The organism is Rhodococcus sp. 05-2255-1e, from assembly GCF_002259025.1.
Taxonomy (GTDB): Bacteria; Actinomycetota; Actinomycetes; order Mycobacteriales; family Mycobacteriaceae; genus Rhodococcoides; species Rhodococcoides fascians.
The window spans coordinates 1-55,184 of sequence record NZ_NOZE01000036.1 but is presented as its reverse complement, the minus strand read 5'-3'; the positions used below and the strand labels follow the sequence as shown (position 1 = coordinate 55,184).

65 protein-coding genes (1 of these 65 running past the window's edge) are annotated in these 55,184 nt (G+C 63.3%); 39 read left to right on the top strand and 26 right to left on the bottom strand.

What is annotated here, in order from left to right; translation table 11 throughout:
* Positions 1-737, top strand: partial view of a Na+/H+ antiporter gene (locus CH262_RS22700; RefSeq protein WP_045841719.1) — the end only. The gene continues 829 nt to the left of window position 1, outside the view; 737 of the gene's 1,566 nt are visible here — the last part of the coding sequence; its start codon lies beyond the left edge, outside the window; it ends in the stop codon at positions 735-737.
* On the opposite strand, the gene CH262_RS22695 is transcribed toward CH262_RS22700, so the two are convergent.
* Both CH262_RS22695 and CH262_RS22690 read right to left on the bottom strand, forming a co-directional pair.
* Positions 734-1,516 carry a pirin family protein gene (locus CH262_RS22695; RefSeq protein ID WP_032385188.1) on the bottom strand — a complete coding sequence of 261 codons (783 nt, stop codon included), beginning with the start codon at positions 1,514-1,516 and terminating at the stop codon, positions 734-736. The two genes, CH262_RS22700 and CH262_RS22695, sit on opposite strands and share 4 nt — an antisense overlap.
* Positions 1,517-1,550: 34 nt before the next feature.
* A complete protein-coding gene (locus tag CH262_RS22690) occupies positions 1,551-2,075 on the bottom strand; it encodes a VOC family protein (protein ID WP_027495111.1) in 525 nt (174 codons plus the stop codon).
* Between the two features lie 85 nt (positions 2,076-2,160).
* Here CH262_RS22690 and CH262_RS22685 point away from each other — a divergent pair, with 85 nt between their 5' ends.
* Positions 2,161-2,613 (top strand): MarR family winged helix-turn-helix transcriptional regulator, encoded by a 453-nt coding sequence (locus CH262_RS22685; protein WP_027495110.1) that lies wholly within the window; start codon positions 2,161-2,163, stop codon positions 2,611-2,613.
* Here CH262_RS22685 and deoC read toward each other — a convergent pair whose 3' ends face one another.
* The 7 genes from deoC to CH262_RS22650 form a co-directional block, all read right to left on the bottom strand.
* Positions 2,614-3,306: a deoxyribose-phosphate aldolase gene (deoC, locus tag CH262_RS22680; RefSeq protein WP_032385189.1), complete on the bottom strand. Its 693-nt coding sequence runs from the start codon at positions 3,304-3,306 to the stop codon at positions 2,614-2,616.
* 41 nt (positions 3,307-3,347) lie between these two features.
* Positions 3,348-4,337, bottom strand: coding sequence for an ABC transporter permease (locus CH262_RS22675; RefSeq protein ID WP_032385190.1), 990 nt, complete (start codon positions 4,335-4,337; stop codon positions 3,348-3,350).
* Positions 4,330-5,820 carry a sugar ABC transporter ATP-binding protein gene (locus tag CH262_RS22670; RefSeq protein ID WP_032385191.1) on the bottom strand — a complete coding sequence of 497 codons (1,491 nt, stop codon included), beginning with the start codon at positions 5,818-5,820 and terminating at the stop codon, positions 4,330-4,332. Before CH262_RS22670 ends, CH262_RS22675 begins: the two co-directional genes overlap by 8 nt.
* A complete protein-coding gene (locus CH262_RS22665; protein ID WP_032385192.1) occupies positions 5,817-6,770 on the bottom strand; it encodes a sugar-binding transcriptional regulator in 954 nt (317 codons plus the stop codon). Before CH262_RS22665 ends, CH262_RS22670 begins: the two co-directional genes overlap by 4 nt.
* The gene (locus tag CH262_RS22660) at positions 6,767-8,290 is read right to left on the bottom strand and encodes an FGGY-family carbohydrate kinase (RefSeq protein WP_032385193.1); all 1,524 of its coding nucleotides are present in this window, start codon (positions 8,288-8,290) and stop codon (positions 6,767-6,769) included. The genes CH262_RS22665 and CH262_RS22660 overlap by 4 nt, the downstream gene beginning before the upstream one ends.
* 8 nt (positions 8,291-8,298) lie before the next feature.
* Complete coding sequence (locus CH262_RS22655) at positions 8,299-9,330, bottom strand: galactitol-1-phosphate 5-dehydrogenase (RefSeq protein WP_080731814.1); 1,032 nt, start codon at positions 9,328-9,330, stop codon at positions 8,299-8,301.
* 79 nt (positions 9,331-9,409) lie between these two features.
* A complete protein-coding gene (locus CH262_RS22650; protein WP_230591037.1) occupies positions 9,410-10,405 on the bottom strand; it encodes a substrate-binding domain-containing protein in 996 nt (331 codons plus the stop codon).
* Between the two features lie 161 nt (positions 10,406-10,566).
* Between CH262_RS22650 and CH262_RS22645 the strand changes: the two genes are divergently transcribed.
* Both CH262_RS22645 and CH262_RS22640 read left to right on the top strand, forming a co-directional pair.
* Entirely contained in the window at positions 10,567-11,301 is a 735-nt protein-coding gene (locus CH262_RS22645) for a pirin family protein (RefSeq protein WP_052056569.1), read from the top strand.
* A gap of 30 nt (positions 11,302-11,331) precedes the next feature.
* Complete coding sequence (locus CH262_RS22640; RefSeq protein WP_032385194.1) at positions 11,332-12,141, top strand: alpha/beta fold hydrolase; 810 nt, start codon at positions 11,332-11,334, stop codon at positions 12,139-12,141.
* Positions 12,142-12,143: 2 nt separating this feature from the next.
* Here the strand turns inward: CH262_RS22640 and CH262_RS22635 are convergent, their stop codons facing one another.
* A complete protein-coding gene (locus tag CH262_RS22635; RefSeq protein WP_032370010.1) occupies positions 12,144-12,578 on the bottom strand; it encodes a MarR family winged helix-turn-helix transcriptional regulator in 435 nt (144 codons plus the stop codon).
* Between the two features lie 62 nt (positions 12,579-12,640).
* Here CH262_RS22635 and CH262_RS22630 point away from each other — a divergent pair, with 62 nt between their 5' ends.
* The 4 genes from CH262_RS22630 (at position 12,641) to CH262_RS22615 (ending at position 14,576) form a co-directional block, all read left to right on the top strand.
* A complete protein-coding gene (locus CH262_RS22630; RefSeq protein WP_032367695.1) occupies positions 12,641-13,012 on the top strand; it encodes a VOC family protein in 372 nt (123 codons plus the stop codon).
* Positions 13,013-13,201: 189 nt separating this feature from the next.
* Positions 13,202-13,705 (top strand): DUF1109 domain-containing protein, encoded by a 504-nt coding sequence (locus tag CH262_RS22625; protein WP_230591038.1) that lies wholly within the window; start codon positions 13,202-13,204, stop codon positions 13,703-13,705.
* Between the two features lie 62 nt (positions 13,706-13,767).
* Positions 13,768-14,355, top strand: a complete 588-nt coding sequence (locus CH262_RS22620) for a helix-turn-helix domain-containing protein (RefSeq protein WP_032373456.1) — start codon at positions 13,768-13,770, stop codon at positions 14,353-14,355.
* An 8-nt stretch (positions 14,356-14,363) separates the two neighbouring features.
* A complete protein-coding gene (locus tag CH262_RS22615; RefSeq protein ID WP_027495104.1) occupies positions 14,364-14,576 on the top strand; it encodes a hypothetical protein in 213 nt (70 codons plus the stop codon).
* A 10-nt stretch (positions 14,577-14,586) separates the two neighbouring features.
* Here the strand turns inward: CH262_RS22615 and CH262_RS22610 are convergent, their stop codons facing one another.
* Complete coding sequence (locus tag CH262_RS22610; protein WP_032385195.1) at positions 14,587-15,072, bottom strand: GNAT family N-acetyltransferase; 486 nt, start codon at positions 15,070-15,072, stop codon at positions 14,587-14,589.
* Positions 15,072-16,013 (bottom strand): DUF808 domain-containing protein, encoded by a 942-nt coding sequence (locus tag CH262_RS22605; RefSeq protein ID WP_032385196.1) that lies wholly within the window; start codon positions 16,011-16,013, stop codon positions 15,072-15,074. The genes CH262_RS22610 and CH262_RS22605 overlap by 1 nt, the downstream gene beginning before the upstream one ends.
* 181 nt (positions 16,014-16,194) lie before the next feature.
* Between CH262_RS22605 and CH262_RS22600 the strand changes: the two genes are divergently transcribed.
* Positions 16,195-16,602 (top strand): hypothetical protein, encoded by a 408-nt coding sequence (locus CH262_RS22600; protein ID WP_094621841.1) that lies wholly within the window; start codon positions 16,195-16,197, stop codon positions 16,600-16,602.
* Positions 16,599-16,796: a helix-turn-helix transcriptional regulator gene (locus CH262_RS22595; protein WP_032382393.1), complete on the top strand. Its 198-nt coding sequence runs from the start codon at positions 16,599-16,601 to the stop codon at positions 16,794-16,796. The genes CH262_RS22600 and CH262_RS22595 overlap by 4 nt, the downstream gene beginning before the upstream one ends.
* 3 nt (positions 16,797-16,799) lie before the next feature.
* On the opposite strand, the gene CH262_RS22590 is transcribed toward CH262_RS22595, so the two are convergent.
* Positions 16,800-18,020 (bottom strand): pyridoxal phosphate-dependent aminotransferase, encoded by a 1,221-nt coding sequence (locus CH262_RS22590; protein ID WP_032385198.1) that lies wholly within the window; start codon positions 18,018-18,020, stop codon positions 16,800-16,802.
* The gene (locus tag CH262_RS22585; protein ID WP_052056573.1) at positions 18,017-18,958 is read right to left on the bottom strand and encodes a DMT family transporter; all 942 of its coding nucleotides are present in this window, start codon (positions 18,956-18,958) and stop codon (positions 18,017-18,019) included. Before CH262_RS22585 ends, CH262_RS22590 begins: the two co-directional genes overlap by 4 nt.
* On the opposite strand from CH262_RS22585, the gene CH262_RS22580 reads away from it, so the two are divergent.
* Complete coding sequence (locus CH262_RS22580; RefSeq protein WP_032385199.1) at positions 18,957-20,351, top strand: aminotransferase-like domain-containing protein; 1,395 nt, start codon at positions 18,957-18,959, stop codon at positions 20,349-20,351. The genes CH262_RS22585 and CH262_RS22580 overlap by 2 nt on opposite strands.
* On the opposite strand, the gene CH262_RS22575 is transcribed toward CH262_RS22580, so the two are convergent.
* Positions 20,344-20,619, bottom strand: coding sequence for a PLD nuclease N-terminal domain-containing protein (locus CH262_RS22575; protein ID WP_027495096.1), 276 nt, complete (start codon positions 20,617-20,619; stop codon positions 20,344-20,346). The two genes, CH262_RS22580 and CH262_RS22575, sit on opposite strands and share 8 nt — an antisense overlap.
* A gap of 301 nt (positions 20,620-20,920) precedes the next feature.
* Here CH262_RS22575 and CH262_RS22570 point away from each other — a divergent pair, with 301 nt between their 5' ends.
* Together CH262_RS22570 and CH262_RS22565 are read left to right on the top strand one after the other, a co-directional pair.
* Positions 20,921-21,424: a luciferase domain-containing protein gene (locus CH262_RS22570; protein ID WP_143547156.1), complete on the top strand. Its 504-nt coding sequence runs from the start codon at positions 20,921-20,923 to the stop codon at positions 21,422-21,424.
* Positions 21,425-21,428: 4 nt separating this feature from the next.
* Positions 21,429-21,890 carry a DUF6194 family protein gene (locus CH262_RS22565; RefSeq protein ID WP_032385200.1) on the top strand — a complete coding sequence of 154 codons (462 nt, stop codon included), beginning with the start codon at positions 21,429-21,431 and terminating at the stop codon, positions 21,888-21,890.
* Between the two features lie 154 nt (positions 21,891-22,044).
* Here CH262_RS22565 and CH262_RS22560 read toward each other — a convergent pair whose 3' ends face one another.
* A complete protein-coding gene (locus CH262_RS22560; RefSeq protein WP_032385201.1) occupies positions 22,045-22,638 on the bottom strand; it encodes a TIGR03086 family metal-binding protein in 594 nt (197 codons plus the stop codon).
* A 103-nt stretch (positions 22,639-22,741) separates the two neighbouring features.
* On the opposite strand from CH262_RS22560, the gene CH262_RS22555 reads away from it, so the two are divergent.
* From CH262_RS22555 to CH262_RS22515, 10 genes are all read left to right on the top strand, one after another.
* Positions 22,742-23,674 carry a helix-turn-helix transcriptional regulator gene (locus CH262_RS22555; RefSeq protein WP_032373448.1) on the top strand — a complete coding sequence of 311 codons (933 nt, stop codon included), beginning with the start codon at positions 22,742-22,744 and terminating at the stop codon, positions 23,672-23,674.
* A gap of 184 nt (positions 23,675-23,858) precedes the next feature.
* Positions 23,859-23,999 (top strand): hypothetical protein, encoded by a 141-nt coding sequence (locus tag CH262_RS27825; protein WP_176457832.1) that lies wholly within the window; start codon positions 23,859-23,861, stop codon positions 23,997-23,999.
* A 1-nt stretch (position 24,000) separates the two neighbouring features.
* Positions 24,001-24,372: a VOC family protein gene (locus tag CH262_RS22550; RefSeq protein ID WP_032385202.1), complete on the top strand. Its 372-nt coding sequence runs from the start codon at positions 24,001-24,003 to the stop codon at positions 24,370-24,372.
* A 12-nt stretch (positions 24,373-24,384) separates the two neighbouring features.
* Positions 24,385-24,786: a hypothetical protein gene (locus CH262_RS22545; protein ID WP_032385203.1), complete on the top strand. Its 402-nt coding sequence runs from the start codon at positions 24,385-24,387 to the stop codon at positions 24,784-24,786.
* 39 nt (positions 24,787-24,825) lie between these two features.
* Entirely contained in the window at positions 24,826-25,161 is a 336-nt protein-coding gene (locus CH262_RS22540) for a hypothetical protein (protein ID WP_032385204.1), read from the top strand.
* A gap of 14 nt (positions 25,162-25,175) precedes the next feature.
* Positions 25,176-25,658, top strand: a complete 483-nt coding sequence (locus tag CH262_RS22535; protein WP_032373444.1) for a GNAT family N-acetyltransferase — start codon at positions 25,176-25,178, stop codon at positions 25,656-25,658.
* Between the two features lie 9 nt (positions 25,659-25,667).
* A complete protein-coding gene (locus CH262_RS22530) occupies positions 25,668-26,423 on the top strand; it encodes a class I SAM-dependent methyltransferase (RefSeq protein WP_027495088.1) in 756 nt (251 codons plus the stop codon).
* A complete protein-coding gene (locus tag CH262_RS22525) occupies positions 26,420-26,959 on the top strand; it encodes a hypothetical protein (protein ID WP_032385205.1) in 540 nt (179 codons plus the stop codon). The genes CH262_RS22530 and CH262_RS22525 overlap by 4 nt, the downstream gene beginning before the upstream one ends.
* A gap of 43 nt (positions 26,960-27,002) precedes the next feature.
* The gene (locus CH262_RS22520) at positions 27,003-27,287 is read left to right on the top strand and encodes a DUF1490 family protein (protein WP_027495086.1); all 285 of its coding nucleotides are present in this window, start codon (positions 27,003-27,005) and stop codon (positions 27,285-27,287) included.
* A gap of 18 nt (positions 27,288-27,305) precedes the next feature.
* Positions 27,306-29,486: a heavy metal translocating P-type ATPase gene (locus CH262_RS22515; protein WP_052056580.1), complete on the top strand. Its 2,181-nt coding sequence runs from the start codon at positions 27,306-27,308 to the stop codon at positions 29,484-29,486.
* On the opposite strand, the gene CH262_RS22510 is transcribed toward CH262_RS22515, so the two are convergent.
* Positions 29,487-30,731, bottom strand: coding sequence for a KasA/KasB family beta-ketoacyl-ACP synthase (locus tag CH262_RS22510; RefSeq protein ID WP_032385397.1), 1,245 nt, complete (start codon positions 30,729-30,731; stop codon positions 29,487-29,489).
* A 40-nt stretch (positions 30,732-30,771) separates the two neighbouring features.
* Between CH262_RS22510 and CH262_RS22505 the strand changes: the two genes are divergently transcribed.
* From CH262_RS22505 to CH262_RS22490, 4 genes are read left to right on the top strand one after another with little or no spacing between them, the layout of a single operon-like run.
* Complete coding sequence (locus tag CH262_RS22505; RefSeq protein ID WP_032385206.1) at positions 30,772-31,350, top strand: TetR family transcriptional regulator; 579 nt, start codon at positions 30,772-30,774, stop codon at positions 31,348-31,350.
* Between the two features lie 55 nt (positions 31,351-31,405).
* Positions 31,406-31,891 carry a MerR family transcriptional regulator gene (locus tag CH262_RS22500; protein WP_052056589.1) on the top strand — a complete coding sequence of 162 codons (486 nt, stop codon included), beginning with the start codon at positions 31,406-31,408 and terminating at the stop codon, positions 31,889-31,891.
* A complete protein-coding gene (locus tag CH262_RS22495; RefSeq protein ID WP_032385207.1) occupies positions 31,872-32,864 on the top strand; it encodes an aldo/keto reductase in 993 nt (330 codons plus the stop codon). Before CH262_RS22500 ends, CH262_RS22495 begins: the two co-directional genes overlap by 20 nt.
* Before the next feature lies 1 nt (position 32,865).
* A complete protein-coding gene (locus CH262_RS22490; protein WP_032385208.1) occupies positions 32,866-33,348 on the top strand; it encodes a cysteine hydrolase family protein in 483 nt (160 codons plus the stop codon).
* Positions 33,349-33,509: 161 nt separating this feature from the next.
* Here the strand turns inward: CH262_RS22490 and CH262_RS22485 are convergent, their stop codons facing one another.
* From CH262_RS22485 to rpsF, 7 genes are all read right to left on the bottom strand, one after another.
* On the bottom strand, positions 33,510-33,767 hold the full coding sequence (locus tag CH262_RS22485; RefSeq protein WP_032385209.1) for a DUF3297 family protein: 258 nt from the start codon (positions 33,765-33,767) through the stop codon (positions 33,510-33,512).
* 89 nt (positions 33,768-33,856) lie between these two features.
* Entirely contained in the window at positions 33,857-36,403 is a 2,547-nt protein-coding gene (gene dnaB, locus CH262_RS22480) for a replicative DNA helicase (protein ID WP_371828737.1), read from the bottom strand.
* 619 nt (positions 36,404-37,022) lie between these two features.
* Positions 37,023-39,302 (bottom strand): SulP family inorganic anion transporter, encoded by a 2,280-nt coding sequence (locus CH262_RS22475; RefSeq protein ID WP_032385211.1) that lies wholly within the window; start codon positions 39,300-39,302, stop codon positions 37,023-37,025.
* Between the two features lie 228 nt (positions 39,303-39,530).
* Positions 39,531-39,986: a 50S ribosomal protein L9 gene (gene rplI / locus CH262_RS22470; RefSeq protein WP_027495081.1), complete on the bottom strand. Its 456-nt coding sequence runs from the start codon at positions 39,984-39,986 to the stop codon at positions 39,531-39,533.
* A gap of 15 nt (positions 39,987-40,001) precedes the next feature.
* Positions 40,002-40,244 carry a 30S ribosomal protein S18 gene (rpsR, locus tag CH262_RS22465; RefSeq protein WP_027495080.1) on the bottom strand — a complete coding sequence of 81 codons (243 nt, stop codon included), beginning with the start codon at positions 40,242-40,244 and terminating at the stop codon, positions 40,002-40,004.
* A gap of 42 nt (positions 40,245-40,286) precedes the next feature.
* Entirely contained in the window at positions 40,287-40,832 is a 546-nt protein-coding gene (locus CH262_RS22460) for a single-stranded DNA-binding protein (protein ID WP_027495079.1), read from the bottom strand.
* 57 nt (positions 40,833-40,889) lie between these two features.
* Complete coding sequence (gene rpsF, locus CH262_RS22455; protein WP_008711385.1) at positions 40,890-41,177, bottom strand: 30S ribosomal protein S6; 288 nt, start codon at positions 41,175-41,177, stop codon at positions 40,890-40,892.
* 161 nt (positions 41,178-41,338) lie between these two features.
* On the opposite strand from rpsF, the gene CH262_RS22450 reads away from it, so the two are divergent.
* The 3 genes from CH262_RS22450 (at position 41,339) to CH262_RS22440 (ending at position 43,989) form a co-directional block, all read left to right on the top strand.
* Positions 41,339-42,742 carry a glycosyltransferase family 87 protein gene (locus CH262_RS22450; protein WP_032385212.1) on the top strand — a complete coding sequence of 468 codons (1,404 nt, stop codon included), beginning with the start codon at positions 41,339-41,341 and terminating at the stop codon, positions 42,740-42,742.
* A gap of 52 nt (positions 42,743-42,794) precedes the next feature.
* Positions 42,795-43,493, top strand: a complete 699-nt coding sequence (locus CH262_RS22445; protein WP_048318943.1) for a response regulator transcription factor — start codon at positions 42,795-42,797, stop codon at positions 43,491-43,493.
* Between the two features lie 151 nt (positions 43,494-43,644).
* Positions 43,645-43,989: a response regulator transcription factor gene (locus CH262_RS22440; protein ID WP_032385213.1), complete on the top strand. Its 345-nt coding sequence runs from the start codon at positions 43,645-43,647 to the stop codon at positions 43,987-43,989.
* A gap of 31 nt (positions 43,990-44,020) precedes the next feature.
* Here CH262_RS22440 and CH262_RS22435 read toward each other — a convergent pair whose 3' ends face one another.
* The gene (locus CH262_RS22435) at positions 44,021-45,118 is read right to left on the bottom strand and encodes a DUF475 domain-containing protein (protein WP_032385214.1); all 1,098 of its coding nucleotides are present in this window, start codon (positions 45,116-45,118) and stop codon (positions 44,021-44,023) included.
* A gap of 125 nt (positions 45,119-45,243) precedes the next feature.
* Positions 45,244-45,819: a TerD family protein gene (locus tag CH262_RS22430; protein ID WP_027495074.1), complete on the bottom strand. Its 576-nt coding sequence runs from the start codon at positions 45,817-45,819 to the stop codon at positions 45,244-45,246.
* Between the two features lie 220 nt (positions 45,820-46,039).
* Here CH262_RS22430 and CH262_RS22425 point away from each other — a divergent pair, with 220 nt between their 5' ends.
* The 9 genes from CH262_RS22425 to CH262_RS22385 form a co-directional block, all read left to right on the top strand.
* Complete coding sequence (locus tag CH262_RS22425) at positions 46,040-47,119, top strand: hypothetical protein (RefSeq protein ID WP_032385399.1); 1,080 nt, start codon at positions 46,040-46,042, stop codon at positions 47,117-47,119.
* Positions 47,120-47,148: 29 nt separating this feature from the next.
* Positions 47,149-48,297 carry an HpcH/HpaI aldolase/citrate lyase family protein gene (locus tag CH262_RS22420; protein WP_032367983.1) on the top strand — a complete coding sequence of 383 codons (1,149 nt, stop codon included), beginning with the start codon at positions 47,149-47,151 and terminating at the stop codon, positions 48,295-48,297.
* Positions 48,294-50,627 (top strand): phosphoribosyltransferase, encoded by a 2,334-nt coding sequence (locus CH262_RS22415; RefSeq protein ID WP_080731796.1) that lies wholly within the window; start codon positions 48,294-48,296, stop codon positions 50,625-50,627. The genes CH262_RS22420 and CH262_RS22415 overlap by 4 nt, the downstream gene beginning before the upstream one ends.
* Entirely contained in the window at positions 50,624-51,427 is an 804-nt protein-coding gene (locus CH262_RS22410; RefSeq protein ID WP_032385215.1) for a hypothetical protein, read from the top strand. Before CH262_RS22415 ends, CH262_RS22410 begins: the two co-directional genes overlap by 4 nt.
* 40 nt (positions 51,428-51,467) lie before the next feature.
* Complete coding sequence (locus CH262_RS28360; protein WP_052056591.1) at positions 51,468-52,838, top strand: PPE domain-containing protein; 1,371 nt, start codon at positions 51,468-51,470, stop codon at positions 52,836-52,838.
* Between the two features lie 2 nt (positions 52,839-52,840).
* Positions 52,841-53,575, top strand: coding sequence for an ESX secretion-associated protein EspG (locus CH262_RS22400; protein WP_032385216.1), 735 nt, complete (start codon positions 52,841-52,843; stop codon positions 53,573-53,575).
* Positions 53,576-53,680: 105 nt separating this feature from the next.
* A complete protein-coding gene (locus tag CH262_RS22395; protein ID WP_256988925.1) occupies positions 53,681-54,259 on the top strand; it encodes a hypothetical protein in 579 nt (192 codons plus the stop codon).
* Positions 54,259-54,486 carry a helix-turn-helix domain-containing protein gene (locus CH262_RS22390; RefSeq protein WP_027495068.1) on the top strand — a complete coding sequence of 76 codons (228 nt, stop codon included), beginning with the start codon at positions 54,259-54,261 and terminating at the stop codon, positions 54,484-54,486. The genes CH262_RS22395 and CH262_RS22390 overlap by 1 nt, the downstream gene beginning before the upstream one ends.
* 90 nt (positions 54,487-54,576) lie before the next feature.
* Positions 54,577-55,184 (top strand): TerD family protein (locus tag CH262_RS22385; protein WP_256988924.1); only part of this gene is annotated, 608 nt, incomplete at its 3' end.

The following is a 55,184-nucleotide window of genomic DNA, read 5'->3' as shown; positions in this document are numbered from 1 at the left end:
TTTTTCTGCTCATCGGTGAGCAACTGCCCACCGTGGTCGGCGGCCTCTCGGCCTACTCGGGAACGACCATCGCTCTCGCGGTCACGGTCACTCTGGCCGGCGTGCTCCTGCTGCGTCCGCTGTGGTTGCTCACGACCGGGCTGTCCCCACGCGAGGCGGTGGTGATGAGCTGGGCCGGCACCCGCGGCGTCATCACCGTCGCCGCGGTGTTCACGCTCCCTCTGACGATCGACTCGGGCGAGCCGTTCGAGAGCCGAGACCTGTTGCTGTTCTGCGCATTTCTCGTCGTGCTGGTGACGGTCCTTGGACAGGGCCTCACGTTCGCTCCACTGGTCCGCAAGCTGAACGTCGTCGCGGACCCCGCCGCAGAGGCGCGTCTGCGAAACGAAGCACGTGAGGGATCGGCCAAAGCTGCACTGTCACAGCTCGATCGCATCGCCGACGAAGAGAACCTCGACGACGAGGGCCGGGAGATCCTGCGGAGCGAGCTCGAGCATCGCATCGACCGCTACCACCGTCGACTCGATCATCTCGACGAGACGGACGTCGGCGACGCGGTCATCTCACCGGAACAGATTGCTGCGATGAGTACGCGCCGCCGAATCCTCGATGTGGAGCGAGAAGAGTTGCTCTGCTGGCGCGATGCCGGCCGGCTACCGGACAACAGCATGCGCAGCCTCGAACACGAACTCGACCACGAGGAGCATTCGTTCCGCCCACACCGAGAGACCGATTAACCGGCGATCGCGGCGTGCATCTCCCAGACGATCACTTCGGCACCGCTGGCAGTGCTCAGTTTCTGACCGCCGCCTCCGCTGACGCGCACGGCGTCGCCCTGCGCGAGGGGTCCGACTCCCTCGAGCATCGCCTCACCCTCGGCCACGAAGATGTGTACGAACGGTGCATCGGGAATCTCCACCGGAGCCTGCCCGGGCTGTAGGCGCGCCACGTGCATGGCGGCGTACTTGTTCTTGATGCGAATGGCGGCGTGATCGGCATGGTCGGGCATGCCGGATGCGACGGGAACCAGACCGCCGCTGAGCAATTCGTTGTCGATCTCGAGCTGTTCGTAGCCCGGGGTGATGCCCTGCTCGTCGGGCACGACCCACATCTGGACGAAGCGAACAGGATCGCCGTGCTTGCCCGAGTACGAGCCGGCAGTATCGCCGAGTCGCCACGAATCGTTCTTCTCCGAGTGCAGAATTCCGGTGCCAGCGCTCATGCGTTGCGCGAGGCCGGGGTAGATGACTCCGGAGTGGCCCATCGAATCCTGGTGCACCAGCGATCCCTGCAGAACCCAGGTGATGATCTCCATGTCGCGGTGCGGGTGGGTATCGAATCCCATTCCCGGGGTGACGATGTCGTCGTTGTTGACCATGAGGACGCCGTGGTGGGTGTTACCGCGATCGAAGTGGTTGCCGAACGAGAAGGAGTGCTTGGAGTCCAGCCAGCCGATCTTGGTCTTGAATCGGTCGTCGGCGCGGCGGAGGTCGAGTGTGGTTGCTGCAGAGGTCATGTCATTGCCTCGAATCTCGAAAGTAGGTGTGTTCTCAGAGAACGTGCGAGCCGTACATTTCACCGAGCGGATCGGCGATCAGTTCGAGCCGTGCACCGTCGGGGTCGCGGAAGTAGAGCGAGACCTCGCTGTGCTCGATCAATTCGATTCCCGCGTCGATCAGCTTGGTGCGCAGGTGCTCCCAGCGGGTGGGCTCGACACTGATGGCCACGTGATGCAGACCGCCCAGCACCTCCGCGTACGGGCCGACGTCGAGTCCGGGGAAGTCGAAGAAGGCCAACAGGTTGCTGTTGCCGATGTCGAAGAAGAAGTGCGACGAACCCGGGTAGTCACGGTTCTCGATGAGCTCGGTCAGAGGGAACTCGAGCAGGTCTTGATAGAACCGCACGGTCGCCTCGACATCGCTGCTGACCAATGCCGTGTGATGAAGTCCGCGGGCAGACGATGCCGGACGCTCGCCTGCAGGCTTCATGTACTGCTGACGAATGCGATCCCGCTGTTCGGCGTGCTCCTGCGCGCGGCGTGTCTCGTCTGCAGTCAGTTCGTTGGTCTCGGTCATCGCTTCGGCCTCCGGTCAAGTAGTTGCTTCGTCAACTACCGAGAACAGTACACCGGTTAGTTGCGTTGTCAACTAGCATGGGGGCATGGACTCACCACGGTGGCTCGGTGCCGACGAACAGCAGGCCTGGCGCGCATACCTCGATGCGACGCGGCTGCTGCTTCGCGACCTCGACAATCAACTCACACGCGACTCCGGGATCTCCTTCACCGACTTCGAGCTGCTGGTCGTGCTGTCCGAAGCGCCCGACCGTCGCCGACGAATGAGCGAACTGGCCGACGCCGTCACCACGACTCGCAGCGGCGTCACCAGAGCCATCAGCAGACTCGTCGACAACGGCTGGGTCACACGCGTCAAATGCGACGACGACAAGCGCGGAATGTCCGCCGAACTCACCGAAGCGGGCATGAACACGCTCGCCGCCGCCAGCCCGGGACACGTCGAGGCAGTACGAGAGAAAATGTTCGACCTGGTTGACCCGAACGACCTCGCGGCTCTGACGCGAACTTTCACGGCAATGCGGAATCACGCATCGTGATCAGTATCCGGCGGTAGCTTCGGTGTTCGACGCACCGGAGAGCACCGCTTCCGACCCCGACACGCCCAGCCGGGTCGCACCGGCCGCAATCATCGCCACTGCGTCGTCGTAGCTACGGATTCCTCCCGACGCCTTGACCCCCAACTTGCCCTGCACGGTGTCGGACATCAGGGCTACCGCATGCGCCGATGCTCCACCGGTGGGATGAAAGCCCGTCGACGTTTTGACGAAATCTGCGTCGGCGGCGACAGCGGCTCGGCACGCCCCGACGATCTGGTCATCTGTAAGCGCGGCCGACTCGATGATCACCTTGAGAACTGCAGGCCGCTCGACCGCAGCGCGAACGGCGGCGATATCGGCTTCGATCGCATCGAAGCGGCCCTCCTTGGCTGCGCCGATGTCGATGACCATGTCGATCTCGTCGGCCCCTTGGCTCACTGCGAGCCGGGCCTCCGCGGCCTTCACCTCCGTTGCGTGTTTTCCGCTCGGAAAGCCGCACACCACGGCTACTTTCACATTCGAGCCCGCAGGCAACTCGATCGGAAGCATCGACGGGGATACGCATACTGAATACGTTCCCAATCTCGCAGCGTCGGCGACGGTGGCCGCGACGTCTGCAGCGGTCGCTTCCGGCTTGAGCAGAGTGTGGTCGATGTAGCGGGCAAGTTGTGCGGGTGAAATCGGAGACGGCATCGGAACTTCCTTGTCGAGTAACGAGAATGGTGTGGACGGAACTAACGACTGCCGCGCCTGTCCAGGACGTGGTTGAGGATGAGGGCGGCCACGAGGATGAGGCCCGTGACGAGCATCTGAAAGAACGAGCTCAATCCCATGAGGTTGAACAGGTTTCGCAACACCGAGAGCAGCAGTACGGCTACGAAGGTTCCGAAGATGCTGCCCTTGCCGCCGAACAGACTGGTCCCGCCCAACACCACCGCTGCGATGGCGTCCAGTTCGAGTCCCTGGTTGGCGGTCGGTTGCCCGATGGTCAGTCGGGCGGTCAGCAGAATGCCGGCGAAGGCGGCGAGCGAACCCGAGATCACGTACACGCTGACCAAGATCTTCTTGACCGGAAGTCCGGACAACCGCGCCGCGTCCTTGTTGCTTCCGACGGCGTAGATGTACTCGCCGTATGTTGTCTTGTTCAATACGATGCCGGCGACAATGGCCACCACGATGAAGATGATTCCGACCGTGGGGATGGGCCCGACCGAGCCGGCCCCCAGAAAGCGAAGTCCCATAGGGATTTCCGATGTTGTCGGAGTTCCGTTGGTGGTCAGGTACGTCAGTCCACGCACCGATTGGAGGGCAGCGAGAGTCACCATGAACGCCGGCAGCATCAGATAGGCGCTCAAACTTCCCACGATACCGCCGGAGACCGCTCCCGCCAGCACAGCGAGCAGCAACGCGACGGGCCAGGCGATTCCCATCCCGATGAAGATGGCCACCAGCATTCCTGCCAGTGCCGCAACACTTCCCACCGACAGATCGATGCCTGCCGTCAGAATCACCAAGGTCATTCCGATGGCCACGATGCCGGTCAACGACGACTGCTGCAGCAGATTGGCCAGATTCTGCGACGTCAAGAACTGTGGTGCCACGAGTGAGGCAACGACGAACAGCGCCGCGAAGATGAACAGAAGATTGAACTTGACGATGATGTTCTGCCGGTGCTGCTTCTGCGTCGACAGTGTTTCGGCGACGGCGACAGATGTATCAGACATTGCTTTCGATGCTTCCTGTGACGACCATTCGTGCGATATCGGCCGATGGGGTTGTGTGGGGGTCGTACTGGGCTACGTTCCTGCCTTCGTGCAGAACCCAGACGGTGTTGCAGTTTTCGGTCAGCTCCGACAGTTCACTGCTCGCCATCAGCACTCCGACTCCGGAATCGGCAAGTGCTCGAACCTGCTCGAACAGGTCCGCTTTCGCACCGATGTCGAGACCACGAGTCGGCTCGTCGAGCAGCAGCAGCGAGATACCGCGGGCCATCCATTTGGCCAATACCACCTTCTGTTGGTTTCCGCCCGAAAGCTGCCCCACTGCTTGAGTTTCGGACGCGAACTTCACGCCCAGTTTCTGCAGGGGTTCGCGGGCCACTGAAGCGGCGCGTCCCGACGGATTGATGCCGAACAGTTTCAAGGCTGCCAATCCGGCGTTGCGAACCACCGACATTTCCAGCAACAGACCCTGCTTCTTACGATCCTCGGGAACGAGTCCGATGCCCAACCGGACTGCTCGCTGCGGATTCATCGACGTGAACTGCGTCCCGTGCAACGTCATGTCCAGTTCTGCTGAATTGTCGCCGAACACGGCGGACAGCAGCGTGGAGCGGCCCGCGCCGCCCAATCCTGCAAGACCCACGATTTCCCCTGGGCGAACAGAGATTCCTCGAATGTCGAGAACGCCGGGGATGGTGGCCCGGTCGATGCTCAGGAGCTGTCCGGAACCGGTGAACGGACCGCGAGTGGTGCCTGCAGAATCCACTGCTCGTCCGATCATCGCGTCGACCATCCGGGCCTTGGATGTACTGGCGACATCGAACACTTCTACCGTCGAACCGTCGCGCATGACCGTCGCCCGGTGTCCGATCTCCTTGATCTCGTCGAGTCGGTGCGAGATGTAGACGACCGATTTCCCTTCTGCCACCAGTTCGCGAATCACGTCGAACACCGCAGACAGATCATGATCCGTCAGTGTCGCCGACGGCTCGTCCATCACGATGATCCGCGCGGAGGTGGTCAGCGCACGCGCAATGGCGGTGAGTTGCTGGTCCGACACCGACAGCGCACCCACGGTCGCGGTGGGCGCGAACTTTCCTCCGACCCGCGCAATGGCGTCGGCGGCGGCAGCATTGCGGGCCTTGTTGTCGACGAAGATTCCTCGTGTCGGGGCATGTCCGAGGAACAGATTCTGCGCCACCGTCAGGTCGGGAACCAGATCGAGTTCCTGGTAGATCGTGCTGATTCCGGCCTTGACCCCGTCCAGGGGGCTGGAGAAGTTCATCGGCTCACCGTCGACGGTGATGGTGCCGCCGTCGGGACGGTAGGAGCCGGACAAGATCTTCATCATCGTGCTCTTGCCTGCACCGTTCTCCCCGAGCAGGCAGTGAACCTCGCCCTTGGCCACCTCGAGCGTGGCCTTGTTGCAGGCCAACGTTCCCGGGAACTCTTTGACGATGTTCTCCATACGCAGTGCTGCGTTCATAGCTTTCTCTCCAGAACTGTGCGTGCGGTCTCTTCGTCCGTGATCAGGACCGAACACAGACCGTTTCTCAATGCGCCCGCAACGACATCGACCTTGCGCAGCCCGGCTGCGACGGCCACCGAGCAACGGGCAGCGCGCAGGTCGTCGAGTGAGAGGCCCATCGTGCGAGATTCCAGGTCGGTATCGGCGAGTGTGCCGTCGGGAGTGATGTAGTGCGCCAGAACGTCACCGCAGGCACCTGCCGATTGCAGACGTTGCAGCTCGTCCGAGCTGATCGCTCCGCTCTGCACCAGAACAGAATTGGCATCGAGCGCACCCAGCGAGAACAGCAGGACATCAGCTGCACGCCCTTTGTCGAGTACCTCACGCATGAACGGCTCACTGTCCAGTGCACGCTTGGTGGACACCTGCTCCACGATCGCCGGTACCGGCAACAGGACCGCATGCCCGTGGGCACTGTGCGCGATGCTCGTCGCCACGTTGGCAGCGGTCGTCGGCTTGATCGAGCGACTGATGCTGCCGTTGATCTGAATGACTTCCACGCCGTCACTCCAGCCCGAGGGAAGCGCAGCGGCAATGTCCTGCATCGTGTTTCCCCACGACACACCGAGAGTACGAACCTGAGGTCCCCTGCCCTGCAGGTAATCGGCAGCAGCCTTCGCCACCTGTGCTCGCTGATCCGAGAGATCTGCGTGAGTCCGCACCACGATGCACTCGGTCAGGTCGAACCGCCTTGACAATTCCAACTCGAGGGTCGACTGCCGCGCCTGGGGATGAACGATCTGAATGCGGACGATTCCACACCTGCGAGCCTCGTCGAGCAATCGACCGATCTTCCATCGGGTCAGATGCAGCTGTCGACCGATGTCGTCCTGAGTTCGGTTCTGTTCGTAGTAGAGCTGTGCCACTTCGAGCAACAGCGCGTCATGTTCCTTGTCCGGCGTCGTCATCGCTTCTCCAATGCGATCACCGATCGATGCATGACGGGCTTGAGAACCGAGGTCAGCTCGACATAGCTCGCGTACGTCTGTTCGTAATGCTCGTGTAAAGCAGCGTCGGGCACCAACGTCGTTGTGCGAGGGCTGAACAGAGCCGCGCCCTCGTCCAGAGATCCGACGAGGCCGGCGGCTCGGGCGGCGATGACCGCACAGGCACGCAGCGTCAGATTGTCGCTCAGAACCATCTCGGTCTCGATTCCCAGTACGTCCGTCGTGATCTGCTGCCACAACCGATTCCTGTGCATTCCACCCGAGAACACCAGCCGATCGCACGAAATGCTCCCGCGTGCAAACGAATCGAGTACCGACTTGGTTCCACATGCAACCGCCTCAACGGCCGATCGGTACAACTCTTCCCGGGTGGTCCCGAGCGTCAGACCGACGACTGCCCCGCGCAGCCGGGCGTCCCGATGCGGTGTTCGGTTACCCATGAAGAAGTCGAGCGCCAGCAACCCGTGGCTTCTCGGATCTACGGCAGCAGCGCCATCGATGAGAGAACCGATCTGCTCCCTCGGCACACCCATGATTCCCTCACCGACCCACTTGAGAATGGATCCACTCGTGATCTGGCCACCTTCCACCAGCCACTTGTCCTGACGGAGGGCGTGGGGGTAGGGGCCCCACACTTCACCGGTGTCACACGGATCGTCGATCTCGGTGATGATCGCCGTGGAGGTACCCGAGACCAACGACACCAGGCCCTCGGGCTTGCCGCCGCATGCCAGCAGCGAGACGTGTGCGTCGATGCCACCCACCCCGACGACGGCGTCAGGTGAGATTCCCAATTCTTCTGCAGCACAGGCACGAACCACTCCGGCACTCGATCCGACCGGAAGGATCGTATCGGGCAGCTTTCCAGTCAGCTCCCCGACTCCGAGTGCGTCGTACAGCTCCTGCGGGAGCCTGCCGGCGACCGAGTCGTAGTTGTACTTGCAGACGGCGTTCATCTGCGACCCGACCCACCGGCCGGTCAACTTGAAGGTGATGAAGTCGATGGCCTCGACGATCCGAGCTGCTCGGTGAAAAGTATCCGGTTCGCACTGCTGCAGCCACATGGCCTTGGGAAGCAACCACTCGGTCGCATCGGACCCACCCGACCACTTCAGAATGGGATGGTCAGCTACGAACGTGGCAGTCAGATCCGATTGTGCAGAGGCTCTGGAGTCCATCCACAGGATCGCCGGGCGCAGTGCATTCCCGGCCTCGTCGACAACGGCGACAGTCGACGCTGTCGTCGACGATGCCACCGCCAGCACAGGGCCTGCAGCAACGCATTCGGGCTGCGCCAGCAACTCACGCGTAGCGCCGACACAGGCACACCACCAGTCCGAGGGATTCTGCTCGGCCCAACCGGGCCGAGGAAAAACCGTCGGGTAGGGCCGATGAACGGAGCCGAGAGCGACTCCATCATCGGTGAATGCTCCTACCCGAGCGCCCTCGGTGCCGAGATCGAGGCTCAGCAATATTCCCATGATATGTATCAGCTTTCGTTGGGCATGAAGATGACCTTGGAGCTGAAGACAGACCGGTCACCGAGCGCTTTCATCATGTCGGGCAGCTCCGAAAGCGGAAGTTGATGGGTGATCATGAACTCCCACTTCAGCGAACCGTCGGCCAATTTCTGTGCAGCGGTGTGCCATTCGGATCCGGGGAACGGAGCGGAGAACGAGTTCCACGAACCGTGCAAGCTGGTTTCCTGCCGAAGGAAGTTGTTGAACGTTTCCTTCTCCAGCGTCACCGGTGCATGCGGGATGCCGATGAACGTTGCATGCCCTTGCGGTCCGGTGAGTGCGGCTGCCAGGTCGACTGTCGAAGCGACACCGGCGGATTCGAGAACGATGTCGAATCCACGACCACCGAGTGCGCGAGCCTCGTCGGCGGACTGCACTGCATGGGTAGCACCGGCTTCGAGTGCCATCGCCGCCTTCTCGGGACTCAGATCCAGTGCCACAACCTGGCTGGCACCAGCCATTCTCGCCCACTGAATACCGAACAGGCCGATTGGGCCGGCACCGATGACCAGGACGCGATGTCCGGTCCGCAGGTTGGTCTTCCACAGTGCGTGCAGTGCGATGGCGGCGGGATCGAGCATCGCTGCCGCCCGCGGATCGATCCCGTCGGGCATCTTCATCAGATTGCCGACAGGAGATGTCACATACTGCGCATACGCTCCGTCGCAACGACTCCCGAAGTAGTCGTAGTCCTCACACAAGCCGAACTCACCTTTGAGGCAGTACTCGCATTTGTAGCACGGGATGAGAGGCGGAACAGAGACGAGGTCGCCCACCTCGAAGCCGGTCACCCCATCACCGAGAACTGCGATGTGAGCGGAGAACTCGTGCCCACAGATGATCGGCATCTTGTAGCCACCGTTGCGCAACATTCGGGGAATGTCGGACCCGCACACTCCGCACGCCGCGACCTCGAGCAAGACCTCTCCGGCCTTGGGCTCGGGTACAGCGACCTGCTCGACTCGAATATCACCTGGCGCATACATCACGGCAGCAGTCATCTGCTGGGGAACCATTATCGAACTCGACTTTCTCGAAATATGTTGAACTACAGAAGCGGATCTGAATCGAGCAGAGACGCTACTGAGCTGAGGACTCTGCGAAAGTGGTATCTCCGACGAGGGTTTCAGCGTTGGACTTGTCGACCAATGCAGTGCCCGCATCGACGAAGGACTCGACGCTGTCGCCGTTCGCGACGGCGATGGCCGTCTGTACTGCCTTTTGGCCCTCGCTGCCCGGATCGTTCGACGCCGTGGCCACGTACTGGTCTCCGTCGGCAATGGCCTTGACTGCCTCCATCAAACCGTCGACACCGAACACCTTGACGTCGGTGCGGTTGTTCTCCTGCAGAACCTGCAGTGCACCGAGAGCCATGTCATCGTTGTGCGCATATACGGCCTTGACATCCGGGTTCGCCTGCAGCAGATCCTGCATGGCGGTCACCGCCTCGGACCTGATGTAGTTCGCGTACGGACCTTCGACGATGGTGATGTTCGATGCGGCATCCGCGGCGGCGTGGAAGCCGTCGCTTCGGTCCTTCGCGACGGTTCCACCTGCGTCACCCTGGATTTCGATGACCTTGCCGCCGTCTGGGCCAAGAGTCGCAACCATGGCCTCACCGACGAGCTGACCCATTGCCTTGTTGTCACGTCCGACGAAGGACTCGGCTCCCGAGTCGATCGGACGGTCGACGGTCACGACCTTCACACCTGCTGCCTCGGCCGCAGCAAGTGCGGGGGCAATGCCTTTGGGGTCGACCGGATTGATGATGAGAACGTTGATGCCGCGAGTGATCAGGTCCTGAACGTCGTTGTTCTGCTTCGTCACATCACCGTTGGCGTCCACGTTGAGTAGTTCGTTGCCCTGCGCCTGCGCCTCGGCCGTCGCTGCATCGGTCAGCGAGACGTAGAAGGGGCTCTGCTGGGTGGCCTGACTGAACCCGATCTTGGCCTTGGCACCTTCGGGTAGAGAATTGGTTGCTGTCGAGCTGCCGTCGCCGGGGGTCGAGCATCCTGCGATGACGACGGTCGCGAGGGCAACCAGCCCGGCCGACTTCATTGTCGTGGCGAGTTTCATGGGGTCCTTCCGAAAAAGTGTGGGCCGATGTGGGGCGGGCTCAAACGTAGGCAGTGACTCGGGTCACGGTCAACACTTGAGCGTAATTATGCTCATATGAGCATTTGTCGAGATCGGAGACCCACCGGAATGCGGGATCCGACGTGCGCGTTGAGCACGTCATGACATCGAAGCCGCAGGTCACGCACTTACCCGGTGCGCAACGCCATCACTGGTGGAACGAATGGCTCGATTCCAAGCAGTCGTTTCCCGCCACCGGCAATTACGACCTGGCGGCCAATGCGCACGGGCTACTGATGGTGCACAACGAGGACACGGTGTTTCCCGGCGAAGGTTTCGACTCCCATCAGCACGAGAACATGGAGATCGTCACGTGGGTGCTGGAAGGGACGCTGAAACATACTGACTCCGAGGGTGATTCGGGGCTGATCTACCCCGGCCTCGTTCAACGCATGAGTGCCGGAACCGGAATCCAGCACACCGAGACCAATGCGTCGAGCCGGACCAGCCGCGAAAAGCTGCGCGTGGTGCAGATGTGGATCCCACCCGACACCGATGGAACCGATCCCTCGTACGAAGAGCTGGACGTGCAGGACCAGCTGGCGAGCGGCGAGCTGGTTCCGGTGGCATCCGGCATGTCGGGGCGCGGCGGCGTTCGGATCGGCAACCGCTACGCGACGCTGCATGCCGCCCGACTCGCACCGGGGGAGTCCGTCACCGTCCCTGACGCGCCGTACGGTCACGTCTTCGTCGCCGACGGTTCCGCAGTGTTCGAGACCGTCGGAGACGTTGCCCAGGGTGACGCGGTACGACTCACCGCCACCGGAGGTCACCGTGTGACAGCATCGACGGCGATCGAGATCTTGATCTGGGAAATGCACGCCGGCTTCGCCTGACCGAGTTCTTCTGACACAGGGAGATTGACCATGCCAACCGTTGTCACCGACGATGCCGTCTCCCTGAACTATCTCGACGAAGGCACCGGCCCGGCCGTGGTTCTCGTCGCCGGCTTCTGCGCACCGGCGACCACCTGGATGTTGCAGCAGAAAGCGTTGGTGCGAGCCGGATACCGTGTTCTGGCCCTCGATCGACGGGGTCACGGCACCTCCGATGCACCGACACACGGAGCGTCGATGGAGCGGCACGGACGCGATATCGCGAATTTCCTCTCGGAGGTGGGCGTCGACGAAGCCGTCTTGATCGGAGGTTCCATGGGGGCCAACACCATCTGGTCGTACGTCTCGCAGTTCGGCACCGACCGCGTTCGAGCCATCGTGTCGGTGGATCAGACACCGAAGATGGCGAACAGCGACGATTGGTCGAACGGCTTCTACGGTCTGACCGACAGCAATCGAACGTCGTTCTTCGACAGCGGAATACCCGACACGGGCCACGGCCGACCGCAGTGGAAGTCGGTGCCTGCACTACTGAAACTCGCGTTTGCATTGCGCGCGATGCCGAAGATGGCATCACCCGACACGGCCCCGATGAAGGCGCTACTGGCCGATCATGCGGCGCAGGACTGGCGCGCAACCATGTCCGGTACCGATAGGCCGTACCTCATGATCGCCGGACGCGACAGCCAGTTGTGGCCTGCTGCACATGCTTCCGAGTCCGCGAAGCTCAATTCGGGTGGTCGATCTGTGGTCTTGGAGAACTGCGGTCACGCTGCCAACATGGACCGGCCGAACGAGTTCAATGCGGCGATGCTGGAATTCCTCGACTCGATCGACTGAGGTTACGACTGCTCGCGCCCGTCCAGAGCCTCGGCACACGTAACAAGGTTGCGGTGCAGCACTTCTCGCTCGCTCTTCGACAGCGACGCAATCATGGCGTGTTCCACCGCAGCGACAGCGGCCGACGCTTGCCGCAGGCGCTCCCTGCCCAGGGTCGTCACGTACAGACGCTGGTCTCGACCTACCCCCTCGATCTCCACCAGGCCGCCGCGTGTGAGCCCGGCCAGCAGTTGATGGGTTGCCTGCCTGCTGACGAATACCGCGCGCGCGAGTTCGGCGTTGGACAGTCCCGGTTTGTGCGCGAGGAGTTCGAGGCTCGAGTACTGCGAGACGGTGATATCGAGATCGCGTAGGCACTCGTCCATCGCCGAACGCAGGGCGGACGTGGCCCGCTTGAGGGCGTAACCGATCGAGGTGTCGACATCCACTTGACTCATGTCAACATCTTGACATACATTCAGTTCGTCAAGAACTTGACGAAATACCGAAAGGACACGACATGACCGTTGCAACCGTTTCCGGACCGAGCTTCCTCTCCCTCCAAGTACGCGACCTGGCCGTCAGTGCAGACTTCTACGAATCGCAGCTGGGCCTCGTCCGCGCACCCCAGGCACCACCCGGCGCAGTGGTGTTCACCACCTCACCGATACCGTTCGCCGTCCGAAACCCCGCTCCCGAAACGGATCTCGACAGTGGTCAGCCGGGACTCGGAGTTGCCCTCTGGCTGGTGTGCGACGACGCCGAAGCGCTCCACGAAAATCTCGTCGCCGCCGGCGTGACGATCGTGACCGCCCCCTTCGACGGCCCCTTCGGAAAGACCTTCGTCCTACGTGACCCCGACGGATACGCCGTCACCGTGCACAGCAGTTAACCCCGAAGTCATCGACAAATGTGGGACCCTGAGCGCGGATGCCACCTCCGACGCGTAGGGAACACGACCATCATCGAGCGCCTGAAGAACCGCCTCATCGAGTCGGCGAACGCACCTCGAAAAGCCGCGAAACCGCCCGGGCCGATCCTGCTGGTATTTACCACGATCGCCGCCGTCACGTGGGTATGCGTGTCCAGGAACTGGTGGCCCTCGCCCTACGGACAGTTCGCCTGGTTCGATCCGCTCCTCGCCGGCGCGTCATCGATCCTGGTGCTGCTGATCGTCGGGCTCATCTGGGCAATTCGCACCCTCCACGTCGTCGGCCAGGATCGAAGATGGTCGTGGTGGATAGCGTCGGCTCCGGTGGTGGTGGGCTTGGCAGCGGCTGTTCTGGTACTGCTGCCACCGGACAATATGCTGGACCATCGCGACGAATTCGAGGCCGTTGCGCGAGAATTGAGTGCACAGCCCTCGAGTAGCCGCGAACACATCGAGATCGGCCCGTTCGACATCAGCTCGGCACGCGCCACATCTGGCGGCGAGGTCTACTTCACCGAAGACGGCGGCTTCTCCCTCATGAGCGCCTCGGGCTGGGCGTATGCACCAGGTGGACCGCCCGCGGGATTCGACGACTTCACCGCCACGCACCTGGACGGTCCCTGGTACGAATTCTCGGCCATCTGGCGGGACTGATACCCCAACCGCAGACCCGAAAGAACTATTGCGAAATATTTCTTTCGGGTTATGGTTGTTGCATGAGCCCACCACCTCCGTCTCGGACGCCGCGCAAGCTGACAGACATGTCCGAGCTGAAAGCGCTGACGCATCCCATCCGGTTACGTCTGCTCTATGCACTCCGCGCCAACAAGTCGATGACGGCAACCCAGCTCGGCGATCTGGTGGACGAGTCACCCGCCTCGGTGAGTTATCACCTGCGCAAACTCGCCGAGCACGGGTTCGTGAAGGAGGTAGAGAACGGCTCGGACAAGCGCCAACGTTGGTGGTCGGAGGCCAATGAGGAGGGCTTCAGCTGGTCCGAGAACGACTTCTCCGACTCGCCCGAGTCACTGTCGGTCGCCAAGGCGTCCAAGGACTCCTGGTTGGCGCACCAGTGGTCTCGGTTGCGTGATTTCGACCGGACTTCCGAGTCGTGGGGCCAAGAGTGGGTATCGGCGGCCTTCAGCTCCGACGACGTCCTGCGGCTCACCGCCGAGGAGACGAAGAAGATGGGCACGGAGATGCGTGCCGTCATCGACAAATGGCGTCGACACGGCGAGAACGCGACCTCGGGGGAGCGTGAACACGTGATGGTGCTGATGCATGGATTCCCCACTACACCTTAGGAGTTGGCATGTATCCGTTCGATCCGCACACGTACCTCTTCTTGGCCGAGCAAGATCGCGATCGGCATGTGCTTCTGGCCGAGCGGCGCAGACTCGCTGCTGCGCAGAAGCGCCTCCGCCGAGATGAACTCCGCGTTCAGAAGGCGTGGGACGAGTTGACCGCATCGCTCGCCGATGTCTCCCTGTCCGAGCGACGGGTCCTCGAGCTGGCTCGTCGGTGACGAAAGCTGTTCAAAGCAGTCGCTTTTCCAGCCATACCTCGGCGTAGGGCTCGGCGTTGAATGCCGGTACCTCCCGATAGCCGAGCTTGGAGTACAGGCCCCGGGCCTCGACGAGGTCCGCTCGCGTATCCAATCGCATTGTCTTGCGGCGCGATTGGCGAACCGATCCCTCGACGAACTCGACGATCGACGACCCGACGCCGTTTCCACGGGCACGCGCGTCGACGAAAACCCGGGTCAGTTCTGCGATGTCGTCGGAGACAAAACGAGCACCACCACAACCGACCAGCGTCGAGCCCAGGTATGCGACCACGAACAGACCCGAATCACCCACGAGATCGTCACTCGGCTCGTCGACCATGACTCGTCGTACTTCCTCGTCCGACGCCTCGCGGCCGTAGAAGCGTCCGACGATATCGACGTTGTAGCGAAACAGGATGTCGAGCGCCGGCTCCGAGGAGGGATGAACGACGGCGAACGTCGCCGATACAGGCACTACTTCGCGGCGGCCCGCTTGGCGAGCACCTTCGAGATCCCGAGCTGCGCAACAACAATGATGCAGCCGACGATCGCACCGATGACTGCCGACGCGAGAGTGTTGACGATCCACGCCAGCACTCCGCCGACACCCGCGACCCCACGCACCGCATCCTCACCGTGGTGCACCAGCTCGTAGATGGGGTGGAAACCGAGCTCGTCGATGCCTACGAGAAGGATGTGCCCACCGACCCAGAGCATGGCTGCGGTGCCGACGACCGACAGCACTGCCATCACCTTCGGCATGCCCTTGACCAGTCCGCGGCCGAACTTCTCGACGAACCCGGATGAACCCTCGGCCAGCTTCAGACCGATGTCGTCCATTTTGACGATGAGTGCGACGACGCCGTAGACGACGATGGTGATGACCACCGCGACGACCGCCAAGATGATGAGGCGACTCCAGAAGCCCTCGCTCGCAATGGTGTCGAGAGCGATGACCATGATCTCGGCGGAGAGAATCAGGTCGGTCCGAACGGCACCGGACACCACGCTGTCCTCGTCCCGCGGCTCGTCCTCTGTCTCGGCGTGATGATTGCCGTGGCCGAACAGCGCTCCCCAGATCTTGTGCGCTGCCTCGTAGCTGAGGTAGCAGCCACCGAGCATCAGAATGGGCGTCAGCAGCCATGGGAGGAACTGACTGAGCAGCAGGGCGATCGGCAGAATGATCAGCAGCTTGTTGCGAAGCGAGCCGACGGCGATGCGCTTGATGATCGGGAGTTCCCGCTCGGCCGCGAGGCCGCGAACGTACTGAGGCGTCACCGCTGCGTCGTCGATCACGACGCCGGCGGCCTTGGCCGTCGCTTTGCCGGTAGCGGCTCCCACGTCGTCGATCGATGCTGCCGCGAGCCGTGCCAGCGCGGCCACGTCGTCGAGCAGGGCTACCAGTCCGCCGGCCATCAGTGATCTCCGAGTGAAGACGAATGCACGATCAGGCTCCTAGGGCTGAGTACGACGCCGAAATCCGGCAATCCACGTGCTCGAACCATACCGCCAGTAGCTTGCTGCGGACCACACATCGGAGTGGGATGTATGGTTTCCTATACGTATAGCGAGCTATACCAACGAACGGAGCATTCGGGTGAGACTCAGATGGATATCGGTCGCCGCTGTCGGCCTGGCCACTGCATCGGCGACGGCACTGCTCGCCTGGCTCGTGTCACCCATCGCACCAGGGGTTTCCGCGCTGGTGTTCGGCGTCACCGCGCTGCCCTTCGGCGCGATGCTGGGCTGGATATTGTTCGTCGCTCCGGTCACCGCCGACCAGACCTACACCTCGGGCGACAGCATCGAAAGCCATTGGACGACATCCGCGTCCAGCGGTACGGCCACCGATCTGGTGACCGTACTGGGTCTGACTCTTGCGGTGGTGTCCATCGCAAGAGTCGACCCCCCGGCCACGCTGCTTCTGACGGGCTTGCTGCTGGCTGCGTTCGCATCGTTCACTGCGCGGTACGCGTTCGCGCGCTACCGGGCCCTGTCCGAGTGAAGAACGATGTTCGACGTCGTCGCACCGAGAAAGGGTGGTCTCAGAGCGAATTGGCCGAGCGAATCGACGTCACCCGACTGACGATCATCTCCATCGAGAAGGAGCGGTTCGACCCGAGCCTGCCCGTCGCCTTTCGCCTTGCCGCAGCTTTCGACTGCACGATCGAGGACCTGTTCGAGCCGGATTCGGTTTGAGCACTACTGCGAATACGAACTCATGAAGTTACCGAGCCGCTCGAGTGCGGTCGAGAGATCGTCGACGTTGGGCAGGGTGACGAGCCGGAAGTGGTCGGGCACATCCCAATTGAACGCTCGACCGTGACTGACCAGGATCTTCTCGGATTCGAGCAGATCGAGGACGAACTTCTCGTCGTCGACGATGCCGAATCGGTCGGTGTCGAGCTTGGGGAACATGTACAGCGCGCCCGCAGCCTGCACACAGCTGATCCCGTCGATGGAGTTCAGCATTCGATGCGCCAGATCCCGCTGCGCGGTCAACCGACCCGTCGGCAGCAGAAGGTCCTCGATCGATTGACGGCCGCCGAGCGCCGTCTGTATTGCATGTTGTGCAGGCACATTCGCGCACATGCGCATGTTGGACAGCAACGTGATGCCCTCGATGAAGCTCGCCGCACGGCGTCGTGGACCGGTGATCGCCAGCCACCCGGCACGGAATCCACACACTCGGTAGGCCTTCGACAACCCCGAATAGGTCAGGCACAGCACATCTTTGCCGGTGAGAGTTGCGAGATTGGTCATCTCGGAACCGTCGTACACGATCTTCTCGTAGATCTCGTCGGCGAGCAGAATCAGATCGTGCTCGCGCGCGAGGTCGACGAAACGCTGCAGAACGTCGCGTGAGTACACCGCACCAGTGGGGTTGTTGGGATTGATCACGACGATGGCCCGGGTACGGGTGGTGATCTTCGATTCCAGATCCTCGAAGTCCGGAGCCCAGTCCTGAGTCTCGTCTGCCAAGTAGTGGACCGGACTGCCTCCGGCGAGCGCAACCGAACCCGTCCACAGCGGGTAGTCGGGGGAGGGGATCAGCACCTCGTCCTCGGGGTTGCACAGCGCCTGCATCGTCATGGTGATCAGCTCGGAGACCCCGTTGCCCAGGTAGACGTCGCCGACGTCGAGGTCGCTCAGGCCCTTGGTCTGGTAGTACTGCACCACCGCGGTGCGCGCCGAGAACAGGCCCCGCGAGTCGGAATATCCCTGCGCGGTAGGCAGATTGCGAATCATCGCCATCATGATCTCGTCGGGTGCCTCGAAACCGAACGGGGCCGGGTTACCCACGTTGAGGCGCAGGATCTTGTGCCCCTGCTCCTCGAGTTCCTCGGTCTTGTCCAGAATGCGGCCACGAATGTCGTAGCGAACATTCTCGAGCTTGCGTGCCTGATCGATCGATCGCGTCATGACGAAAGTTCCTCCTGTCGAACGGACGGCGACATCCGAGTTCGGACCGCCACTGTTGCACATACGATGACCGCTGCTCCACCCACGACCACCGGCCACGTCAGTCCCTCGTGGAGCAGGATCGCGGCCCAGCAGATCGTCAGCACCGGCTGAACGAGCTGCACCTGGCTCACGCTCGACATCGGACCGATGGCCAACCCCCGATACCAGGCGAAGAACCCCAGATACATACTCACGACGGCCAGATAGGCGAACGCAGCCCACTCCGAGACGCCTCCGCTCGTGGGTTGATGCCACCACGCGAACGCCGTCATCGCTCCGGTCACCGGAACGGAGACGACAAGCGCCCACGAGACCGTCTGCCACGCTCCCAGTTCACGCGCAAGCAGCCCGCCCTCCGCGTATCCCACCGCGGCCGCCACGACGGCTCCGAGGAGAAGCAGATCCGACCACCCCAGTCCGGCGACCTCGCCGCCCTGCACGGCCGCGAATCCGACAGCGACCGCAGCACCCATGGCCGCAACCAACCAGAACATCGGCCGGACGCGTTGCCGCTCGCGGACGACGGCGAAGGCCGCGGTCGCAGCCGGCAGAAGCGCGATGACGACGGCACTGTGGCCGGCGGAGGCGGTGGTCAGAGCGAACGACGTGAGCACGGGGAAACCGATGACGACCCCGGCCGCGATGACACCCAGTCGAACCCATTGCCGTCCGCGTGGCAACCGTTGCGAGGTCAGGGCCAGGGCGGCAGCAGCGAGGGCCGCGGCGACGACGGCGCGTCCGGACCCGACGAACAGCGGCGACAGGCCACCGGTCACGGCAATCCGAGTCAGCGGCACGGTGAACGAGAACGCCGTGACACCCGCCAGTCCCCACAAGAGGCCGGCTCGGGATAGCAGTCCCGGCGCTAGCTGGGTAGCGCTACTATGCTGTGGCATGTCCGACGATAGCAGTTCCCGGATCGTGTCTGCACTGCGAACCTGGATCGCAACCGCCCCGCCCGAGGCGAAGCTGCCATCCACTCGTGCGCTGGTGGCCCAGCATTCGGCCAGCCCCGTGACGGTGCAGAAAGCACTGCGCACGCTCATTTCGCAGGGTGTCATCGAAACACGGCCTGGCGTCGGAACATTCGTCAAGACCGTGCACACGGCCCGCCCGAACGACTACGGGTGGCAGACTGCCGCGCTCGGTGCACCCGGAAACAGATTGCAACTCCCCGCCGCACTGCAGTCCACGTCGAGTGACGTGATCGCTCTGCATTCCGGTTACCCGGCCCGAGAGCTGTTGCCGGAGCGACTCGTTCACGCTGCTTTCACCCGAGCCTCACGCACCGACGCAGTGGTTGCCAGGCCGCCCACCGCAGGTCTGCCCGAGCTTCGAGCTTGGTTCGCCGCGGAACTGGGCGCTTCCACCCCGCTGGGCATCACACCGCCCTCGGCCAGCGACGTGGTCATCATCCCGGGCAGCCAGACCGGCCTGAGCACGGCCTTTCGAGCGCTCGTCGGTGCGGGACGCCCACTTCTCATGGAATCACCGACGTACTGGGGAGCGATCCTGGCGGCAACGCAGGCGGGCGTTCGCGTGGTCCCGGTCCCCACCGGGGTCGACGGACCCGACCCGGACGCGCTGGAGCAGGCATTCGCCGAGTCCGGCGCGCGGGCGTTCTACGCTCAACCGACCTTCGCCAGCCCCACCGGAGCACAGTGGTCTCCGAACCTGTCCGAACGTGTGCTCGACATCGTTCGACGACACGGCGCGTTCCTGATCGAGGACGACTCCGCCCACGATTTCGGCATCACCGCCGAACCCAGCCCATTGGCCGCACGAGACGACGGCGGACATGTGGTGTACCTGCGTTCGCTGACCAAGGTCGTATCACCGTCGATTCGGTTGGCAGGCTTGATCGCTCGTGGCCCGGCCCACGAACGTATCCTCGCCGACACGGGAGCCGAATCGATGTACGTCAGCGGCATCCTGCAGACCGTCGCTCTCGATGTCGTCACCCAACCCGCCTGGCGCACACACCTACGACGTCTACGCACGCAACTCGAAGCACGTCGAGACCTCCTGGCACACAGCCTGATCGAGTTCGCTCCTCGCGGGCATCTCGACCGGATCCCCCGGGGCGGACTCAATCTGTGGATGCGCCTGCGTGACGACATCGACCTGGAAGACGTTGTGCACAAATGCAAATCGGCGGGCGTCATCGTCGGAGCGGGAGACGACTACTTCCCGGCCGAACCCACCGGCAAATTCCTGCGTTTGAATTACGCGGGCTCGAACGCCGGTGAGTTCCCGGACGCAGCGCGAACAATCGGATCGGTCATCTGAGACTGTTCGACGCTTCGACAGCGAACGTCGAGGTGCGACCCCATACGAACCAGACCAGAGGCCCGAGGAACGGAAACGCGAGCACGACGAAGATCCACACCGCACGACCTGCGACACTGTAATTGGGTGAGCGAAGGATGCTGACGAGCGCGGCGACGAACAGAACGACCGCGCCGAGCACCGCCACCAGGACGATGGTTCCCAGCCCGAACCCGAGTACCTGCTCGGTGGTCGAGTGTTGTTGCGAAAGTAGTACTGCGGCGTGCATGACGGTTCCTCTGCTGTGCTTGTTCTTCGCTGTTTCGTTGACGACCACAACGCTATGGACCCGAACGTTCCTGCACATCGGTCTGCGCGTGTATCTCGTCGTACATCGGACGATGTAGGCCTACCGCCGGAGTCGTCGCGCAGTTACCGTGGTGCGGACGTATCCGACCTGGGGGGGACTTGTGCAGACCGTCAAGAACGACTACACGACGTGGAGGGCCTTGGGGCCGGGCGGCTTACCGGCCAACGTCGGTGGGTGGTTGATCGCCACCGCGCTACGACCGTTCTCCAGACGTGACCTCATGACCGTCGCCGGCTCTTCGCGCGCAGGCCGGCACTGGCACCTCGAGCCGCGCCAAGGACCGCGTCCGACGATCGCCCCGTACCCGATTCCACATCGCCAGCTCACCGACCGTGCTACGCCCGTACTGACAGACAGGATCACCGGCGCAGTCGCTACCGAAGCGCGCACGAACACCCGATACCACCTGGCGCGCAGCCACTTCGAGAAGCGAGGGGACGCGCTGTATCTGACGGATGTCACCGCTGCTGCACCGTGGATTTCGCGAACCAACGGCGAGATACTCCACGTCCACGAGACCGAAGGATCGATGCACGTCGTCATGCAGCCCGACGATGCTCAGACCGTCATCTCCGCGGGCTGGGGTGAGCTACACCCCCTCGCCGGACGCCCTGGCCTCGGACTTCCCGAAACCTACGTCTTCCTCTACGCACCGAGAGATTCCGACGACGCAGATCGAATCGAACAGATCATCCATCGCGCAACATCTACTTCGACGAGGTGAAAACATGACTCTCGACGACATCGTCGACCTGGTCGGCAGCTTCGACGGAACAGTGGCGCAGCGTCCCAGCGAGGGCGACGGAACCCCCGAACTCGCCTGGGGCGACGTGTTCTTCTACTACTCACCCGACGGGACCATCCCGACCGGTACTCAGCCCTTCGCCACCGTCGTGACCAAGAATTACCCAGGCGACGAACTGTCTCGGCTGGATCGTCCCGACGCCTTCCGCGTCAATGTCCCTGTAGCGAAAGAAGAATTCGACAGGCTGTTGGGTGTAGTGCCAAGCGAGGCTGACCGTGCGCCTCGAGCCGATGCCGACGACACGCTCGCAGCGCATCCGCAATACGGCACTGCCGGATGGATATCGATCGTCAATCCGGCATCTGGAACGCAGCCACAAGTCGAGGAGTTGCTTCGATCGGCCTACGAGACCGCGAAAACACGATTCGAGCGCCGCCACAAGTGAGGTGAGCGCCCACAATTCGCAGGCATCGACGCGATCCCGATTCCAGAGCCGAATTGTGGACGCTCAGGGCAGTTGCAGATCGGCGGTGAGTCAGCGCATTGCCATATGTCGCGGCGTCTCGTCGAAAGTCATTTGCATGAGCCGATACTCGTGACTACACCCAACCGTCCGACGACCGTCCGGAGAAATTCGCCAGGCGTTCGAGTGAACCCGCTTCCGGCCTCGGTTCCACGACGGGTCCGAACGGCACTCCCGGAACCCGCGCATCCGCGGGAAGCATTGCATGGAATTCCACTGCTACCGGCTCGACGAGAGTGTCGTCCACTTCTGCGGGCTGGCCAGTCGCCACCGCGAGGTCCCAGCCGTGCAGTAGTAGCTCGCGCGTGTATCCCCACACAGCCGATCGCCCCGGTACCTCACCCCACGGGACCGCGACCGGGCCATCGAGCAATTCATCGTCGGCCCACGCGGCACGGGCTTGCGTCACCGACGTGTCGAAGGATGCGGCGTCATGATCGGAGCACAAGGGCGACACAGAGTCCGGACTCCCGAGTTCGGCGATCGCAATCAGCCTTCGGACCGTCGCAACGAGATGGCCTGCCAGCGTCCGGACATCGAACTCGTCACACGGAGTGGGAAGGTCCAGTTGGTCGGCGCGCACGCCTGTGAGCAGACCGCTCACCCATGCGGCGGACGTGAAGTACACCTCGCGCGGATCCGTCTGCTGCGTGGTCTCGATGGTGTTCATTGTCGATCCTTCCGTTTCGCGGCCACCGGGTGTGGCCTGCTGGGTAGAAGTAGATCGGGTGAACATGACATCTTCTGTCATGTTTTGGTGAGAGACTTTTCGGGTGCGCGCAGACCGGTTGTTGTCCATCGTCATGCTGCTCCAACATCGGGGCAGACTGAACGCTGCCGAGATCGCCGCCCAGCTCGAAGTGTCCACGCGCACCGTGTTGCGTGACATCGAAGCCTTGTCTTCGGCGGGCATTCCGGTCTACACCGATCGCGGTCGCGGTGGTGGCATCAGTCTGCTGCAGGGCTATCGCACCGAGCTGACCGGTCTGACGGCCGCCGAGGCGACGGCATTGCTCGCTTCCGGCGCGGGACGCGTCGCCACCCCGGCGTTCGCGAGCGCCATGCGCAAGGTGATCGCCGCGATACCCGACGCTCACCGAGCAGCGGCAAGCACTGCCTCACAACGAATCCTGGTCCGGCCCGACGGTTTCGCGTATCCCCACGAACCGGAGGAACATCTGGTGGAACTCCAACGGGTCGTCATAGACGGTGTGCGGATAAGAATCACGTATCGCGATCGCAGCGGTTCGATGAACGATCGAATCCTTGACCCAATCGGGCTCGTCTACGCCGGCGATCACTGGTACCTACTCGCCGGGCGTGACGGCACCGAACGTGTCTACCGGGTATCGCGGATCGACGAACTGACTGTGCTCGACGAGCAGGCTCACCGCGCTTCCACCGTGGACCTGGAGGCCGCCTTCACCGCACACTGGAAGTCGTTCCGTGCGAGTTTGACCCACATCGAAATCACCTGCCTCGCAGAAGAATCGGTATGGATCTCGTTGACGAAGAACGTCGTTCGCGTGATCAGCGACCAAGTACAGGACGACGGACGACGCCTCGCAGTCATCGAGTTTTCCGGCCACAATCACGCTGTGGGGGCGTTGTGGCACTGCGGACCTGCGGTAACAGTGCTCCAGCCGAACACAATTCGCGACGAATTGGCTCAACGGGCTACGGCAACGGCGCGGTTGTACAGCTGACGTCGCGGCTGGATCTTCTGGGAAGGCGCGCTCAGTGTCCACTATTACTAGGCCGGCGCGCTTTCCCGATTCTCGAGCCGAATTATGGACACTCAGCGCACCACCGACGACCAAGTCATTACCATTGCGAATAGTCTGGTGCCTTCATAGGGTGGACGCGACTCCGAACAGGCAGGACGGCGCTATGGCTTTCAATCCACCCCGAAGTTGGTTCGGCCCGAAACGGTACGGCTGGGGAATCAGCCCGCACACCTGGGAGGGCTGGCTACTCCTGTTCGTCTTCGTGATAGTCGTCGTCACGCTGGGGGCCACCGTATTCTCGTGACATGTCGCGTCCACACCTCGACGTAGCAGGGATATCCATCGACTGCCCCGAACCGGTAGCCCTCGCTCGCTTCTACCTTGCGCTTCTGGGCGGAGACCTGTTGTGGGAGAACCCGTCGAGCTCGGGGATTCGCACGCACTCGGGTCTGAACATCGTTGCGCAAAGAGTGGCGAACTACATCCCGCCTACATGGCCGTCGGCGTCCATCGTGCACTTCGATCTCGATGCGGGAGTGAGCCTCGACGAATCCGTCGCTCATGCACTCGAATGCGGGGCAACAGAAGCAGCGGAGCAACCGGACCCGCGGTGGCGAGTTCTCCTCGACCCCGCCGGCCACCCCTTCTGCATCACTACAGCGGTGCACGAAGGTTGAGGCGATTATGAGGTGGGCGAATCCTCTGCAGTGGAGCTGAGTCTCGACGACATTCGGGAGGTTGTGGCCTTCGCAGCTGCCTGTGCCCGTCGGGCCTTGCCGATTTGCGAGGCCTCGCACTCGAACAATCTCCGTCCTTGCGCGGCGATCGACGCCGCCCTTGCTGCCCTGCACGCCGCCGGTGCTGCCTTTCTCCATCCGCTGTACAACTCGAATCAGGTCAAACACATTCTCGGTTCTGCCGTCCATCTCGAGCTGACGGACTCCAAAGCTGTTGCGAAGCAGATCGAATGGACCCATACACAAGCCGATGCAACGTTCCGGTCGGTCCCTAGACTGTTTCCACAACCTGTCGCAGGGCGCACCACGTTCGGCAAACTATTTGCACAGCTCGATAGCGAATTGCGTCGTTGAACCGTTGCCCCGATCGGGGTGCGGTGACAGCATGAAGGAATGAAGGCCCGAGAACGCCCCTGGACCCGATACGCGCTTGTCATCTTGCTGGCCGCGCTCGCGTTCCTGACGATCCGCGACCTCGTGTCCGATCCTTCTGTCTGGAACTGGTCGAAGCTGGTGGTGCTGGCAGTAGCCGCCCCAGCGCTCTGGCACCAAGGCGGTCGGCACCGGCCGGTACCCAACAAGATCGGTCCCGAATCCGTACCCGCCGAGGATGTCGAAGCGGTAGTCGAAGAACGCGGCAGAACGGTCTACGCCATCAAAGCGCTGCGAGAGATGCATCCCGGCCTCGGTCTGCTCGACGCCAAGAATCTCGTTCAACCGGATCACTGACAGGGGAGAAGTCGATGACATCGGTCAGCGGTACACGTGCCGTCCAGGATCCCGCCGAATTCATCGAGGCCGCAACCCTGTTGATCGATTTCAATCGCGAGTACGACTACCCGGTGCCCGAGCCGGATTGGCTTGCATCACATCTCGACACTCTGGTGAAGTCCGGCGACACCAGCGTGCTGACGTTTGGGACTCCCGCCATCGGTGTAGCGGTTGTGCGTTTTCGGATCGGGAGTTTGAGCGCAGACATGGAGGCCTATCTCGCCGAGTTCTACATCCAGCCCGGGCTGCGCGGGAAAGGCTACGGCACAACCTTTCTCGACAATGTCATCGAGCACGCACGCGGTAGGGGTGCGACCTATATGGACCTCAATACCTCGGAAGACGACGAGGCAGCCCGCCACGTGTACGAGAAGCGCGGCTTCGACTGTCACGAAGGACGCGGCGAGGGACCAAAGGCTCTCTACTACGAACTCGAGCTCGAACCGGACGGGTAACGTGACCTTATGGTTAGCCGAGATAACAGCTCGACGTCGTTCGGGACCGCCGCCGAGGTGTATGAATCTGCTCGTCCCGAATACCCGTCGGACGCAGTCGCGTGGATGTTGGAGCCCACTCTCGCGTCCGATCGTCGTCCACGAGTCGCTGACGTCGGTGCCGGCACGGGCAAGCTCACGCGCAGCATCGTTGCCGCTGGTTGCGACGCCATTGCCGTCGACCCTGATAACGCCATGCTCGACGCCCTGCGGATCGCGGTACCGGGTGTCCCGACCAAGGTCGGTACTGCCGAGTCCCTCCCAATAGACGACGAGAGTCTCGATGGAGTGCTGCTTGGACAGGCCTGGCACTGGGTCGATCCAGTGGCCGCGTCACGCGAGATCGGACGGGTCCTGCGCCCTGGCGGTGTGCTGGGATTGATCTGGAACATTCGCGACGAGTCGCAGCCCTGGGTTCGACGCCTCAACTCCGTGGTCTCACGTGGTGGAGCGATGGCCATGTTCGACGACGGTCCGCCGCCGATAGCGGAGCCCTTCGATCATCTCGAAGAGCGACGATGGGCGTGGTCTCGCACGGTGAACCGATCGCTGTTGACCGACCTGGTTCGATCGCGCAGTTTCTACATCACCGCGACGGCCGACGAGCGCAACGGCATAGATCAGAATCTCGCCACCTTGTTCGACGAGCTAGGGCTGCATGGGGATACAACGATCGATCTGCCATACGTGACCAGAGCTTTCCGATCCACAAGGCCGAACCGATGACATCTGAAATCGATTCGTTCGCAGTCGAATCAGGCGATCCAATCGTGGGAATCGGCGCACTACTCGTCGACGACGGATCGATCCGCCTCACGCCCAATGCCCCCGACGAGCGGTCAGCGACCCTGAGCGCAGTGACCATCCCGGTGACGGGACGTAACTCCGTCATGCCATCGGGTGGGTGGGTGTCGCTGAGCGGCACGTTGCTCGACGGAGCCATCGAAGCCGACGTGATCGACGGCATCGACAGGCCCGAATATCCGGGGGAACCCGCACTGCGCATTCCTGGTCCGGCCGGGGGCGCCTGGACCAACCATGCCGTCCTGGAGGCTGTAGAGCAGAGCGAGTCGGATCTTCGTAACGCGTCGGGGGCGTATCGCGACAGCGACGGAACACTGGTGGTCACATTGGAGTATTTGTACCTCGATCGAAGGGCCTACCAGTGGCTCGCCCAACCTCACCCGGGCCCGATCAACGTATGGGTGGCCCTGCGCCCCGGGGACCCCGCAAGTCGCCATGATCACAGGAAACGAATATGATTCCCAATAAGTGGGTACCGGTTCGAATACGAGGAGCTACAACATGGCGTTTCCGATCATCGTCGCGAAGGCAGTATCGACGGTCGTGACGGGTGCAGTCGGCGTCGCCGCATACAACGGTGCCAAGAAGCTGTACGAGAAGGCCCCCGTCCGCAAGGCTGCGGTATCGGCCACCGAACTCGGTCTACGCGCAGCGCGCAAGGCCGAGGTTCACGCGGAATCGGCCCGACTGGCCGTGTCCGACGTCGTCGCCGAGGCCCGGGACCGAATCGGCGAAGAGGTTCAGCCGCCCACGGCCTCCGATGCGGGCCACGGCCACGCGCACTGACCGGGACTGCTTCCGATTATGACGACCCTCGCCCAACGCCCCCTCGACATCGACGCTACGCAGGCAGACGGCATCGAAATCCTCTCCGACGCCGCCGGCCGTATGCGCCTCCGCGTCGACTGGCTCCGCTCGAGCCCGGGCCGTGCTGTCGCGGTCGAGGACCATGTGGACAAGATCCGCGGAGTGCGCGCCGTTCATGCGTACCCGCGGACGGCGTCGGTCGTCATCTGGTACTCCCGCACACGAATCGACAGGGCCGAACTCTTCGACGCAGTGAACGCGGGGCGCTCGACGAATTGGGCCCTGGTACCGGTCCGTAGTCCGCGCTCAGCTGACGTCACCAGCGGCGACGTGCTGCGGATGACCATCGGCGGCGCGGCACTGGTCCTTCTCGGTCTTCGCCGCTACGCGTTCCGTCGGCCGCCCATCCTCGGCCCCACCAGTCGTCTCGTTGCCACCGGCGCAACGATCTTCACCGGCTACCCGTTTCTCAAGGGAGCCGTGCGCTCGCTGGCCGGCAACAGGACGGCAGGAACCGACGCACTCGTCAGCGCCGCAACCGTAGCCAGCCTCGTGCTGCGCGAGAACGTCGTCGCCCTCACCGTGCTGTGGCTCCTGAACATCGGCGAGTACCTGCAGGAATTGACCCTCAAGCGAACTCGACGCGCGATCTCCGATCTACTGACCGGCACACAGGACACGGCCTGGATCAGGCTGCCCGACGGCTCCGAGATCTCCGTCGACGTCGATCGACTCGAGATCGGCGACGAGGTCGTCGTGCACGACCACGTGGGCGTTCCCGTCGACGGCATCGTGGTCGACGGTGACGCGGTGGTGGATCAGTCCGCAATCACCGGCGAGACCTTACCGGTATCGATCGTCGCCGGAGACCGTATTCATGCGGGATCCGTCGTCGTCCGTGGCCGCCTCGTCGTGCGTGCCTCCGCCGTCGGCCGCGACACCACGATCGGCCGCATCATCTCTCGCGTCGAGGAGGCGCAGGAAGATCGTGCACCGATTCAGACTGTGGGGGAGAACTTTTCACGACGCTTCGTCCCCGCGTCCTTCATCCTGTCGGCACTGACCCTCGTCGTCACCCGCGATGTTCGACGTGCCATGACGATGCTGCTCGTGGCGTGTCCGTGTGCGGTGGGATTGTCCACGCCGACCGCCATCAGCGCAGCCATCGGAAACGGTGCTCGCAGAGGCATTCTCATCAAGGGCGGATCTCACCTCGAACAGGCCGGCAGGGTCGACGCCTTCGTGTTCGACAAGACCGGAACCCTGACGGTGGGACGCCCCGTGGTGACCAATGTCGTGTCTTTCCAAGACGATTGGGAACCGGAGCAGGTGCTGGCCTACGCGGCGAGCTCCGAGATCCACTCTCGACATCCTCTGGCAGAGGCTGTCATTCGGAGTACCGAGGAACGGCATATCGTCATCCCTCCGCACGAGGAGTGCGAGGTGATCGTCGGACTCGGCATGCGGACGGTCGCAGACGGACGGACGCTGCTCCTGGGCAGTCCATCCCTCCTGCGCAGCGAGAACGTCGCGGTATCCCAGGATGCGCAGCAATGGGTTTCGCGGCTGCAGGACGAGGCCGAGACTCCGCTGCTGCTCGCCGTCGACGGCGTACTCGTCGGCTTGATCAGTCTCCGCGACGAAGTCCGTACCAACGCATCCGCCGTTCTGAACGCGCTTCGAGCCGACGGTGTCGAACGCATCATCATGCTCACCGGCGACCACCCGAAGACAGCGGCGGCGGTCGCCGCGGAACTCGGTATCACCGAGTGGCGGGCCGAAGTGATGCCCGACGAAAAGCTCGAAGCCGTCCGAGAACTGCAGGACGCAGGTTACGTCGTGGCGATGGTCGGTGACGGCACCAACGATGCCCCCGCTTTGGCCGTCGCCGATATCGGAATCGCAATGGGATTGGCGGGCACCGATGTTGCCGTCGAGACCGCGGACGTGGCACTGGCGAGCGACGACTTGTCGCGTCTGCTCGACGTACGTGACCTCGGCCGGCATTCCGTATCGGTCATCCGTCAGAACTACGGAATGTCCATTGCCGTCAACGCTCTCGGCTTGGCGGTCAGCGCCGGTGGTGCGCTGTCACCTGTGCTGGCGGCAATCCTGCACAACGCCTCATCGGTCGCGGTGGTCGGCAACAGTTCGCGATTGATCCGATACCGACTCTGATCAGTAGCGCCCGAACGCCAGGGCAACGTTGTGCCCGCCGAAGCCGATCGACGTACTCAACGCGTAGTCGATCTGCTGGCGGCGTCGTGAACCGACGACATCGAGATCGATTGCAGGATCCTGATTGTCGAGGTTGAGAGTTGGCGGCACAACCGATTCGCGAATCGACAGTATCGAGAGAATCGCCTCCACTGCTCCGACTGCACCGATGGAATGACCCAGCGCAGACTTCGGTGCGTAGACGGATGCATGGCCAACGGTAGCGGCGATGGCCCTGGCCTCCGACAGGTCACCTATGGGCGTTGCCGTTGCATGTGCATTGACGTGGTCGATGTCTCGGGCAGTCAAACCAGCCGTGCCTATGGCCTTCTGCATGGCTTTACGGATCCCTCGACCTTCAGGATCCGGTGCGACTATGTGAAACCCGTCCGATGTTATTCCTGCACCGAGCAGTCGGCCGTGAATTCGTGCACCTCGCGCCGTGGCGTGTCTCTCGGACTCGATGATCAGCAGCGCACCCGCTTCACCGAACACGAATCCGTCACGGTCACGATCGAAGGGCCGCGAAGCCCGCGTCGGTTCGTCATTGCGAGTACTCATCGCCCGCATCATCGAGAAGCTAGCGATAGGCACTGCGTCGATATGCCCTTCGACGCCACCAGCGATCACGACATCCGCCTCACCCGAAGCGATCAGTCTCCATGCGTGAGCCAACGCCTCCGAACCCGACGAGCATGCCGACACCGGAGTGAACACCCCCGCCCGAGCGCCGACCTCGAGCCCGATATGCGCAGCCGGTCCGTTCGGCATCACCATCGGGACCGACATCGGCGACACCTTCCGGTATCCGCCCGCCCTCATCGCGTCGACGGCCCCGATCAACGCATCGCCGCCACCCAGTCCGGTCCCCACTGCGACGGCAAGACGATCCGAGTCCATGTCCTCCAGACCCGAGGCACGCCACAGTCGCCGTCCCAGCACAACCGCCAACTGCTCGACGAAGGACAGTCTCCGCTGCTCCACGCGGGTCAGATGGTCGGAGAGCGCCACCTGAAGGACACCTCCGATGCGAACTGGAAGGTCATACCTCGCAACGAAGTCACTCAGGAGCGGGCCTATCCCACTTTGCCCGTCCATGAGGCGATCCCATGTTGTGTCGGCGTCGTCGGCCAGAGCCGTCGTGGCTACGTACCCGGTGACGACGGCGTTGCGATGAAGTGTTTGTGTAGCGATCGGTTCACTCATGACGTCCATGGATACATGTAGCGACCGGTACAGTCAACCCATGGCCCGTCCACTCGATCACGACAAGCGCGTCGAGCTGCTCAGCCGCGTTGTCGACTACATAGGCACTCACGGTCTCGACGATCTGACCCTTCGCCCCCTGGCCGCCGAACTTGGCACCAGCTCGCGGATGCTGATCTACTACTTCGATTCTCGCGAGAACTTGATAGTGCAGGCCTTGACCAGTCAGCGGCCGGCGTTCGCAGAAATGTTCGGCGACGTCGACACTGCCGACCAGCTCGAGAGCCGACTGCTCGAATTGTGGAAGTCGATGTCCGACGGTCACGACGTGGTCAGCTCACGAATCCTCATGCAGGTCATCGGAATTGCCTCCATCAAGTCCGGAGTCCTCGCGGACTTCGCACGCGACAGTGTTCGGGCACTGACCGACGCTTTGGCCAGTGCGATGGCGCGCTGCGGGATGGACTCGACCACGGCCTCGTTACAGGCGACAACCATGGGGGCCGGATTCCGAGGGCTACTGCTCGACCGCTTCACCACGGGGGATTCCGAACGCACCGACGCGGCCGCCGCCATGCTCTTTCGCGCTGCAGCGCGACCGTGTTTACCAGTGGTGTGATCCGCGCCGATTTCGGCTTGCGTTGGAGTGCACTCCAAGACGTAGCGTCTGGTCCATGACCGCAGCACCGCATTCACCGGCCGCGACCGACGCCGAGGACGTGAGTATCGGAATTGCCGAGATGGCCGAGTCCTCGGGGCTGACGCAGGGCACGCTGCGTTGGTACGAGCGGGAGGGCCTGATACCCGAGATCCCTCGCACGGCGATGGGTCGGCGCGCGTTCAGCCCGCGACTCGTCGCACTCGTGAAACTTCTGGTTCGTCTGCGGACGACCGGGATGCCCACAGCCGATATGCGCCGATTCGTGATTCTGGTGAATCTGGGTGCGTCGACGCATCAGGAACGGATCGACATTCTGACCGCGCACCGGGTACGTGTCGAACAGAAGCAACGTCGTCTCGCCGAAGCACGGTCGGCGCTGGAGTCGAAAATTTCGCACTACGAGGACCTGATCGCCCAGGGTCTCGACTGTGACGGTCTTGCGGTCGTCACCCCATCATCCAACGAGCACAGGAGCATTGATGTCGATTCCCACTCGTAACGTCCCGGCACTCGGACGCAATGTCGGTGCCATCGGCCTCGGTTGCATGGGTATCAGCTGGGCCTATGCCGGTGCCGACGCCTCCTCGGACACTGCCGGTGCACCAATCCTTGCGCACGCACTTGAGTCGGGGATCGACTTCTTCGACACCAGCGACGCCTACGCCGCCGGACACAACGAGAGGGTCGTCGGCCGCGCTCTGGCCGGGACGAATGCCGTGATCGCCACGAAAGCCGGGCTGATCGGCAACGTCGACGGCGGAGCGCCTGTTCTGACCCGAAACGGTACGCCGAAGCACCTCGCGCAGGCCTGCGACTCGAGCCTGCGGAACCTCGGTGTAGACACCGTCGATCTGTACTACCTCCATCGCGTCGACGACAAGGTGCCGATCGAGGACTCCTGGGGAGCGCTGTCCGAATTGGTTGCGGCGGGCAAGGTGCGCGCCCTGGGACTCAGCGAGGTCACCGTCGAGCAGGCACGGGTGGCCCACAGTATTCATCCGGTCTCCGCGGTGCAGTCCGAACTATCCCTGTGGACTCGAAACGCACTGGGACAGGGCACAACACCCGACGGTGAACCTATGGGAAACATGGTGGAGTGGACGAGTGAGAACGACGCGGTGTTCGTGCCGTTCTCGCCGTTGGGTCGAGGATTTCTCACCGGTTCACTCGATACCTCCACACTTCCGGCGACCGACATGCGGTTGGCACTTCCCAGATTCTCCGGAGCTGCCGCCGAACAGAACCGATCGATCGTCCAGGTGGTGTCCGCAGTTGCATCGAGGCACGACTCCACCGCTGCCGCTGTGGCATTGGCGTGGGTACTCGCCCAGGGTCCCCACGTGATTCCCATTCCCGGCACCACCAACATCGAGCATTTCGACGCCAACCTGGCGGCACTGGAGCTTAAGCTCACCGCCGAGGATCTCACCGCGCTCGACGATGCACCCGCTGCAGTCGGAACCAGATACTGACATGCCGCGAACGGCACTGGTGGAGATCGACTTTCAGCCCTGGATCATCGAGCTCGGACACGATCCCGACGCAGTGGCTCGCGCCGAATCGGTCCGTGCAGCCCAGCGCGCTACGGGCGCACTGGTGGTGTGCAGCCGCTATCTGAGCCAGGACGCTGCCGATCCTCTGCGTTCCGACCCGGAGAGCGTCGGAGCCCGCTTCCACCCGAGGATGACGCCTCGGCCGGGAGACCTCATCGCAACGAAGTTCGACCGCGACATTTGGTCCAACCCCGATCTGGATGCCCAGCTGAGACTTGTCGGGGTGGAGCACGTGGTGATCACCGGGTACCTCACGGATTTCGGGGTCCGGATTGCCGCGGAACGTGCGTGCGCACTGGGATACCGCGTCACGGTTCACTCCGATGCTTGCGCGGGATCGACCGAAGACGAGCATCAGCGAGCCCTCGAATCCATAGCGGCAGCCGGTGCCACTCTCGAGTAGTCCATGCTCGGGTGTCACCCGCGCTACATATACGCACCTCGACAGGAACGCCGGTGTGCCGAGAGACTATCGCGGTGGTCTGGTGACGCTGGGCCCCTACTACGTTGGGATCCACGTGGCCGCAGCTGATCGACAGCCGCGGACCTGTTTATCGGAGTCCGCTATTTTGCGTCGCGGAAGTACGGTTCGACTGTGCCCTTGAGCTTGACGAGCATGGGGTTTCCGTAGCGATCCTTCGCGGTCGGGACCTCGACACGCACCCAACCCTCGGACACGTTGTATTCGCGAATGCTCGTCTTCTCGACACCGTTGAAGCGAATGCCCACGTCGCGGCGAAGAACCTCTTCGTTGTAGAAGCGGCTGCTCGGATCGATCGAGAGATGATTCGGTGGAACGTTTGCGTTCTGGTCCTCGGGCATGATTACTTTCGTCGATGTGCTGCGTTGGGTGCTGGGGTCTGAACCCCATGAAGAATACGCGACCTAGCGTTGGACCAGCGCCGCTGTCCCTAGCCCCGTGCCATGTCCACGAATCGGGACAGGTGAAGCTGGTGTGCCACAGTGATTGTCGCCGTCGGACCGTTACGGTGCTTGCCGAGGATCAGGTCGGCCTCGCCGCCGCGGGGATCGTCGCGCTCGATGGCGTCGGGGCGGTGCAACAGAATCACCATATCGGCGTCCTGCTCGAGTGAGCCGGACTCACGGAGGTCCGAGACCATCGGCTTCTTGTCGGTTCGTTGCTCAGGACCACGGTTGAGCTGGCAGACCGCGACCACCGGGCATTCGAGTTCCTTGGCCAACAGCTTGAGCTGACGGGAGAAGTCCGAGACCTCCTGCTGACGGGATTCGACCTTCTTGCCGGACGACATCAGCTGAAGGTAGTCCACCACAATGAGTTTGAGGCCGTTGCGCTGCTTGAGGCGTCGCGCCTTGGCACGAATCTCCATCATCGTCAGGTTGGGCGAATCGTCGACGAAAAGCGGTGCTTCGCTGATCTCGCTCATGCGACGAGCCAGCTTGGTCCAGTCGTCGTCGGTCATCTTTCCGGAACGCATGTCACCGAGCTTGATCTTCGCCTCTGCGGACAGCAGACGCATGACGATCTCGGTGCGACTCATCTCCAGAGAGAAGATGACACTGGGCATACCGTGCTTGATGGAGCACGAACGCATGAAATCCATCGACAGCGTGGAGTTGTGGGTCGGGATCATCGATTCGCTGGCGAGATACAGATGATCCGCGTTGTCGACCTCCACGCAACGAACAGGAACGGAATCGACTCGACGAACGTCGACGATGAACCGCGAATCCGACCGCACAGTCGATCCAGCGGCACGACGCTCCTTGTGCAGGATCTGCTTCCGGTGCAGACCGAAGACGACATCGTCCGTCGCGAACGTCAGAGTAAAAGCCGTTGACGATGATTCGCTTCTGCCGCGTACTCGCTTCGTCGACATCTGCACGCGATAGCCGAGACTGACGATCAGCTCGCGCACACCCCGAACAAGTCGCTCACTGGTCACCGAGAACTGAACCGAGCCGCCCGCGGTCACCGTGCCGTCGGTATCGAGGAGTCCCGCCAACAACGCGCGTCGTTGGCTCTCGGACCCGCGGAGGTAGTCGGTAGGTACGTGCTTGTTGCCCAGCACACCGATCGTCCGTAAACGCGCCTGCACGGTCCCGACCGAGTTGCGGCATGCCTGGCAGCGGCGCAGACTAGTCGTTACCGCGCCGCAGTCGACGCACGCCGGGGCAGCGACCGGAGCGGACATGAAACGTGCCTTGCCACCGCAGGATTGACCGCAAGTCCGGACATTGAGCGGAAACGGAACGAACTGCTTGCCGCAGACGACACAAGCCTTCGATTCGACCGCCTCTGAGGGCAATTTGATCGAATATCGAAGAGCAGCCTTCTCCGACGCCACCACGTGCAGGCCTTCGCCCTCTATCCGGGCAATGATCTCCGGGTCCGCGCTCGTGATTTTCGCGGACGCAGATGTCCCGTCTCCCAGCCACGCGCCGAGGGTGTACGGCGGCACCAGAAGCTCACGCTCGGGCAGCTGAACGGCCTCGGTATTGGTGACCGAGTGATTGATGCGAGCGTCCTTCGTCTCGCAGCGCACCGTGTTCGCGATTTCTTCGGTGGTACGCACAGCAGCGAAGGTCTTCTGATTGCGAGTCCGGTTGTAGTTGACCGCCGCCGCCTGCGCCGACTTGCGCGACGCCCTGGTCTCCGTCAACCACTGATGCTCTGCATCCGCAACGATCACTGTGCCGTCGGAGAATTCGACTTCGTAGCACGGTCGATCGAGCATGACGTCCGTTGCAGCCACGACGCGAGTCGGAAGCCCGTGGGCGTCGATGAGGTGGTCTCCCACAGCCACCTCGCCCATCGTGGTCCAGCCATCCGGCGTGGGAAGCGGCGTGTCGAGTGACAGCGCCTTACCCACGCCGGGCCTCGCCGCGACGATGATCATCTGACCAGGGTGAAGACCGTTGGTGATCTCGTCGAGTTCGGCGAATCCCGTCGGCACGCCGAGGGAGATGCCGCCGCGGCTGGCGATGGAGTCGATTTCGTCCATCGTGGGCTGCAGCAGCTCTTCGAGGGGTAGGAAGTCCTCGGAGGTGCGGCGCTCGGTGACCTCGTACACCTCTGCCTGTGCGCGGTCGACGACCTCGGCGACGTCCTGACCGTCGGCTCCGGCGTAACCGAACTGCACGATGCGGGTACCGGCTTGCACGAGCCGCCGGAGAATGGACTTCTCCGCCACGATCTCGGCGTAGTACCCGGCGTTCGCAGCGGTGGGCGTCGTCTGAGTCAGCGTGATCAGGTACGGCGGGCCGCCGATGCGCTTGAGCTCGCCGCGGCGATCCAACTCGGCCGAGACGGTCACCGGGTCGGCAGGCTCACCGCGGCTGTAGAGGTCGAGAATGGCGTCGTAGACGTTCTGGTGTGCCGGCCGGTAGAAGTCGCCCGGACGGAGCACCTCGAGCACGTCGGCGATGGCATCCTTGCTCAGCAGCATGCCACCCAACACGGACTGTTCGGCGGCCATGTCCTGTGGCGGCTGTCGCCCGAAGTCTTCGCCCGGACCTTCGCTGGAGGAGGAGCCGGAGTAGTCGGACTGTCCTCGATCGTCCACAACTGCCACGCGAACCGGCCGTCCTCTCCCCATAGTCCGAGCACGGCCGGGTAACACCCGGACGTGCGGTCAAGCAAGTTCTACCCCCGGGCACCGACAGGTCCTGTTCGGTACCGGATCCGCGCTGCCCCGGCACCGTTCGACGGCATCGAGAGAGACGCTGGAGGGACGTTAAGCGGTATCGCCGGGAGTCACAACACAGGCTGTGGATGGATCTGTGGATGAAATGTGGACGATGTCGAACAACGGTGTTGACCGTCTGGGGATAACCTGGGTATAACTTTTGGACTTTGCACCATTCCCGCACGTCAAGGCGTGTACATAAAGTTTTTTGCCTGTGCATCGTTCTGGGGGCGGCGTGTCGGCCGAATTGACAACTCGGGCGTGTTGAGTAAATGCCGAGTGAACTCCATGGTGAAGTACGTCACACCGGCTGGAAATTGGCACCGAAAAAGTCTTAAAGCTGGTTTTCGAGCCGAAGGGCCCGATCCCCGTCGGAAATCGGGCCCTCGTACTTCGCTCGAACAGACCGTCAGAGATCGGCCTTCTGCGGGCACAGCGCCGGGTCGAGAACCGTGATCTCCTTCGTACCGATCTGCAGAACCCGGGCCGACGGGATGTCGAAGAAGAGACCGGTGATCCGCAGACGACCCTCCGCGTTCGCGCGTCCCACCACCCGGTGACGGGTCAACGTCTGCAGCTGCACCGCGACATTGACCATCGCGAGCTGGTCGGCCTCGCCGAAGCCCAACTCCGCCGCTTGACGGCCCACCGCGTGCCCACTGCGGAACGCGTCCAGGCTGGCCCTTCCGTGCCCGAGCCACTCGGCCACCGACGGGTCGGCGGCGTTCTCCGCCCCGCCGAGAATCGCCTTCATGGCACCGCAACCGGAATGGCCACACACGACGACCGACGACGTACCCACTTCGTCGACGCCGAAGGCAAGGGCTGCCTCCACCGAGCAATCCTGACCTTGGGTGGGAATCATGTTGCCGACGTTGCGCACGGTGAACAGGTCACCGGGGCCGCTGCTGGTGATCGTGTTCGGCATGACGCGTGAGTCGACGCAGCAGAGGAACAGCGTGTCCGGGTCCTGAGACTCGGTCAGACCTTCCAGGTGCGGACGAATGTTGGGGGCATGAGTGCGGTGGTACTCGGCCACTCCGCTCAACACCGGACGCAGAGCGGCAGGCGAATCTTCCTGCGTGTCGTCGCTCTTGAGCTGCCACGCCCGCCACGGTGCCAACGAACTGCGCACCGTGGAAGATCCGCGCCGCGGTGGTCCTTCGGTGGCCGCAGCCATCGACGCCGTGCCCACCTCCTCGACGCGCACAGAACCACCGGTCGCCTCGTGTTGGCGGACCCACTCGTTCAACGCGTCGTGCACAGCATGGTCGAGGAAATCGACTCCGAGATGGACGGTGACAGACGTGCCTGCGGGCACCGTGGCCAACACACGAGTCAGTCGCGGCAGCGCGAGGAAGCTCAGCGAGCCCTCCATAGTCACCCGCCAGGTTCCGTCGACCGTTTCCTCGGCCCGAATCTTCGCCAGCACCACGCGTCGCAGAACCAGGATGATGGAGAGCGCCAGGCCGATCAGCACTCCCTCGAGCAGGTTGAGCGCCACGACACCCAGCACCGTGACTGCGTAGACAGCGATGTCACCGGTCTTGTTGGCGATCTTGATGTCGGCCAGTTTGATGAGCTGCACACCGATCATCACGAGCAACCCGGCGAGCGCCGCGAACGGCACGAGCTCGACGATCGAAATGAACAGCACCGAGAAGATCAGGATCCACACGCCGTGCAGAATCGCCGACGCACGAGACTTGGCACCGACCTTGACGTTGGTCGCGCTACGCACGATGACGCCGGTGATCGGCAGGCCACCGATGGCACCGGAGGCCATGTTGCCCGCACCCTGCGCCATCAATTCGCGGTCGAAGTTGGTGCGCTCACCGCTGTGCATCTTGTCGACGGCCACAGCGGACAGCAGGCTCTCGACGCTGGCGATCAGCGCGATGGTGATGACACCGGTGGCGAATGCACCCCACTGACCGTCGGGCATGATCGGGAAGCTCAGAGACTCGATGAGGTTGCCCGGCAACTCGATTCGCTCGACGTCGAGCGAGAAGAAGATCGAGACCGCGGTTGCGGTGACCACTGCAACCAATGCCGCAGGCACTTTGGAGACCTTGGCCATCACACTGGACACGCCGGCCAGTCGCGGCCACGAGAACATCAGCACGACGACGATGCCGCCGACGACGATGGACGGCCATTGGCCGTCGGCCACGGAACGCGGAATGGCGAGCAGGTTCTGCACCGCGGAGCTTTCGGACTCTCCACCGAGCAGCACGTGAATCTGTTGCAGCGCAATGGTTATACCGATGCCGGCGAGCATCGCGTGAACGACCACCGGCGAAATGGCAAGTGCACTACGAGCAATGCGGCTCATGCCCAGCAGAACCTGGACGAGGCCGGCCAACACCGTGATGGCACATGTTGTGGCCCAACCGAATTGGTTGACCAACTCGGCGACCACCACAGTCAGACCCGCAGCCGGACCACTGACCTGCAACGGCGATCCACCGAGAATACCGGCGAGAATACCGCCGACCACAGCGGCGATGAGGCCGGCCATGATGGGAGCGCCGGAGGCGACAGCGATACCGATCGAAAGTGGCACTGCCACAAGGAAAACGACCAGCGAGGCCGGTAGGTCGTACTTGATTATCGACCCGACCCGAGACGGCGGCTCGGATCGGGTCTTCGGACTGGGTTCTGAATCGTGCTCTGCTGTCGTTGTCACGGCAGTTCCTCCGGGCGTCTAGGCGTCAGGTCGGTCGATCGTGTTCCGGCTTGAAATGTCGCCCCCAAGTAAAGGGTACGCAAACCTCGGCCGAAGGTGGCACCGAGAGAGATCCTTCACAATTTGGAAACCGTTGTGACAGTTGAATTTTGTGAGATGGCACGAAAAAACCCCACGAACCGAAGTTCGTGGGGTTTCTTGCAGCCGTTTCGGGCCGAAAGCTGAAAATCAGCTTCCGACGACCTCCAGCTTGAACTTGGCGGTCACGTCGGGATGCAGGTTCACGACGATGTCGTGCTTGCCCGTGCTCTTGACGTGAGCCTTCGGCAGATCGATGCTGCGCTTGTCGACGACCGGTCCACCGGCAGCCTTGAGTGCAGAAGCGACGTCCGACGCGGTGACCGAGCCGAACAGCTTGCCCGAGTCGCCGGCAGTCTTGACAGACAGCGTGACGGACTCGAGGCCCTCGATGGCCTGCTTCAGCTCGTTGGCGTGCTCGAGGCCGCGAACGGCCCGAGCTTCCTGAGCGCGGCGAATGCCGTCGACCTGCTTCTGAGCTCCACGGGTGGCCTGGATGGCCAATCCGCGGGGCAGCAGGAAGTTACGGCCGTAGCCGTCCTTGACCTCTACGGTGTCGCCAGGCGCACCGAGGTTGTCCACATCAGCGGTGAGGATCAGTTTCATACCAATCGCCCCTTTCTATCGAGCCGTCGCGGCGTAAGGCAGCAGTGCTACCTCACGCGAGTTCTTCACGGCAACGGCCACGTCACGCTGATGCTGGACGCAGTTGCCGGTGACACGGCGAGCACGGATCTTTCCGCGATCGCTGACGTACTTACGCAGCAACGTCGTGTCCTTGTAATCGATCGCCGTGTTCTTTTCCTTGCAGAAGGAACACGCCTTCTTCTTGAGCACCTTGTCGCGCAATGGCGGTTTGGGCATGGGTCTTTCTCCGTTACATCTGGTTGTTCTCGATCGAAGGATCTAGAACGGTGGCTCTTCGTCTCCGCCACGTCCGCCGAAGGAGCCCGACGCCGCCGGGGCACTGCCCCAGGGATCGTCTCCACCGGAACCGGAGTTGGACGAGGAGTTCGAGCGGCCGCCGCCCGATCCGCCGGAGGAACCCGAGCCGGAGTTGAAGCCGCCTCCGCCGCCACCTCCACCGCGATTGGCCTTGTTGACCTTTGCGGTGGCGTAGCGAAGTGAAGGTCCGATCTCGTCGACTTCGAGCTCGACGACTGTCCGCTTCTCACCCTCGCGCGTCTCGTACGAACGCTGCCGCAGCCGTCCGCTCACGATCACTCGTGAGCCTCGGGTCAGACTCTCGGCAACGTTCTCCGCTGCCTCGCGCCAGATGTTGCAGCGCATGAAGAGCGCGTCGCCGTCTTTCCATTCGTTCGTCTGACGATCGAATGTGCGCGGGGTGGATGCAACCGTGAAGTTGGCAACTGCCGCACCGGCGGGGGTGAATCGAAGTTCTGGATCAGCCGTCAAGTTTCCGATGACGGTGATGACGGTCTCGCCTGCCATGGTTCCTCTTTCAGTAGTAAGCGTTGTGAGTGCCAGCCTAGGGCCGGACACCGACAATTACTTGCCCTGTCGCAGGACCTTCGTACGCAACACGGACTCGTTGAGTCCGAGCTGACGATCCAGCTCGCTGACGGTGGCAGGCTCGGCGTTGAGGTTCACAACGGCGTAGATGCCCTCGGCATGCTTGAGGATCTCGTAAGCCAGACGACGCTTGCCCCATACATCGACCTTGTCGACGGTGCCGCCATCCTTGCGAACGACGTTGAGGAACGTATCGAGCGACGGAGCGACAGTGCGCTCGTCCAGATTGGGGTCGAGAATGACCATCAATTCGTAATGACGCATAAGACCTCATCACCTCCTGTGGACTAGTGAAAACGGCCACGGACTATCCGTGGCAGGAGGGTCGTTGCGTCAGCAACCCCTCGAAGATACACGACAGGGCCCTGACCTGCTAATTCCCTCTGGGCGCACAGTCGGGCATTCGCTCGTCATACTCTTGCACCATGCGATCCGGGGTCCGCGCCAGTCCGACGACGGTTGTCGTGGTCGTCGCGATGGCAGCAATCGGGTTGATTCTGGGATATCTGAACAAGGCCCGCTGCGCCGTCGCACCGTTCGACGAGTCCGGACGCAGCACGGTGTTCGACGTCATCAAGGACTCGTCCGTCTGCTACTCCGACATCCAGTTCCTGTGGCTCGGCCGCGATATCGACAATCACATATTTCCCTACATCCACGGGGCCATCACGAGCGACGGAATCCTCACCGGAGGGACGGTCGAGTATCCGGTTCTGAGCGGTCTGCTTATGTGGCTCGGCGCGATCCCGGCCCACACCGACGCGCAGTTCCTGTTGACCTCGGCACTGATCCTTGCGCCGTTCGGGCTTCTCACCGCTTGGATGCTCGGGCGGATGGCCGGCTGGCCGGCGCTGCTGTGGTCCATCTCCCCACCCCTGGTGATGTATGCCTTCCACAACTGGGAGCTACCGGTCGTCGCGTCTGCGGTAGGTGCGATCTTCGTCATGACATTGCCGATTGCATTGCGACGCAAGGCAATTGTGGCTTCGGTACTGCTAGCGATCGGCTTCTGCCTCAAGATCTATCCAGGCGCATTCGTGCTCCCTCTCATTGCCTATGTCGTCACCGGCGGAACGAACGGTCGAGAAAAACCGGAGACCGTCCGTGGCCGCTACGACATACGCGGCGGCCTGCAGGTCGCCGGAGCCGCGATCGCCACCGTGGTCGCAGTCAACCTGCCGTTCGCCGTCATCGGTTACGAGGGCTGGCGCGCGTCCTTCACCTTCCAGTCGCTGCGCCAGGCGGACCTGACGACCAATTCCATCTGGTACTGGGGGCTGCGCCACTTCTACGTCAACGACCGCATGACGCCCGACGCGTACAACGACGCCGAAGCGTCGTTCCAGAAAGTCGTCGACGTGGCGTCGCCGCTCCTGGTGTTCGTCGCGTTCGCGCTCGCGCTGTGGCTCGGCTTCCGGCGCGCGAACGCGATCGGCACCTATCCCTGGGTTGCCGTGAGCGGGTCGATGCTGTGCGGCTTCATGCTGCTCCACAAGGTGCACTCACCCCAGTACACGCTGTGGCTGCTTCCCTTCCTCGTGTTGCTTCGGATCCCCTGGGGGATCGTCGCCGCGTACTTGATGGTCGATCTGTCGATGGGGATCGGCGTGTTCAAGTACTTCGCTGCGCTGGCCTCCGGCGTCGACGCCAACGACGAGGAATTCTTCGTCCTCGTCGGAGTCTGGGGGCGAGCGCTGCTGCTGGTGGTGCTGTTCGTGATGTTCGCCCGCGCTCGCCTGCGGTTTGCCCAACCGGGCGAAACCGACTCGGAGTCGGTAACGTCGCCCCGTCCGTCGACGACATCTGTGACGGCATCACCGAGGCACTAGAGCTTCGGTAGAACAGGGCGCTGGGGAAAAGGGCGCAGAGCGGGGCGGGGACATGGCACAGGTGTCGCAATCTCAGGGAAGTACCGAGGACGGCACTGCCGCGGTACGTCGCATCGGTTTGATCGAGGACCACGAATCCGTCGCGCTCGGCCTCAAGGCCATGCTGGCGGACGAACCCGATCTCGATCTCGTGATCATGGCCTCCACCGTGGACGAATTGCTCGCCCACCGAGAGCAGCTCGACCTGGTGGTACTCGATCTGCGACTCGGCGACGGATCGTCTCCGCGCTCGAACGTGGAACAGTTGCACGCCGCGGGATCACGAGTGCTGGTGTACACCGGTGCCGAGAACGCATTCCTGGTTCGGTCCGCGGCACGCGCGGGAGTTCTCGGCGTGGTGCGCAAGTCCGCGCCCGCATCGGCCATCGTGTCTGCGATCCGGCGAGCCGCGAGCGGCGGGCAGGTGGTCACCACGGACTGGGCCGCGGCGATCGACGGCGATCCACAACTGCCCGACGTCGGTCTGAGCCCACGTCAACGCGAGGTGCTCGCCCTGTACGCGTCGGGCGAGAAGGCAGGACGCGTCGCACGCCTGGCCGGACTGTCGGAACAGACCGTGAACGACTACCTCGTGCGCATCCGCAACAAATACGCCGAGGCGGGGCGTCCGGCACCGACCAAAACCGACCTGTACAAACGCGCGGTCGAAGACGGGTGGCTCCCGATGCCCGAGCTCCCCTCGCAGGACTGATGACCGTTCGGAACGCGATTCATGACGCATCCTCGGAGTTGACGGTTCAAATGCCCATAGAAATCAGGGCAGCGAGTCTGTGATCGACCTGTGAGAATGAGTCGACTCAGGTTTAGACCGTCTCAACCTGCCTCGGCCCTCGGGAGAACTGATGTCCGCACTGCTCGATCCCATGCCCTCGGAACACAGCGACTCCATCTCGGCCGCACCGCTCGCTCGCGGACTGATCAGCTTGGTGCCGCCCGCTGATCAGCTGGACACGTTCCCCACGCGGCCCGGCCTGACCGACCGTGAGATCGAGGTACTGCTCTGCTGGATTCGCCTCGACTCCAAGACCGAGGTCGCCAAGGCACTGTTCCTGTCGCTGGGAACCGTCAACACCCACTTGACGCGCATCCGCGCGAAATACACCTCTGTCGGACGGTCCGCCCCGACCAAGGCCGCCCTGGTGGCCCGGGCCCTGCAGGACGGACTCGTCGACATCTCGGAGCTGTAAGTCTTCGAGCTGTTGTGGTTCGAAGCGAAGGTCAGACGTGGACTTCGGTGTCCAAGCCTTCGCTCTCGAGACGCTTGTTGCGTCGGATGCTGCTGATCAGTGCCGCACCGATGAAGAGGATTCCGACGAAGCCGGTGATCAGTTCGTTGATGTGAACGCCGATCGACACGAGCAGGATGAGGGCCAAGGCACCGATTGCCCAGTGCGCGCCGTGCTCGAGGTACACGTAGTCCGACAACGTTCCCTTGCGAACGAGGAACACCGTGATCGAGCGAACGAACATGGCACCGATGAAGCCGAGGCCGAGCGCGATGATGATCGGGTCCGCGGTGATGGCGAAGGCTCCGATGACACCGTCGAACGAGAACGACGCGTCGAGGACCTCGAGGTAGAGGAACAGGAAGAAGCCGGCCTTGCCGGTCGCCTTCGCCAGTTCGCTCGGGCCGCCGGAGGACTCTTCGCCCTCTTCCTCGATGTGGAACAGTTCGCCGAGACCGTTGACGGCAATGTACGTGATCATGCCGAGCACGCCGGAGACCATGACGGTGGAAATCTTGTCGTCGTCGGCGAGGAATTCGGCGCTGAGCACGAGCAGCAGGCCCGCGACGACAACGGACAGCTGATCGAGGCGACCGATCCGGGCGAGAGGCTTCTCCAGCCAGCTCAGCCAGGTGATCTCGCGATCCTCGAAGATGAAGCCGAGGAAGAGCATCAGCAGGAACATGCCGCCGAAGGCTGCGATCTGCGGATGTGCGTCGGTGAGGAGCGTTTCGTAACTGGGCGAACCGTCCGGGAAGGTCGCGGCACCGTCGGCGGGCGGGTTGAGTGCCAGGTCGATGGCGGCGACCGGACCGAGGCCCGACGCGGCCCAGACGATGACCAGCGGGAACAGCAACCGCATGCCGAACACGGCGATGACGATGCCGATGGTGAGGAAGATCTTCTGCCAGAACTCACTCATCCGTCGCAACACGGTGGCGTTGATGACGGCGTTGTCGAAGGACAGGGACACTTCGAGCACGCCGAGGATGAGGACGAGAATCATCGCCTCGAGTCCGCCGTACAAGAAGGCCACGATGACGGACACGATGGTGACCGCAATCGACCAGCCGAAGATTCTCATAACCACGTCAGTGGCCTTTCTGGCTAGGAGCAGAGCCCGCAGGCGCGACCAAGTTGGGGGACGAAACGGAAAAACCCCCGCCCATCATGAATGACGAGGCGGGGGTATCCCCAATCTTGGGAATGCCTTTACTAGACGTTTACTCCGAAGTCCCGGGCGATGCCTGCGAGTCCGGACGCGTAGCCCTGGCCGACTGCGCGGAACTTCCACTCCGCGCCGTTGCGGTACAGCTCGCCGAAGACCATCGCGGTCTCGGTCGAGGCATCCTCGCTGAGGTCGTAGCGAGCAAGCTCGGAGTTGTCGGCCTGGTTGATGACGCGGATGAACGCGTTGCGCACCTGACCGAACGACTGCGAGCGAGCGTCCGCATCGTAGATCGACACGGGGAACGTGATGGTCTCGATCTCCGGCGGCACAGCGGCGAGATCGACCTTGATCTGCTCGTCGTCTCCGTCGCCTTCACCGGTCGTGTTGTCCCCGGTGTGCTCGATGGAGCCGTCGGGAGACTTCAAGTTGTTGAAGAACACGAAGTGCCCGTCGCTCAGGGCCTTCTTCGTCGAGTTCAATGCGATGGCGCTGGCATCGAGGTCGAAGTCGGTGCCCGTCGTCGTGCGGATGTCCCAACCGAGGCCGACCACGACCGCGGTCAGGTTCGGTGCTGCCTTGGTGAGCGAGACATTGCCACCCTTGCTGAGGCTGACGCCCATTGAGAGGTCCTTTCGCAATTGGTTTCCCGTTACGGGTACAACCGTAGTGGGAATGTCCGGTTTCTGGACGTACTCGACCAACGAGCGCGGTGATGCGGAGGTTCCCGTCGGTAGTATCGAACAGGTGACAAGTCGCTGGCCTGGGGTGTTTCGCCGAGGTTCCGAATCGGACGCCGCCGCGCGTCGTTCCCAGGACGCCGCTGTCGCCGCCTTTCTCGACATGGACAAGCGACAGTCCATCGCATCCGCCGGCGTCGAGGCATCCACCGCGCTGCGCCCGGAAGACGGACTCGCCCGCCGATGGTTCGATACCGAGAAGCTGTGTTTCGACGCGGGAGCGGCGTATCTCGCTGCCGTCGAACAGTTCGACGGAATCACCACTGCCGCCGCCAGGTCGGCATTCGACAACGCGACGCGGCTGCTCCACGACGCCAGCGTCGCCGTCGATCGTTTCTACGAGGCTCATCGCAGCACTCTCGAGCACGCCTCGGCACAGTTCGCGGCCACCCCGCGCCTGGTGCAGGACGCACTGGCCGAGGCGGACGCTGCGCGGTCCACCGTCGACGAGCAGTACGCCACCTATCCATCACTGCGGCAGGCCTGGAACGAACTGGATGCCGCCACAACACAATTGAACGATGTTCGACGGGATCCGCTGCGTGCGCGAGAGCAGGCCGCCGTCGTCAGGGACAGGTCCACTGCGTTGCGCGAGGCGGTTCGCTCGGCTCCCGGACGCCAGCAGGAGGCCCGGACCGCACTGGTCTCGGTGCGGACCCGAATCGAAGCCGTACGAACGAGATCCGAGGGCATCGCGCCGGCCTTCTCGAGTTTGCTCCGCGAATTCAATGCCAAGAGCTCGGCAGATCTATCGCACAACGAACGATCGAGCACGCGCCACATCGAACAGGCCGACGAGGATCTGCGAGCGGCCCGTTCGGCGCTCGACACGGGCAACCCCGAGCAGGCCTTGGATCTCGTCGCCCAGGCCCGGTCGCACCTGACCGATGCCGAGCACCTGGTCGACGCCGTCACCGATCGAGTTCGCCTGCTGCGCGCACTCAAAGCCGATCCGAGCGAGACCGAGAACAAGGTCCGGTTCAAACTTCGTGACGCTCAACAACTCGCGATCAATCGCGGTCTGGTTGCCGAATGGGGCTCGGTGCTGGATGCTCAGCTCGCCCGGATCGACAGGGCGAGCAACGCACTGACGGGTACTCATCCCGACTACTGGTCATATCTGCAGGATCTGGCTACCATTTCGGACTTCATCGCAGGCGTGATCGAACGCATGCGCAGCTAGCACCGACCGCATTCACACGAAGGATCATGGTGCAACACTTTCGCCATCTCGACGCCGACACCCGCGAACGCATGTTCTTCCTGCAACCGGAGGACATCGCGGTCAGCGACGGAAACAACGTCGTAGCAACAGCACTCGGTGCAACGCTGTACATTCCCGCGACCCGTGCGGACCTGACCGCGACGGTGCACAAGCGCACCGACGAGGGCGTTCGATCGATCGTGATCGATCTCGAAGATGCAGTCGCAGATCATGATCTGCAGTACGCGGTGGAGAACACCATCCGAACTCTGAACGAACTTTCGGGTTCGAATGCACTGGTGTTCGTCCGAGCCCGCACGGCCCAACAGATTCGGACGGTCTGCGCCGGTCTGGCTCCCGGGGCCGCAGGACTTGCCGGATTCGTCGTACCGAAGTTCACCTCGGCAACCGGAGCCGAGTACCTCGACGAGATTCTCGCCGCGTCCACCGCGCACGACACCCGCTTGTTGGCGATGCCGGTTCTCGAGTCGGCCGAGGTGGTCCACCGCGAAACACGCGACACCGAACTCGTTGCCATCCGGGAACTACTGGGAAAATACCGAGACATCGTGCTGGCCGTCCGCATCGGAGCCACCGATATGTGCGGCACCTTCGGCATTCGCCGCGACCGTGACCTGACGATCTACGACGTCCGCGTCGTAGCCGACGTCATCAGCGCGATCGTCAATCACCTGGGCCGCAACGACGGATCGGGATTCGTCATCACCGGGCCGGTGTGGGAGTACTTCGCAGACCACGAACGCATGTTCCGGCCACTGCTGCGTCAGACGCCGTTCGTCGACCAGGAGGCCGTGCGCTTCCGGCAGCAACTGGTCAGCAGCGACTTGGACGCACTGCTGCGCGAGGTCGCCCTCGACCGCGCCAACGGTATCCAGGGCAAGACGGTCATTCATCCATCCCACGTTCCTGCCGTGCACGCATTGTCCGCAGTGACGCACGAGGAATACCACGACGCCCTCGACATTCTGGCCTCCGATCAGGGCGGCGCGCAGGCCTCCGGCTACCGGAACAAGATGAACGAGCTGGGACCACATCGCAATTGGGCGAAACAGACGATGGTTCGCGCCCGGGCATTCGGGGTCACCAACGAAGGGATCACGTTCGTGGACCTCCTGACGGCGCTGGCTCAGCGATGACCGACAACCCGGCCGACGGCATCGTCCTGACCGACACCGGCTCCTCGTCGTCGTGGACGGCACGACAACTGGTGCGCCCCGGCCTACGCCGCAATCCCCGACGGGCACATCTGTTGGTGTCCACTGTGCTCGGCAAACACATACCCGTGGATCCGGACGTCGTCATCGGTGCCGGCGAAGAATTGGCCGGCCTGGTCGCTGCGGCGGTCGGCGGCTCCGACATCGATGTTCTCGGATTCGCGGAGACGGCAACGGGATTGGGGCACACGGTGGCAACCGCCCTCGATGCGCGCTGCTATGTGCACTCGACCCGCCGCACGGTACCGGGCATGACGGTGCACGGAGAGTTCGAGGAAGGGCACTCGCACGCCACCGACCATCTGCTGATGCCGACCTCGGCGGACCTGCTCGGCGGCGAACTACCCCTCGTTCTCGTCGACGACGAGATCTCGACCGGAGCCACCGCGCTCGATGCGCTCCGCCAGATCCATTCCACGGCTGCGCGTTCCCACTACGTCATCGCATCCCTGGTGGACATGCGTACCGCCGAGCATCTCGACGCGACCGCAGCAACGGCCACCGAACTGGGCGTCGTGATCGACAACGTCAGCCTCGCTCAGGGATCGGTCGAGCTGGAACCCGGGCTCGTGGAGACGGTTCTGAGCCTCCCCGATCCGACGTTCAATCCGGTTGCTACACAACCCGGTTCGGTACGCCACATCGACGCGCCCTGGCCCGCAGCTCTACCCGAGGGCGGCCGCCACGGCTTCCTCAGGTCCGATGCGGCCGGGTTCGCCGACGCGATCGAAGCAGTCGCGGCCACCGTCGACGCGTCGCTCCCCGACTCGGGTGCCGTCGTGGTCGTCGGGCACGAGGAGCTGATGTACCTGCCGTTACGCCTGGCGGCAGCGCTGCAACGACGCGGACACAGCGCACTGTTCCAGACGACCACCCGCTCGCCCGCCTACGTACTCGACGTGGCGGGCTACCCACTGCGCCGGGGCTTCGAATTCGCAGCGCCCGAGGACGAATCCTCTCTGCGCTACCTCTACAACGCCGACGCGCCGGCCGACTCGACCCTGGTGTTCGTCGCCGATGCCCCCGCGGATACCGACGCACTCACCGCCGCGGCGGAGACACTCGCGGCGGCGGGCACCGACGTGCTGGTCGTGGTCGTGACCGGTGCCGATCCGCAGGCGCTCGAGATCGCCAGGCGCGCCCGTCCGCTGCGTGGGCCCGAGTTCGGCTCGTACGCGCCGGACGAGGTGACCTGGCTACTGAAAGACCTGTCGGACGTCTCGCTGGAAGCAGCAACGGCGGAGCGCGAGAGGGCGATTCAGGCCGGCACGGCGCACTATGCCGAATCGCTGCCGGTCGAATACCAACCCGATCTTGCGTATCGCGAACTGTTCGAGAAGGTACTGCACGACAGTGCGGCGCGGCTCGCGGTCGCCGTTGGAACCGTCACCGAGGTGGTGCTCGCCGAGCGCGGACACGACATCGTGCTCGCGTCACTGGCCCGGGCCGGTACTCCGGTGGGAATTCTGATGCGGCGCTGGGCTTTCGCCGCCCACGGCATCGAGATACCGCACTACGCCGTCTCGATCGTGCGTGATCGGGGTATCGACAGCGTCGCTCTGCGCTACCTCGCCGAGCACCACGATTCACGCTCGGTGGTGTTCGTGGACGGCTGGACCGGCAAAGGTGCCATCGCACGCGAACTCACAGCGGCACTACGCGACTTCCCTGGGGCGGACTTCGACGACGATCTGGCCGTGCTCGCCGATCCCGGACACTGCGCTCGCACCTACGGGACCCGAGACGACTTCCTCATCGCATCGGCCTGCCTGAATTCGACCGTCTCGGGCCTCGTTTCGCGAACTGTACTCAACGACAGTCTTATCCGGCCGGGTGATTTCCACGGCGCGAAATACTACGCAGACCTGGCTCCCGACGATGTGTCGCGGCACCTACTCGACGCGGTGACGGCTCGATTCGACGACGTGCGTGACGAGGTCGCGGAGACAGTGTCGTCGGTGCTCGCGTCCGACAGAACTCCCACCTGGTCGGGATGGGCATCGGTGGAGAAGGTCCGCCAGGAGTACGGCATCTCGCACGTCAACTTCGTCAAGCCCGGTGTCGGCGAGACCACGCGGGTGCTGCTACGCCGAGTACCGTGGCGCGTGTTGGTGCGCGACGCGAATGCTCCGGAGCATCAACATATTCGGATGCTCGCCGAAGCCAGGGGAGTACCGGTCGACGTGGTACCCGACCTCGCCTACTCGTGCATGGGTCTGATCAAGAACGTCTCGACCGAGGATGCCTCGTGAGCGCCCTCGTCGCCGTCGACCTCGATCGCACGATGATCTTCTCCGAAGGCGCGCTCGGTGTGCCACTGGACGAGACGTTCGAGTGCGTGGAGGTGTACGAGGGTAAACCGTTGTCGTACATGAGCACTCGGTCGATGTCGCTCCTCCGCGGGTTGAGCGAGAGCGTCACCGTGGTTCCGACGACGACGCGAACCATCGAACAGTTCCAGCGTATCGACCTGCCGGGTGCCCCGTGGCGGTACGCCATCACCAGCAACGGTGGCAACATTCTCGTCGACGGTGAGCCGGATACGGCCTGGCGCAAGGGCTTCGATCTGGACCTGGCCGGCATCGGCGCAGAGTTGAGATCGAGGGTCTCCGAAGACTGGGTGCTCAAATACCGCGAGGCCGACGGCCTGTTCTGCTACCTCGTCGTCGACGTCACCGCCGTCCCGCCGGACTTCGTCTCGGACTGGTCGCAGTGGTGCGCGGCACGCGACTGGAACGTGTCCCAGCAAGGCCGCAAGATTTACACGATGCCCAACGCGGTGTGCAAGAGCTCCGCGGTCGCCGAGGTCCGATCCAGGCTGATCCACGACGGCGCTCTGGACCCCGAGGCCGGCGTGTTCGCGGCCGGTGACGGCGCGCTGGACGCCGAGATGCTCATGGCCGCCGACGAGGCCGTTCGGCCGCGGCACGGCGAGCTGGAACTGCTGGGGTTCACCCGCCCCGGGTTGACCGTCACCGATTCCTCCGGCGTGCGGGCCAGCGAGGAAATTCTCGAGTGGCTGCGGAACCGAACCACAGCGCACCGCGTCTAACAGTTCGTCGGGGGGGACAGGCGCGTGGCAAGGGGTGGGCATGGCGAATCCGTACGAGGAACTCGAAGCGACGATCGACGGGATAGTCACCAACATATTCGTGACCCCGGTGGGGCCCGAGCTGGTCGGCACCATGCTCGGGGAGGCGTTCGAGAAAGCGAACGGAGCCTTCGACTACCGCGGTGACTACGAACCCAACGAAGTGACGATCACCGAACCGTTCGAGGTGATGTCACACGAGGACATCGCGGGCATGGTCGGGTCTCTGGCCATCGGCCCCATCGCGACCTCGTCCAAGAACTGGAACGACCTCTCGGCCGCCGCCGGCTCCGGATCCGACGGCTTCCGAACGGGTATCGAGGCGGCCATGGCGTCGGGCTGGTCCGGGCCGATGTCCGACGCCGTGCGCGGCGGCGTGGGCGATTACGTCTCGTCCGCGTCCGCGCTGGCCACGTCGATGAGTCTGATCGGGAACAAGCTGCTCGAAGCGCACGCAGGATTCGAGCAGACCAAGTCGAGAATGCCGCCGGTGGTCGCATCCGAGGCCAGCACCCTGATCGGTTCCCTGCTCCCCGTTCCGTTCGCCACGAAAACGGCGACGGCAGTGCAGGAGGAACAGCAGAACGAAGCGCGTCGGATCATGCGATCGGTGTACGTACCGGGCGTGGTGCTGTCCGACACCAACGTTCCGGTGCTGCCGACGGCGCACAATCCCGTCGACGGCGGAGGCGGTGGTTCCACCGGCGGCTGGGCAGGCGGTTTCCCGGCAGGCAGTTTCCCGGCCGCCAGTGGGAGCGGCGGTGCGACGTCCGGTGGGGGCGCAGGCTCGGCAGGAACCGTCGATCCCGCAGCGCAGTCGGCTGCGCAGCAGACCGATGCCGGCACCGCGACGCCTGGGCAATCGGACACCGGGCAACCGGGTTCGAGTCCATCCGGACCGCTGCCGCCTGCAGATCGATCCGGGGAAACCCGGGCCGCCGCAGCCGGTGGCCCCGGAAATGCTCCCGGGGGACTCGGAAGCAACGTGGGAGGCGGCGGTTCCTCGGGGACAGGCTCCCCGGGTGCCGGCTACGGCGGCTCGGGCTACAACGGCTCCAACTACGGCGGCTCGGGCTACAACGGATCCGGTGGCGGTGTGGGCTCCGGTGCAGGTTTCGGCGGCTCTGTTCTCGGGTCTCCGATCGGTTCCGGCGGTTCCAGCGGCGGCCCGGGCGGCGCGAGTGCGGCGGCGGCCGGTCGAGCAGGGGCTCACGGTATGCCCGGAGTGGGCGGTATGGGCGCGGCGGGAGGTCGTGGCACCGGCGACAACGACGGAGAACACACCACCCCCGGCTATTTGATCGACGTTGGCAACGGCAGCGAACTGATCGGCGACCTGCCACTCGTCGCACCCCCTGTGCTCGGCGGCTGACGGTGACGCAGTGGACCGTGCGCGGCATGGATTTCGCGATGCTCTGCAGTCGTTTCGGACGGGATCGGCTGCCCTACCCTCTGGCCGTCACCGTCGACGTCGATTCCGAGGGTCAGCTCCAACGGCTGCGGCGCGAAGCGTCGGCGAGGATCGACGCGCTGGTGGACGAGCGGCTCGAGGCAGCCATCGGAGTGGTGGTCGACCCCGCTGTGCGCATCGAATGCCGAAGCGACACCCACGATCTCGGGCAGAGCCCGGTCCGCGTTCATGCAGCGGTGACCCATGATCTCGCGGTTGTCCTCACCCAACAACCTGGGCCGGACTGTTCGGTCACGATCGACACGGTGACCCCGGCATCTGCCCCCGTACGGATCGCCGAGTCCGTGCCGACCGTGCAGGCCGGACGCCGTGCGGCCGCCACCCTCGAACACCCCTGCACTGCAACCACATCGAGTGGAGCAATCCTGTCCACGGCCACTCGAAACGCGACTCCGGACGAGAAATTCGAGGCGTTCTTCGCCCGACCGCGATCGGCAGTCGGCGAGGTGATCGTCGCGCGCGGCGCCACCTACGACCACCGCCGCGATACCGATGCCGTCTCGTTCTTCTGGATGGACTTCGACGGGGACGGCCGTTACCTCGTTCGGTCCCACGCGTCGATCGACGTCGTGCCCGCCGATTCCACCCGATTGGTTGCCGAGATCGGGCGACAGTTGGAGTCGGCCTTACGCCGATGACACAGCCCACCCCTTGACACCGTATCGATTTTCGATAGGTTATCGATATTCGTTGTTATCGACTATCGATATGGAGGCGGCGGGATGGCATACGGATTGGGTTCCATGAGGACCAACAAGTGGGCGATGGTGTTCTACGGAGCACTGGCCGTGGGCTGGACCGGCTGGAAAATGTGGAAATACCACTCCTCGGACTACGTCAGCGCGACCGTCGAACCCGAGTGGAACACCCCGCCGGTGGAGTTGTTCGGAGGCCAGCTGCAACCGGGAAACTCGATCGAGCTGAGCGTCCCGAAAGCCGAAATCGTACGACTGCTGGGCTTCATCGACGTGATGCGCTACGGATCCCTCGCCGTCGGACTGGTGATCATCCTGGTGGGCCTGCTGTTCTTCTACCGCTTCTGCGATCGCGTCATCGCCGGGAATCCCTTCACCAACGCCGCACGCACCGACGTCGTAGTGATCGGCGCGTGCATTCTCGCCTACCCCATCATCACTGGGTTCATGAACATGCTGGGCACCAACAGCGTCGTCGGTGCGCTCGAGCTGAGCGGGACCGTGGACACCGCTCGACCGGCCACCGGTCTCTGGATCGCAATCTTCGTGTCCACGTTCCTGCAATTCGTCTACGCCACCATCGCCCAGGGCTCCAAGCTCGCTCGCGATGCCGATGGTCTGGTCTGATGGCCGAGGAGTTCGTCGACCATCTCGTCGTGTGTCATCTCGGCGAGATCCTCGAAGCCCGCGGCATGACGCTCGCCGAGCTGTCGCGTCTGGCGGGGGTCAGCGTCGTGAATCTGTCGGTACTCAAGAACGACCGCGCCAAGGCCATCCGATTCTCCACCTTGACCGCCGTATGCCGGGTGCTCGGCTGCACCCCTGGCGACCTGTTCACCCTCCGCCAGATCTGACCGACAGGCCTTCGCGGTCACACCAGTCGGACAAATCGACCAAGTACATTGGATGACGGTAACCAGCACTTCGAGAGAGAGTCCACCACATTGTCTGCTCCGGCCGGTCAACCGTTGTCCAAGGGTCAGAACGGCCCCCTCACCGTCGGCGACGTCGTCGTGTCCATCGCCCTGGCGGTGCCGGCCGACCTGTCTGCACTTCTGGTCACCGACGCCGGAAAGGTCCGCACGGACGCCGATTTCGTGTTCTTCAATCAGCCGACCGGTCCCGGTGTCCGCCTCGAACCCGGGCAGGGCGGGCCGGCGCGACTCGCCGTCTCCCTCGGCGCTGTTCCGTCCGACATCGAGCAGATCCGTGCGGTCATCACCCTCGACGACGCGTCGAGCAACTTCGGCCGATCTGCACCCCCGGTCGCGCGGGTCAGCGACACAGCGGGAAATGTGTTGTACGAGTACACGATCGAGGGCCTCAGCTCCGAATCCATCGTCATTGCGCTGGAGATCTACCGCCGCCAGGGGAGCTGGAAAGTTCGTGCCGTCGGGCAGGGTTACGCGGGTGGTTTCGCTGCGTTGGTGACCGATCACGGTGTCTCCGTGGACGACGCGTCCAAGTCGATGTTTGCCGCACGGCCCCCGCCGCCGAACAGTCCACCCTTCTTCGGGGTCGTCACCGGGTCCCAGCCGAGGCCCATGCGAAT

What these genes read in the sequence shown, in the direction of transcription:
- CH262_RS22695 (WP_032385188.1), bottom strand. Translation starts at nt 1,516, where the DNA reads ATGACCTCTGCAGCAACCACACTCGACCTCCGCCGCGCCGACGACCGA.
- CH262_RS22690 (WP_027495111.1), bottom strand. Translation starts at nt 2,075, where the DNA reads ATGACCGAGACCAACGAACTGACTGCAGACGAGACACGCCGCGCGCAG.
- CH262_RS22685 (WP_027495110.1), top strand. Translation starts at nt 2,161, where the DNA reads ATGGACTCACCACGGTGGCTCGGTGCCGACGAACAGCAGGCCTGGCGC.
- deoC (WP_032385189.1), bottom strand. Translation starts at nt 3,306, where the DNA reads ATGCCGTCTCCGATTTCACCCGCACAACTTGCCCGCTACATCGACCAC.
- CH262_RS22675 (WP_032385190.1), bottom strand. Translation starts at nt 4,337, where the DNA reads ATGTCTGATACATCTGTCGCCGTCGCCGAAACACTGTCGACGCAGAAG.
- CH262_RS22670 (WP_032385191.1), bottom strand. Translation starts at nt 5,820, where the DNA reads ATGAACGCAGCACTGCGTATGGAGAACATCGTCAAAGAGTTCCCGGGA.
- CH262_RS22665 (WP_032385192.1), bottom strand. Translation starts at nt 6,770, where the DNA reads ATGACGACGCCGGACAAGGAACATGACGCGCTGTTGCTCGAAGTGGCA.
- CH262_RS22660 (WP_032385193.1), bottom strand. Translation starts at nt 8,290, where the DNA reads ATGGGAATATTGCTGAGCCTCGATCTCGGCACCGAGGGCGCTCGGGTA.
- CH262_RS22655 (WP_080731814.1), bottom strand. Translation starts at nt 9,330, where the DNA reads ATGACTGCTGCCGTGATGTATGCGCCAGGTGATATTCGAGTCGAGCAG.
- CH262_RS22650 (WP_230591037.1), bottom strand. Translation starts at nt 10,405, where the DNA reads ATGAAACTCGCCACGACAATGAAGTCGGCCGGGCTGGTTGCCCTCGCG.
- CH262_RS22645 (WP_052056569.1), top strand. Translation starts at nt 10,567, where the DNA reads ATGACATCGAAGCCGCAGGTCACGCACTTACCCGGTGCGCAACGCCAT.
- CH262_RS22640 (WP_032385194.1), top strand. Translation starts at nt 11,332, where the DNA reads ATGCCAACCGTTGTCACCGACGATGCCGTCTCCCTGAACTATCTCGAC.
- CH262_RS22635 (WP_032370010.1), bottom strand. Translation starts at nt 12,578, where the DNA reads ATGAGTCAAGTGGATGTCGACACCTCGATCGGTTACGCCCTCAAGCGG.
- CH262_RS22630 (WP_032367695.1), top strand. Translation starts at nt 12,641, where the DNA reads ATGACCGTTGCAACCGTTTCCGGACCGAGCTTCCTCTCCCTCCAAGTA.
- CH262_RS22620 (WP_032373456.1), top strand. Translation starts at nt 13,768, where the DNA reads ATGAGCCCACCACCTCCGTCTCGGACGCCGCGCAAGCTGACAGACATG.
- CH262_RS22615 (WP_027495104.1), top strand. Translation starts at nt 14,364, where the DNA reads ATGTATCCGTTCGATCCGCACACGTACCTCTTCTTGGCCGAGCAAGAT.
- CH262_RS22605 (WP_032385196.1), bottom strand. Translation starts at nt 16,013, where the DNA reads ATGGCCGGCGGACTGGTAGCCCTGCTCGACGACGTGGCCGCGCTGGCA.
- CH262_RS22590 (WP_032385198.1), bottom strand. Translation starts at nt 18,020, where the DNA reads ATGACGCGATCGATCGATCAGGCACGCAAGCTCGAGAATGTTCGCTAC.
- CH262_RS22580 (WP_032385199.1), top strand. Translation starts at nt 18,957, where the DNA reads ATGTCCGACGATAGCAGTTCCCGGATCGTGTCTGCACTGCGAACCTGG.
- CH262_RS22585 (WP_052056573.1), bottom strand. Translation starts at nt 18,958, where the DNA reads ATGCCACAGCATAGTAGCGCTACCCAGCTAGCGCCGGGACTGCTATCC.
- CH262_RS22575 (WP_027495096.1), bottom strand. Translation starts at nt 20,619, where the DNA reads ATGCACGCCGCAGTACTACTTTCGCAACAACACTCGACCACCGAGCAG.
- CH262_RS22570 (WP_143547156.1), top strand. Translation starts at nt 20,921, where the DNA reads ATGACCGTCGCCGGCTCTTCGCGCGCAGGCCGGCACTGGCACCTCGAG.
- CH262_RS22565 (WP_032385200.1), top strand. Translation starts at nt 21,429, where the DNA reads ATGACTCTCGACGACATCGTCGACCTGGTCGGCAGCTTCGACGGAACA.
- CH262_RS22560 (WP_032385201.1), bottom strand. Translation starts at nt 22,638, where the DNA reads ATGAACACCATCGAGACCACGCAGCAGACGGATCCGCGCGAGGTGTAC.
- CH262_RS27825 (WP_176457832.1), top strand. Translation starts at nt 23,859, where the DNA reads ATGGCTTTCAATCCACCCCGAAGTTGGTTCGGCCCGAAACGGTACGGC.
- CH262_RS22550 (WP_032385202.1), top strand. Translation starts at nt 24,001, where the DNA reads ATGTCGCGTCCACACCTCGACGTAGCAGGGATATCCATCGACTGCCCC.
- CH262_RS22540 (WP_032385204.1), top strand. Translation starts at nt 24,826, where the DNA reads ATGAAGGCCCGAGAACGCCCCTGGACCCGATACGCGCTTGTCATCTTG.
- CH262_RS22535 (WP_032373444.1), top strand. Translation starts at nt 25,176, where the DNA reads ATGACATCGGTCAGCGGTACACGTGCCGTCCAGGATCCCGCCGAATTC.
- CH262_RS22530 (WP_027495088.1), top strand. Translation starts at nt 25,668, where the DNA reads ATGGTTAGCCGAGATAACAGCTCGACGTCGTTCGGGACCGCCGCCGAG.
- CH262_RS22525 (WP_032385205.1), top strand. Translation starts at nt 26,420, where the DNA reads ATGACATCTGAAATCGATTCGTTCGCAGTCGAATCAGGCGATCCAATC.
- CH262_RS22520 (WP_027495086.1), top strand. Translation starts at nt 27,003, where the DNA reads ATGGCGTTTCCGATCATCGTCGCGAAGGCAGTATCGACGGTCGTGACG.
- CH262_RS22515 (WP_052056580.1), top strand. Translation starts at nt 27,306, where the DNA reads ATGACGACCCTCGCCCAACGCCCCCTCGACATCGACGCTACGCAGGCA.
- CH262_RS22510 (WP_032385397.1), bottom strand. Translation starts at nt 30,731, where the DNA reads ATGAGTGAACCGATCGCTACACAAACACTTCATCGCAACGCCGTCGTC.
- CH262_RS22505 (WP_032385206.1), top strand. Translation starts at nt 30,772, where the DNA reads ATGGCCCGTCCACTCGATCACGACAAGCGCGTCGAGCTGCTCAGCCGC.
- CH262_RS22500 (WP_052056589.1), top strand. Translation starts at nt 31,406, where the DNA reads ATGACCGCAGCACCGCATTCACCGGCCGCGACCGACGCCGAGGACGTG.
- CH262_RS22495 (WP_032385207.1), top strand. Translation starts at nt 31,872, where the DNA reads ATGTCGATTCCCACTCGTAACGTCCCGGCACTCGGACGCAATGTCGGT.
- CH262_RS22490 (WP_032385208.1), top strand. Translation starts at nt 32,866, where the DNA reads ATGCCGCGAACGGCACTGGTGGAGATCGACTTTCAGCCCTGGATCATC.
- CH262_RS22485 (WP_032385209.1), bottom strand. Translation starts at nt 33,767, where the DNA reads ATGCCCGAGGACCAGAACGCAAACGTTCCACCGAATCATCTCTCGATC.
- dnaB (WP_371828737.1), bottom strand. Translation starts at nt 36,403, where the DNA reads ATGGCCGCCGAACAGTCCGTGTTGGGTGGCATGCTGCTGAGCAAGGAT.
- rplI (WP_027495081.1), bottom strand. Translation starts at nt 39,986, where the DNA reads ATGAAACTGATCCTCACCGCTGATGTGGACAACCTCGGTGCGCCTGGC.
- rpsR (WP_027495080.1), bottom strand. Translation starts at nt 40,244, where the DNA reads ATGCCCAAACCGCCATTGCGCGACAAGGTGCTCAAGAAGAAGGCGTGT.
- CH262_RS22460 (WP_027495079.1), bottom strand. Translation starts at nt 40,832, where the DNA reads ATGGCAGGCGAGACCGTCATCACCGTCATCGGAAACTTGACGGCTGAT.
- rpsF (WP_008711385.1), bottom strand. Translation starts at nt 41,177, where the DNA reads ATGCGTCATTACGAATTGATGGTCATTCTCGACCCCAATCTGGACGAG.
- CH262_RS22450 (WP_032385212.1), top strand. Translation starts at nt 41,339, where the DNA reads ATGCGATCCGGGGTCCGCGCCAGTCCGACGACGGTTGTCGTGGTCGTC.
- CH262_RS22445 (WP_048318943.1), top strand. Translation starts at nt 42,795, where the DNA reads ATGGCACAGGTGTCGCAATCTCAGGGAAGTACCGAGGACGGCACTGCC.
- CH262_RS22440 (WP_032385213.1), top strand. Translation starts at nt 43,645, where the DNA reads ATGTCCGCACTGCTCGATCCCATGCCCTCGGAACACAGCGACTCCATC.
- CH262_RS22430 (WP_027495074.1), bottom strand. Translation starts at nt 45,819, where the DNA reads ATGGGCGTCAGCCTCAGCAAGGGTGGCAATGTCTCGCTCACCAAGGCA.
- CH262_RS22425 (WP_032385399.1), top strand. Translation starts at nt 46,040, where the DNA reads ATGGACAAGCGACAGTCCATCGCATCCGCCGGCGTCGAGGCATCCACC.
- CH262_RS22415 (WP_080731796.1), top strand. Translation starts at nt 48,294, where the DNA reads ATGACCGACAACCCGGCCGACGGCATCGTCCTGACCGACACCGGCTCC.
- CH262_RS28360 (WP_052056591.1), top strand. Translation starts at nt 51,468, where the DNA reads ATGGCGAATCCGTACGAGGAACTCGAAGCGACGATCGACGGGATAGTC.
- CH262_RS22395 (WP_256988925.1), top strand. Translation starts at nt 53,681, where the DNA reads ATGAGGACCAACAAGTGGGCGATGGTGTTCTACGGAGCACTGGCCGTG.
- CH262_RS22390 (WP_027495068.1), top strand. Translation starts at nt 54,259, where the DNA reads ATGGCCGAGGAGTTCGTCGACCATCTCGTCGTGTGTCATCTCGGCGAG.